Origin of the sequence: Kitasatospora sp. NPDC087271, assembly GCF_044744605.1 — a bacterium.
In the GTDB taxonomy this organism is placed as follows: Bacteria; Actinomycetota; Actinomycetes; order Streptomycetales; family Streptomycetaceae; genus Kitasatospora.
Genome location: NZ_JBIUYQ010000026.1, coordinates 57,097 through 100,141 on the forward strand (window position 1 = coordinate 57,097; position 43,045 = coordinate 100,141).

The window sequence follows — 43,045 nt, forward strand, 5'->3', positions numbered from 1 at the left end:
GCATCGAACGATGATCCACGAGCAGCTGGTGGACCCGGCCCGAGGCCCCCAGGCGTGACGACACCGCCAGGCAGGTGACAGGGTCGCGGTAGCGTGCGGTGATCGTGTTGACCCTTTCCGTCTTTGGTGAGACGCTGGAAACCCGCGCACACGACCGCGTTTTCCCGGCAGGCGTCTGCCCTCGTGAGCCCAGCTCACGATGGTTGTGCCGTAAGTGCCCAGCCAGCACTACCGGTGACGCGCCGCGCGTGCGTCCCCCTTCCCCCTAGACCTGTACCGTTCCGGTTCGGTCACTCAGCGTGGAGGACCATTCATCATGGCAAAGGCGCTTCTCGGGTACGTCGGCGGCCCCGACCCGCGAATGCTCTCCGAGATGCGACGGCTTCAGCAGCGCGTCCAGGACCTTGAATCCGAGCTCCTTCGGATGCAGGCCGAGAACGACGCGCTCGCCGCTGTCGCTGACGGGCACTCGCTGCTCAACAGCATCGATCTGGATCAGCGGGAGCCGGCTCTCACCTGAGTCCCGCCCGGTCCTCGCAGATCGACGCCGCTGTGCACTGAGCCGCTCCGAAAGGGACGCAGCTTGCAAGGGACGCCCGGTTGTGGCGTCCCTTCGTCGTGTCCGGGCCCGGGGCTCGCGGCCCGCCGGGGATACAGTCGCCGTTGACGACAGGCCCTGGGCCCTGGCGAGCGACGAGGAGACCGGCCGCGTGCACCTGAAGAGTCTGACGCTGCGCGGGTTCAAGTCCTTCGCCTCCAGCACCACCCTGCGCTTCGAGCCCGGCATCACCTGCGTGGTCGGCCCGAACGGCTCCGGCAAGTCGAACGTCGTCGACGCGCTGTCCTGGGTGATGGGGGAGCAGGGCGCCAAGTCGCTGCGCGGCGGCAAGATGGAGGACGTCATCTTCGCCGGGACCAGCGGGCGCGCCCCGCTCGGCCGGGCCGAGGTCAGCCTCACCATCGACAACGCCGACGGCGCCCTGCCGATCGACTACTCCGAGGTGACCATCACCCGGACCATGTTCCGCAACGGCGGCAGCGAGTACGCGCTCAACGGCGAGACCTGCCGCCTGCTGGACATCCAGGAGCTCCTCTCCGACTCCGGCATCGGCCGCGAGATGCACGTCATCGTCGGCCAGGGCCAGCTGGACTCCGTCCTGCACGCCGACCCGATGGGCCGCCGCGCCTTCATCGAGGAGGCGGCCGGCGTCCTCAAGCACCGCAAGCGCAAGGAGAAGGCGCTGCGGAAACTGGACGCGATGCAGGTCAACCTCAACCGCGTCCAGGACCTGGTGGCCGAACTGCGCCGCCAGCTGGGACCGCTCGGCCGGCAGGCCAGGATCGCCCGCCGCGCCGCCGGCATCCAGGCCGACCTGCGCGACGCCCGGCTGCGGCTGCTCGCCGACGACCTGCTGGCCCTCCGGCAGGCCGTCGAGGCCGAGATCGCCGACGAGCTGGCACTGCGGCTGCGCCGCACCACCGTCGAGCAGGAGCTGGCCGGTGTCGTCCAGCGCGAGGCCGTGCTGGAGGCGCAGGTCCAGCAGCTCGGCCCGAGCCTGGAGGCCGCCCGGCAGACCTGGTACCGGCTCTCCGCGCTCGCCGAGCGCACCCGCGGCACCATCGGGCTGGCCGAGGCCCGCGCCCGGCACGCCGCCTCGGGCGGGCAGGCTGAGGAGCGGCGCGGCCGCGATCCCGAGGAACTGGAGCGGGAGGCCGCGCGGGTCCGCGAGGACGAGGCCGCGCTGGCCGAGGCGCTGGAGGAGGCGCAGTACGCGCTGGCCGAGGCGGTCGAACGCAGGAGTGGACTGGAGCGCGGGCTGGCCACCGAGGAGCGCCGGCTGCGGGACGCCGCCCGGGCCGTCGCGGACCGCCGGGAGGGCCTGGCCCGGTTGCAGGGGCAGGCCGCCGCCGCCCGCTCCAAGGCGGCCTCCGCCGAAGCCGAGATCGGCCGGCTGACCGAGGCCGGCGGCGAGGCGCTGCTGCGGGCCGAGGCCGCGCAGGCCGAGTACGAGGAGCTCCAGCGGCAGGTCGGCGGCCCCGCCGGGGAGGACGAGCGGGCCGAGGCCGCCCACCAGGAGGCCCGGGAGCGGCTCGCCGCCGTCGAACGCGACCTCGCCGCCGCCCGGGAGTCGGCCGGCGCCGCCGAGCGCGAACGGGCCGGGCTCACCGCGCGGCACGAGGCGCTCTCCCTCGGACTGCGCCGCAAGGACGGCACCGGCGCCCTGCTCGACGCGGGGGAGCGGCTGAGCGGACTGCGGGGCCCCGCGGCCGCGCTGCTGCGGATCGCCCCCGGGTACGAGGTGCCGGTGGCGGCGGCGCTCGGCGCGGCCGCCGACGCGGTCGCCGTCGACTCGCCCGGCACCGCCGCCGAGGCGCTGCGGCTGCTGCGTGCCGAGGACGCCGGCCGGGCCGCGCTGCTGATCGAGGGTGCCGGCCGGGCCGCGCTGCCGATCGGGGGTGCCGGTGAACCGCTCGCCGGCGTCGGAGAGTTGCCGGAAGGAGCCCGCTGGGCCGCCGAACTCGTCGACGGGCCGGCCGGGTTGGTCGGTGCCGTGCGGGGCCTGCTGGCCCGGGTGGCGGTCGTCGACACCCTCGACGAGGCGCTGCGGCTGGTCGCCGACCACCCCGGGCTGACCGCCGTCACCGCCGCCGGGGACCGGCTCGGCGCCGACTTCGCGCAGGGCGGCTCCGACGGTGTGCCGAGCCTGCTGGAGATCCGGGCGGCGGTCGAGGAGACCGCCCGGGCGATCGCCGAACTCGCCCTCCGTTGCACCGAGTCGGCCGGACGCCTGGCCGAACTCGCCGAGCAGCGAAGTGAGTCGGCCGCCGCCGTGGAGCAACTAGCCGAGCAGCGGCGGCGGCAGGAGAAGGAGCGCGCCCAGGTGGCGGGCACGCTCGGCCGCCTCGGCGGGCAGGCCAGGGCCGCCGCCGGCGAGGCCGAGCGGCTGTCCGCCGCCGCCGCGCGGGCCGACCAGGGTCTGGAGGAACTCCTCGCCACCGCAGAGGAGTTGGCCGAACGCCTGGCCGCGGCTGAGGACTCGCAGGACGCCGGAGAGGACGAGCCGGACACCGCCGAGCAGCAACGGCTGGCCGAGGCCGCCACCGGCTCCCGGCAGGCCGAGCTGGAGGCCAGGCTCGCGGTGCGCACCCACGAGGAGCGGGTCCGCGCGCTCGCCGGCCGGGCGGACCAGCTGGACCGGGCCGCCCGCGCCGAGCGCGAGGCGCGCGCTCGGGCCGCCGAGCGCCGTCGACGCGCCGAGCACGACGCCGGGGTGGCGAACGCCGTCGCGGCGGGCGCCCGACAGCTGCTGGCCTGCCTGGAGGTGTCGCTGTCCCGCGCGGACGCCGGGCGGGCGGCGGTCGAGCAGGCGCGCGCCGAGCGCGAGACCGAACTGCGGGCGCACCGCGAGCACGGCCGCGGTCTCAAGGAGGAACTGGACAAACTGGTCGACGCCGGCCACCGGGACGAGGTGCTGCGGGCCGAGAAGCGGCTGCGGATCGAGCAGCTGGAGGCCCGGGCGCTGGAGGAGTTCGGCATCGACGGCGGCGAACTGCTCGCCACCTACGGGCCGGACCAGCCCGTCCCGCCGTCGACCCCGGAAGAAGGACGGGAGCCGGGCGAGCCGCGCCCGTACGACCGGGCCGAGCAGGAGAAGCGGCTCAGGGCGGCCGAGAAGGCGTACCAGCAACTGGGCAAGGTCAACCCGCTGGCGCTGGAGGAGTTCGCGGCGCTGGAGGAGCGCCACCAGTTCCTCGGGGAGCAACTGGACGACCTCAAGCGCAGCCGGCGTGACCTGCTGGACATCGTCCGGGAGGTGGACGAACGGGTCGAGCAGCTGTTCGCCTCGGCGTACCACGACACCGCCGCCCAGTTCGAGGGCGTCTTCGCCCGGCTGTTCCCCGGCGGCGAGGGGCGGCTGGTGCTGACCGACCCCGACCACATGCTCACCACCGGCGTCGAGGTGGAGGCTCGCCCGCCGGGCAAGAAGGTCAAGCGGCTGTCGCTGCTGTCCGGCGGCGAGCGCTCGCTGACCGCGGTGGCACTGCTGGTGGCGATCTTCAAGGCCAGGCCCAGTCCGTTCTACGTGATGGACGAGGTGGAGGCGGCGCTCGACGAGACCAACCTGCGCCGGCTGGTCGGGATCATGGAGGAGCTGCGGGAGAGCTCCCAGCTGATCGTGATCACCCACCAGAAGCTGACCATGGAGTCCGCGGACGCCCTCTACGGCGTGACCATGAAGGGCGACGGCATCTCGCAGGTGATCAGCCAGCGGCTGCGCGAGGGGCACCGGGAGCGGAGGGCGAGCCCGATGCCTCCTCGGCGGCGCGAGGAGGCTGTTGTCTCCGGGCCGACAGACTGATCCACCGGCCTGGCCCGGGCAGATGCTCCCGGACGCTCCGATCACGGATACTGGAGCGGTTGTGACTCCTCCCCCTCGCTCGCGAGGGGGCTTCTCGTTCAGCCGTTTGACGACCTCATGACGGCCAAGCCCTGACCGGTGCCGCACGGCACAGCGGTCAGCGTAAGGGAGGCGGCGACGCTCCGTGCGTCGGTGACCGAAGGATCACTCTGTCGTGGGATCCCGAGAAGGAGATTTATGTGGAATACGTGATCCTTGCCGTAGTCATCGCCGTGGTCGCCATCGGCGCGATCGCCGGCCTCGTCGTTTCCGGCAGACGACGCCAGCAACTGCCCCCGAAGTCGCAGTCGCCGGTCATCACGGCGCCGCCGACCACCCCGCAGGAGCCCCAGGTCGGCGAGGAGGCCGCGCCGCCGACCGAGGAGCCCCGCCGCACCGTCGAGGAGGTGCAGCTCCCCGAGACCGAGGCTCCGACCGAAGCCTCGACCGGAGCCCCGGCCACGGCCCCGACCGAGGTCGAGGTCGAGGCCGCCGAGGCCGAGACGGCACCCGCCGTCGAGGTCCCCGAGCCCACCGCGGGCCGACTGGTCCGGCTGCGCTCCCGGCTCTCCCGCTCGCAGAACTCGCTCGGCAAGGGACTGCTCTCGCTGCTCTCCCGCGAGCACCTGGACGAGGACACCTGGGAGGAGATCGAGGAGACCCTGCTGACGGCCGACGTCGGCGTGGCCCCCACCCAGGAGCTGGTCGAGCGGCTGCGCACCCGGGTGAAGGTGCTCGGCACCCGGACGCCCGACGAACTGCGCGCGCTGCTGCGCGAGGAGCTCGTCGAGCTGATCGGCAAGGACTCCGACCGCACCGTCCGCTCCACCAAGCACGCGGAGGGGCCGGCCGTGGTCCTGGTGGTCGGCGTCAACGGCGTCGGCAAGACCACCACCACCGGCAAGCTCGCCCGCGTCCTGGTCGCCGACGGCCGCAAGGTGGTGCTCGGCGCCGCCGACACCTTCCGGGCCGCCGCCGCCGACCAGCTGCAGACCTGGGGCGAGCGGGTCGGTGCGCGCACCGTGCGCGGCCCGGAGGGCGGTGACCCGGCCTCGATCGCGTTCGACGCGGTCAAGGAGGGCATCGCCGAGGGCGCCGACACCGTGCTGGTGGACACCGCCGGCCGGCTGCACACCAAGACCGGCCTGATGGACGAGCTGGGCAAGGTCAAGCGGGTCGTCGAGAAGCACGGCCCGGTGGACGAGGTGCTGCTGGTGCTGGACGCCACCACCGGCCAGAACGGCCTGATCCAGGCCCGGGTGTTTGCCGAGGTGGTCGACATCACCGGCATCGTGCTGACCAAGCTGGACGGCACCGCCAAGGGCGGCATCGTGGTCGCGGTCCAGCGCGATCTGGGCGTGCCGGTCAAGCTGGTCGGCCTGGGCGAGGGTGCGGACGACCTGGCGCCGTTCGAGCCGGGCGCGTTCGTGGACGCGCTGATCGGGGACTGAGGCCCCGTACGCACGAAGGGTCCGCTCCGCGAGGGGCGGGCCCTTTCGCGTTGCCGCCCGGGGGCCGGCGGGGTGCCCGGGACCGGAGGACCGTGCCGAGGCAAAGGAGCGCGCCGAGCTGGAGGGGCGCACGCCGAGACGTGCGGGGCGCGCGGAGGCCTACGAGGCGAGCCAGGCAGGTTCGGCGGTGCGCTCGCGGCCGCGGTGGCAGGCGTAGGCGAGGGTGCCGAGCAGCAGCCGGGCCTCGGGCGGGCAGCCGGCGTTGTCGCGGGTGGGGCGGCGCAGCCAGCGGACCGGGCCGAGCGCGCCGAGCACGGTGGGCGGGGCGGCGACGTAGCTGCCCTCGCCGTGGCAGGTGAGGTCGAGCGCGGCGTCGTCCCAGCCCATCCGGTAGAGCAGGTCGGGCAGCCGGCGGGCGGCGCCGGCGGCGACCAGGAACTGCAGCCGGCCGGTGGGCGGGGCGAGCACCGGGCCGACCTGGGTGCCCATCCGCTCCAGCCGGACCAGCGCCTGTAGTCCGGCCTGCTCGGGGACGTCCAGGACGTCGAAGGCGCGGCCGGTGGGGAACAGCACCGAGCCCCCGGCGCCCGCTTCCCGGGACCGGTCCTCGCCGCCCGGTACGGGATGCAGGCCGGGCGCGGCGCAGCGGTCGGAGCCGCAGGGACAGCGGGTCGGGGCGGTGGCGGAGCCGGCCGGGGCGCCGGTGGCGACCGTCCAGCCCCAGCGGCCGGTGTACTCCGCGGCGGCTTGGGACGCGGTGACCTTGGTGCGGCGGCGCGCGCCCAGCGGCGTCAACCGCAGGTGTCCCAGTCGAAGTTCGCCGAACAGGTTGTCCATGCCTCCCCCAACAGGTTCCCGTCGCCGATGGTTACGGGATGGTGACTGTGTGTTGATTGTCCGTTGCGTGGTGCGTTGTGCGGTGGCGGCGTGCAGCGCCCGGTGTGCGCCTGTCGTGGTGGTGCGCCTCGGGCGCCGCCTTGTGGCTGGCGGCACCGATGCCGGATCGTGGGGTGGGCGAGGCGGCCGCCGATCAGGGTGGGCGTCGAACTCGCCTGTGACTGCGGTGGGTTGCCGGGGCTGCCGGGTTTCGCCGGAGGCCTTGGCGGCCCGCATGTGCCGGGCCGTCGGACTTCCTAGTGAAGCGCGTGGGCCGTGGCTTCGGTTCACTCGTGGGGGTGGCGAAAGGTGGCGTTTCGCCAGGGCCGCTCCCGTGGGCGCCGCGCGGGGCATTACGTTCAGCACACGGACGTCATCGTGGAATCGACTCCGGTCCGCCAGGGCGCGGGAGTTGGGAATCTGACGGTCCGTCCGTAACGATGGCACACCAGTGCGAGAGCGTGGTACGGCGACACCTCAGGCACGGTACGTCTGGCAAGGGCCCGAAACCGTCGGGCGTCACGATCGGGGCCCCGAGGGGGCCGGGCGGGATGGGGACGTTCCCATGGCAGAGAAGCAACCCAACGAGAAGCTGACCACCTGGTTCGCCCGCAGCGGCTGGTCCAAGGGCGAGTTGGCCCGTCAGGTCAACCGCCGGGCCCGGCAGATCGGTGCCCACCACGTGTCCACCGACACCTCGCGGGTGCGCCGATGGCTCGACGGCGAACAGCCCCGCGAGCCGATTCCCAAGATCATGTCGGAGCTCTTCTCCGAGCGCTTCGGCTCGGTGGTCTCGATCGAGGACCTCGGCCTGCGCGCCGCGATCCCGGTCTCCACCGTGGGCGGCGGCGTCGACCTGCCGTGGAGCGCGCCGCAGACCGTCCAGCTGATCAGCGACTACTCCCGCAGCGACCTGATGCTCAACCGCCGGGGCTTCCTCGGCACCTCGCTCGCGCTGACCGCCGGCGCCGCGCTGATCGAGCCGATGCAGCGCTGGCTCACCCCCGGCCCGACCGGCGCCCCCACCCCGATCCTCGCCGCGGCCAACGGCGGCGACCCGTTCACCGGCCGGCTGTCCGAGCCCGAGCTCGAACTGCTGGAGCAGACCACGGTCATGTTCCGGCAGTGGGACGCGCAGAACGGCGGCGGGCTGCGCCGCAAGGCCGTCGTCGGCCAGCTCCACGAGGTCACCGACCTGCTCCAGGAGACGTACAACGAGAACACCACCCGGCGGCTGTTCCGGCTCACCGCCGAACTCGCCCACCTGGCCGGGTGGATGTCGTACGACGTCGGGATGCACCCGAGCGCGCAGAAGTACTACGTGCTGGCCCTGCACGCCGCCAAGGAGGCCGGGGACCGCCCGTTCGGCGCACTCATCCTCACCGACATGAGCCGCCAGATGATCCACCTCAACCGGGGCGAGGACGCCCTGGAACTGATCCACCTGGCGCAGTACGGCAGCCGGGACACCGCCAGCGCGCGCCAGCAGTCCCTGCTGTACGCGATGGAGGCGCGCGCCTACGCCACCATCGGCGAGGTGAACCGCTGCGCCCGGGCCGTCCGGCTGGCCGAGGACACCTTCACCGACATCCGCGAGGGGGAGGAGGAGCCGGACTGGCTGAAGTTCTTCTCGCCGGCCGAGCTGAACGCCGAGAACGCGCACTCCTTCCGTGACCTCGCGTACCACTCCGACAACGCCCAGCTGTACGCCTCGATGTCCGCGCCGGTGATGGAGCGCGCGGTCGACCTGTTCCGCCAGGACGGCGACCACGTGCGCTCGTACGCCTTCAACCTGATCGGCATGGCCAGCGTCCACCTGTTGCAGCGGGAGGCCGAGCAGGCCGCGGTGATGGCCGAGCAGGCGGTGGACATCGCCACCAAGGTGCGCTCGGAGCGGCTGAACTCCCGGGTCCGCAAGACCACCGAGGCCGCGGCCGCCCGGTTCAAGGGCGTGGACGCGGTGAGCCGGCTCAAGGAGCGCGTCGTCCAGGACATCCCCGAGTACGTCTCGGTGGTCTGAGCACCCCGAGCCCGTGGGCCGCGGATCCGGCCCGAGGACCCCGCCGACCGTGACGGCCGCCGCCGTCACGGTCGGTGGCCGTCGTGCCACCGGCCGTCCCGTTCGGCGGCACGGTAACCCGTTCGGCCCTGCGGCACGGCCGCCGTTCACGAAGGCGTAACCCACGCGTCGTACGCGTCACGGCCGCGAAACAACGGGCCGCACCGGCCGAAACCAGCCTTCGGCACTCTCCTCTTCATCGCCGACACCCCGGGTGGCACGGGACGGGTAATCCGGGTTTGGATCGGCTTCCACGCAGAGGAGACGCCGATGCCGGACGGCTTCAGCGCGGGCGACACCGCCTTCGTGCTCATCAGTGCGGCCCTGGTCATGGTGATGACCCCGGGCCTGGCCTTCTTCTACGGGGGCATGGTCAGGGCCAAGAGCACCCTGAACATGCTGGCGATGAGCTTCCTCTCGCTCGGCATCGTCAGCGTGCTCTGGGTCCTCTACGGGTACTCGCTCAGCTTCGGACCCGACTCCTTCGCCGGCCTCATCGGCAACCTGGACTTCCTCGGGATGCGCGGCATCGGCCTGAACGACCTCACCGGGACCATCCCGGTCACCGCGTTCGCCACCTTCCAGCTGATGTTCGCGATCATCACCCCGGCGCTGATCAGCGGCGCGATCGCGGACCGGGCCAAGTTCGGCGCCTGGGGCCTGTTCATCGCGCTCTGGGTGACCGTCGTCTACTTCCCGGTCGCGCACTGGGTGTTCTTCTTCGACGGCGGCCACGGCGGCTGGCTGGGCGACCGCAACGGCGTGATCGACTTCGCCGGCGGCACGGCCGTGCACATCAACGCGGGCGTGGCCGGCCTCGCGCTCTGCCTGGTGCTGGGCAAGCGGGTCGGCTTCAAGAAGGACCCGATGCGCCCGCACAGCCTGCCGCTGGTGATGCTCGGCTCCGGGCTGCTGTGGTTCGGCTGGTTCGGCTTCAACGCGGGCTCGGCGCTGGCCGCCAACGGCGTCGCCGCGATGGCGATGGTCAACACCCAGGTCGCCACCGGTGCGGCGCTGGTCGGCTGGCTGGTCTACGAGAAGCTCAGGCACGGCGCGTTCACCACGCTGGGCGCCGCCTCCGGCGCGGTGGCCGGCCTGGTCGCGATCACCCCGGCCTGCGGCTCGGTCAGCCCGCTGGGCGCGGTGGCGATCGGCCTGGTCGCCGGCGCGGTCTGCGCCGCCGCGGTCGGCCTCAAGTACCGCCTCGGCTTCGACGACTCGCTCGACGTGGTCGGCGTGCACGCGGTGGGCGGCGCGATCGGCTCGTTGCTGATCGGCCTGTTCGCCACCGGCGGGGTCGGCCAGACCGCCAAGGGCCTGTTCTACGGCGGCGGGCCGGCGCAGCTCGGCAAGCAGGCGATGGGCGTGGCCGTGGTCGCCGCGTACTCCTTCGTCCTCTCCTGGCTGCTGGCGAAGGCGATCGACAGGACGGTCGGCTTCCGGGTCGCCGAGGAGGTCGAGGTGGGCGGCATCGACCAGGCCGAACACGCCGAGTCCGCCTACGATTTCAGCGCGGTGGGCGCGGGCCTGGCGCGGGCCCTGCCGGGCCTGGTCGGCGCCGCGGCGGCCGCGAGGTCCGCGGAGAGGCCCGCCGCCGGGAAGGCCGCCGCCGAGCCCTCCGCCGAGCCAGCCGCCACGGCCGCTGGGAAGGCCGCAGACAGGACCACCGCCGAGCCCACCGAGAAGACCGAGGTCGACGCCCGATGAAGCTCATCACCGCCGTGATCAAGCCGTACCGCCTGGACGAGGTGAAGGCCGCCCTACAGGCCTTCGGGGTGCACGGCCTGACCGTCACCGAGGCCAGCGGCTACGGCCGCCAGCGCGGCCACACCGAGGTCTACCGGGGCGCCGAGTACACCGTGGACCTGGTCCCCAAGGTCAGAATCGAGGTGCTGGTCGAGGACGAGGACGCCGACGAGCTGATCGAGGTCCTGGTGAAGGCCGCCCGGACCGGCAAGATCGGCGACGGCAAGGTCTGGAGCGTCCCGGTCGACACCGCCGTCCGGGTCCGGACCGGAGAGCGCGGGCCGGACGCCCTCTGAGGGCCCTTCGCCGAGGGCCCTGAACCGTAGGACGCGCCGCAGGCGGGCCCGCCGTCCCCGAGGGGTCGCGGGTCCGCCGACGGCGCATCGGCGCCAGGCCGCCCGGGCCGTCCGCAGATCTCCCATCGGCCGCCCGCAGGCCGTCCGGCGCCGCCCGCTCAACCGCACGACGGACGGGACCACGCCATGACCACCGAGACCAGCCCTTCCGACTACGGCGCCGCCCGGGCCGCGCTGCTCGCCGGCCCCGGCCCGGCCGGGCGGCCCCGCCGCGCGGCTCTCGCCCGGCTCACCGACGACTGGCTGGCCGGTCTGCTCGCGGCCGCCGGCGGCCCGCCCGGCGTCGCGCTGGTCGCGGTCGGCGGCTACGGGCGCGGCGAGCTGTCCCCGCGCAGCGACCTCGACGTCCTGCTGCTGCACGACGGCCGGCTCGACCCCGACCTGCCCGAGCGGATCTGGTACCCGGTCTGGGACGCGGGCGCCGCGCTCGACCACTCGGTGCGCACCGTCGCCGAGGCCCGGTCCGTCGCCGCCGCCGACCTCAAGGCCCAGCTCGGCCTGCTGGACGCCCGCCACCTCGCCGGGGACCAGGAGCTCACCGCCGCCCTGCGCTCCGCCGTGCTCACCGACTGGCGCGCGAGCGCCCCCGCGCGCCTGCCGGAACTGCGCGACCTCGGGCGGGAGCGGGCCGAGCGGCACGGCGAGCTGTCGTTCCTGCTGGAGCCCGACCTCAAGGAGGCCCGCGGCGGCCTGCGCGACGCCGTCGCGCTCAACGCCGTCGCCGCCACCTGGCTCGCCGACGCCCCCCGGGACGGCCTGGACGCCGCCGCGCTGCGGCTCGCCGACGTCCGCGACGCGCTGCACCTGGCCACCGGCCGGGCCACCGAGCGGCTCGGCCTCCAGGACCAGGACCAGGTCGCCGAACGGCTCGGCGTGCTGGACGCCGACACCCTGCTGCGCCAGGTCTACGAGGCCGCCCGCACCGTCGCCTACGCGAGTGACGTCACCTGGCGGGCGGTGGAGCGGGTGCTCGCCGCCCGGTCCGGCCGGGGCCGCCGGACCGCCCGGCTGGCCTTCCCGTTCACCGGCGCCGGGCGCGGCGCGGGCGCGGTGGCCCGGGGCGCGGTCGCGCGCCGGCCGCTCGCCGAGGGCGTGGTCGAGCAGGACGGCGAGGCGGTGCTCGCCCAGGGCGCCCGCCCAGCCGCCGACCCGGTGCTGCCGCTGCGCGCCGCGGCCGCCGCCGCGCAGAACGGGCTCACCGTCTCGTACGCGACGGTGCGTCGGCTGGCCGCCGAGTGCCGCCCGCTGCCGGTGCCCTGGCCGGACGAGGCGCGCGAGCAACTGGTCACCCTGCTGGGCGCGGGCGAGGCGGCCGTCCCGGTGTGGGAGGCGCTGGAGGCGGAGGGACTCGTCACCCGGCTGCTGCCGGACTGGGAGCGGGTGCGCTGCCGCCCGCAGCGCAACGCCGTGCACCGCTGGACGGTGGACCGGCACCTGGTGGAGACGGCGGTGCGGGCCGCGGCGATGGCCCGCCGGGTGGCCCGGCCGGACCTCCTGCTGGTCGCCGCGCTGCTGCACGACATCGGCAAGGGCTGGCCCGGCGACCACAGCGAGGCCGGCGAGGTCATCGTCCGGGACGTCGCCGCCCGGATGGGCTTCGGCCCCGAGGACACCGAGACCCTGGCGGTGCTGGTCCGCCACCACCTGACGCTGGTCGACACCGCGACCCGACGGGACCCGGACGACCCGGCCACCGTCGAGGCGATCACCAAGGTGGTCGGCACCGCGGCCCAGCTGGAGCTGCTGCACGTGCTCACCGAGGCGGACGCGCTGGCCACCGGCCCGGCCGCGTGGAGCGGCTGGCGGGCCTCGCTGGTGGACGGCCTGGCGGCCCGGGTCGCCGCCCGGCTGGCCGGCGCCTACGCCGCGCCCGTGGAGGCCGCGCCGACCGCCGGGCAGGAACGGCTCGCGGTGGAGGCCGCCCGGACCGGCGGGCCCGCCCTGTCGCTGCTGGCGCGCTCCGAGGGGGCGGAGCCGGGCGCCGAGCCGATGGGCGTCGAGCTGACCCTGGCCGTCCCGGACCGGCCCGGACTGCTCGGCACCGTCGCCGGGGTGCTCGCGCTGCACCGGCTGGCCGTCCGCTCGGCCGGTCTGCGCGAGCTGGACCCGATCGGCGCCGGCCCGGTGCTGCTGCTGTCCTGGCGGGTGGCCGCCGAGTTCGGCGAGCTGCCGGAGGCCGCCCGGCTACGGGCCGACCTGCGCCGGGCGCTGGACGGCTCGCTGGACGTCGCGCGCCGGCTGGCCGAGCGGGACGCCGCCGCCCCGCGCCGCCGGGGCATCCCCACCCCGCCGCCGGTGGTCGCGGTGGCGCCGGCGGTGGCCTCGGCGACCGCGACCGTCCTGGAGGTCCGCGCGCACGACGCGCCGGGGCTGCTGCACCGGATCGGCCGGGCGCTGGACGGGGCGGGCGTGCGGGTGCGGACGGCGCACGTCTCGACGCTGGGCGCGGAGGCCGTCGACTCCTTCTACCTGACCGACGGGGAGGGGCGCCCGCTCTCCGCCGGGCGGGCCGGGGAGGTGGCGGCGGCGGTCCGGGCGGCGCTGGGCTGAGCCGCGCCGGGGGCCTTCGGGGCTCGCCGGGGTGCGGTTCCGCCGAGTTCCGCCGGGGCCCGCCTGGGGCTGCCGGGGGTCGGCCCGCCGGGGCCCGCCGGCGGGCGCCGAGGTCCGTTCCGAGGTCGTGGCAACCCGGGTGGAGACCGTACCCGGGGCGGCCGGATACCCTGGGGGGCGACGACCGTACCGATACCGATGCCGCAGAGGACCCGCGACGACGTGTTCGACACTCTTTCCGATCGCCTCGCAGCGACGTTCAAGAACCTCCGGGGCAAGGGCCGCCTGAGCGAGGCGGACATCGACGCCACCGCCCGCGAGATCCGCATCGCGCTGCTGGAGGCGGACGTCGCGCTGCCGGTCGTGCGGGCCTTCATCAAGCAGGTCAAGGAGCGGGCGGCCGGCGCCGAGGTCTCGGGCGCGCTCAACCCCGCGCAGCAGATCATCAAGATCGTCAACGAGGAGCTCATCGCGATCCTCGGTGGCGAGACCCGCCGGGTCCGGTTCGCCAAGAACGGCCCGACGGTGATCATGCTTGCCGGTCTGCAGGGTGCCGGTAAGACCACCCTCGCGGGCAAGCTCGGCCACTGGCTGAAGAGCCAGAAGCACACCCCGCTGCTGGTCGCCTGCGACCTCCAGCGGCCCAACGCCGTCAACCAGCTCCAGGTGGTCGCCGACCGCGCCGGCGTGGCCTTCTACGGCCCGCAGCCGGGCAACGGCGTCGGCGACCCGGTGCAGGTGGCCAAGGACTCGATCGAGTACGCCAAGCAGAAGCAGTACGACGTCGTCGTCGTCGACACCGCCGGACGCCTGGGCATCGACGCCGAGCTGATGCAGCAGGCCGCGGACATCCGCGCCGCGGTCAACCCGGACGAGGTCCTGTTCGTCGTCGACGCGATGATCGGCCAGGACGCGGTCACCACCGCGCAGGCCTTCCTCGACGGCGTCGACTTCACCGGTGTCGTGCTCTCCAAGCTCGACGGCGACGCCCGCGGCGGTGCCGCCCTGTCGGTCGCCCACGTCACCGGCCGGCAGATCATGTTCGCCTCCAACGGCGAGAAGGTCGACGACTTCGACGCCTTCCACCCCGACCGGATGGCCTCGCGCATCCTCGGCATGGGTGACGTCCTCTCGCTGATCGAGAAGGCCGAGCAGACCTTCTCGCAGGAGGAGGCCGAGAAGATCGCCGCCAAGCTGCGCGGCGGTCCGAAGGCGTTCACCCTGGACGACTTCCTGTCGCAGCTGGAACAGGTCCAGAAGATGGGCTCGATCTCCAAGCTGCTGGGGATGCTGCCCGGGATGGGCCAGATCCGCGACCAGATCAACAACATCGACGACAAGGACGTCAACCGGGTCGGCGCGATCATCAAGTCGATGACCCCGGCCGAGCGCGCCGAGCCGGAGCTGATCAACGGCTCCCGCCGGGCCCGCATCGCCAAGGGCTCGGGTGTCCAGGTCGGCGAGGTGAAGAACCTGGTCGAGCGGTTCTTCGACGCCCGCAAGATGATGTCCGCGATGGCCTCCGGCAAGGGCGTGCCCGGCATGCCGGGGATCCCGGGCATGGGCGGCGGCGCCAAGAAGTCCGGCAAGAAGGCCCCGCAGGCCAAGGGCAAGCGCAAGAGCGGCAACCCGCTCAAGCGGGCGCAGGAGGAGGCCGCGGCCGCCCAGCGCCGCGCGCTCGGCCCGGGCGGCGACCAGGACCCGGCCGGCGGCGGCGCGTTCGGCCTCGGTGCGGGCAAGGGCCCGGCCGACTTCGAGCTGCCCAAGGAGTTCAAGGACCTGCTGTAGACCGGTCCGTCGTTCGAGCGGCCCGCCGTCCGGGACCTTCCGGGCGGCGGGCCGCTCGCATGCCCGATGATGGTGGTGTGCGAGTGACGATCAGGGCCCCGCGGGCCGAGGACAAGGACGTGTACGCCGAGGCGGTCCGACGGTCCGCCGACCACATCGGGCGGTGGAACCCGGTCGAGCCGGACGGCCTGGCCGAACTGCTGGACCGCCAGGGGCCGGGCCTGCGCACCTTCCTGATCGTCGACCGGGACACCGGCGGGCTGGTCGGCAAGGTGAACGTCGCCAACATCGTGATGGGCCGGTTCTGCAACGGCGCGCTGGGCTACGACGCGTACCTGCCGTTCGCCGGCACCGGGCGGATGACGGAGGGGCTGCGGCTGGTCCTGGACCGCTGCTTCGCCCCGCAGTCGGCCGGCGGGCTGGGCCTGCACCGGCTGGAGATCAACGTGCAGCCGGACAACGAGCGGTCGGTCGCGATGGCCAAGCGGCTGGGCTTCCGGCACGAGGGCTTCACCCCCCGGATGCTGTTCCTCCAGGGCGACTGGCGGGACCACGAGCGGTTCGCGCTGACCGCCGAGGAGTGGCCGGGCGCGGAGGCGTAGTCACGGGCGGGGCCCCGTCGCGGCTGGTCAGGGGCGTGCTCGGCGCGGCGTTTCGGGTGGCTCGCCCGAGCCCGCGTCCGTATCGTCCGATGAGTGACCGAACCCGTGCCGCCGCGCCAGACCCCCGACCAGCCCTGGCGGTCCGAGGGCGCCCCGCCCCCGCCGCCGCCCCGCCGCCGGATGCCCGGCGGCTGGATGGGACTCGCCCTCACCGCGCTCGTGGTGTTCCTGATCTCCGACCTGCTGCTGTCCTTCTTCGGCAACGCCGGCGCCACCACGATCTCCTACACCGAGTTCAACAACCAGCTGAACAAGGGCAACATCACCAAGATCTACTCCAAGGGCGACGCGATCGAGGGCACCCTCAAGAGCGCCCAGCCCAAACCGGACGGCGGCAAGGGCGACTACACCGACTTCGCCACCCAGCGGCCGTCCTTCGCCAACGACAACCTGTGGACCACGCTGCAGCAGCAGGGCGTCGAGGTCACCGCCACCTCCCCGGTGGTCCAGCAGCGCAGCTTCCTCGCCAACCTGCTGATCTCGCTGGCCCCCATGGTGCTGCTGATCCTGATCTGGGTGCTGCTCGCCCGCCGGATGGCCGGCGGGCTGGGCGCCGGCGCGCTCGGCCGCAAGGCCCCGCCCAAGCCGGTCACCGCCGACCAGGGCAAGCGCACCACCTTCGCCGACGTGGCCGGCATCGACGAGGTCGAGGCCGAACTCACCGAAGTGGTCGACTTCCTGAAGAACCCGCAGCAGTACCGCAGGCTCGGCGCCAAGATGCCGCGCGGCGTGCTGCTGAGCGGCCCGCCCGGGACGGGCAAGACCCTGCTCGCCAGGGCCGTCGCCGGCGAGGCGGACGTGCCGTTCTTCTCCGCCTCCGCCTCCGAGTTCATCGAGATGATCGTCGGCGTCGGCGCCAGCCGGGTCCGCGAACTGTTCGCCGAGGCCCGCAAGGTCGCCCCGGCGATCATCTTCATCGACGAGATCGACACCATCGGCCGCCAGCGCGGCGCGGGCGGCGGCATGGGCGGGCACGACGAGCGCGAGCAGACGCTCAACCAGATCCTCACCGAGATGGACGGCTTCACCGGCTCCGAGGGCGTCATCGTGATCGCCGCGACCAACCGCGCGGACGTGCTCGACCCGGCGCTGCTGCGCCCCGGCCGGTTCGACCGGCGGATCACCGTCAGCCCGCCCGACCGGGACGGCCGCGCCGCCATCCTGCGCATCCACACCCGGACCGTCCCGCTGGCCGGCGACGCCGACCTCACCCGGCTGGCCAAGGTCACCCCCGGGATGACCGGCGCCGAACTCGCCAACCTGGTCAACGAGGCCGCCCTGCTGGCCGTCAAGCGCAAGCAGGACGCGGTGAACGAGCGGGACCTCTCGGACGCCCTGGAGAAGGTCCAGCTCGGCGCCGTCCGGCCGCTGGTGATGCCGCAGGAGGAGCGCGAGCGCACGGCCTACCACGAGAGCGGGCACGCGCTGCTGGGTATGCTGCAGCCCGGCGCCGACCCCGTCCGCAAGATCACCATCGTGCCGCGCGGCCGGGCGCTCGGCGTGACCCTGTCCACTCCGGAGAACGACCGCTACTCGTACACCGAGCCCTACCTGCGCGGCCGGATCATCGGCGCGCTCGGCGGGATGGCGGCCGAGCAGGTGGTCTACGGGGTGATCACCACCGGGGCGGAGAGCGACCTGGAGCAGGTCACCAACATCGCCCGCGGGATGGCCGGCCGGTGGGGGATGAGCGAGCGGGTCGGGCGGCTGACCGCGGTGCCCGCCGACCCGCAGGGCGCCTACGGGCTCTCCGCCGCGCCGACCACCCTCGACGCGGTGGACGAGGAGGCCCGGCGGATCGTCGCCGAGTGCTACGAGGACGCGGTGCGGCTGCTGACCGAGCAGCGGGCCCGGCTGGACGCGCTGGCGGCGGCGCTGCTGGAGGGGGAGACGCTGGACGAGGAGCAGGCGTACCGGGCGGCCGGGGTGCCGCGGAAGGGCTCCGGCTCCGACGAGAAGTCGCTCGACCAGGCGTGAACCGGCGGGCCGGGGGCGCTCGCCGCGCTGGCGGGCGCCCCCGGTTTTGTCGCTGCCGGATCTGTTGTCGCCCGGGCCGTTCCGATCGCTGCCGGGGGTCTCGTTCCCAGTGCCGCCGGGAGCTCGTTCCGGGCGTCGCCGTGGGCCCCGTTCCCAACGCCGTCGGGGTCGGCCGCCGCCAGCCGCTACCGGGGCCGTTCGGCGATCAGGTAGCGGAAGACGTTCTCCATCCGGACCGAGCCGTCCGCGCGCAGGTACGGCTGCAGCGCCTCTTCCAGCTCCTTGGCGACCAGCGACGCGCCGGAGAACTCCTCGGCCGCCTCGAACAGACCGGTGGAGAGCAGGCCGCGCACCGCGCTGTCCAGGTCCGCGTAGGCGAACGGGCAGCTCACCCGCCCGCTGCCGGCCGGGCGCAGGCCGGCCGGGGCGAGCAGGCCCTCCAGCGTGCCGGGCGTGCTCAGCTCGAACGGGTCGCGCGCGGTGGTCCGGCCGGCCCGCCGACGCGCCACGTCCAGCACCGGGGCGCTCTGGCAGCGCTCCGGAGGGCCCCAGGCGGCCAGCACCACGTGCCCGCCCGGGAGGGTCAGCCGGGCGGCCTCGACGACCACCGCACCCGGCTCGGCGCAACCGGGCAACTGCTCGAACACCGTCACCAGCGAATGGGCCGAGCGGGGGACGGCAGCGGTCGGCCGGGCCCCCGCGCACACCCGCAGCCGACGGCCACGGGCCAGCTCGCGCAGCTCGTCCCGCGGCTCCTGGCCGGTGACCTGGGCACCGCGCCCGGCGGCGAGCAGCAGCGCCAGTCCGGACCGGCAGCCCAGGCCCAGCACACTGGTCGCCGGGCCGACCTCCAGCCGGTCGTGGACCGCCTCGTAGAGCGGCACCAGCATGCGCTCCTGGATCTCCGCCCAGTCGCGCGCCCGCGCGGGCCGCGCCGCCCCGGGCTGCGGGTGGTGCGGTCGTGCGCCTGTCGGTCGTACGGTCGTGCCGGTCGTCCGAGCTGAAGCCATCGCGGCCTCCCATCCGGTCCTTCGGTGTGCTGCTACGGCTCCCCCAAAGTCCCGCCCCACTCCAGCGAACAGCGGGTCGGGCCCGGCGTCCAGAGGGGTGCAGGGTGGTGCGCGCGTGTCGCGGTCGTGCGCCCCCTGCGGTCGGCGGGTGCCGCCTCCTGCCGCCGGCGGGTGCGCGGTCGTCCGTCCGGCGGGTGCGGCGGTCGTCCGTCCGGCGGCCGCGGGCGTGTTATCGATTCGAAGTCAGGGGGCCGCGCCCCGTACCATTCGGGCCATGGCTAAGGCACCCGTTCTCACCCCTCAGGCGGAAGACTTCCCGCGCTGGTACCAGGACCTCATCAACAAGGCCGAGCTGGCCGACAACGGTCCGGTGCGCGGCACCATGGTCATCCGACCGTACGGCTACGGCCTGTGGGAGCGGATGCAGCAGGAGATGGACGCGCGGATCAAGAAGGCCGGCGCGCAGAACGCCTACTTCCCGATGTTCATCCCGCAGTCCTACCTGACCAGGGAGGCCGAGCACGTCGAGGGCTTCGCCCCCGAGCTCGCGGTGGTCACCCACGGCGGCGGCAAGCAGCTCGACGAGCCGGTCGTCGTCCGGCCCACCTCCGAGACGATCATCAACGAGTACTTCTCGAAGTGGGTGCAGAGCCACCGCGACCTGCCCCTGCTGATCAACCAGTGGGCCAACGTGGTCCGTTGGGAGCTGCGCCCGCGCGTCTTCCTGCGCACCACCGAGTTCCTCTGGCAGGAGGGCCACACCGCCCACGCCACCTACGAGGACGCCCGCGCGTACGCGTCGATGATCCACACCCAGGTCTACGGCGACTTCATGACGAACGTGCTCGGCATCGACGTCGTGCTCGGCCGCAAGACGGCCAAGGAGCGGTTCGCCGGCGCCATCAACACCCTCACCCTGGAGGGCATGATGGGCGACGGCAAGGCGCTGCAGATGGGCACCAGCCACGAGCTGGGCCAGAACTTCGCCAAGGCGTTCAACACGACCTACCAGCTCCAGGGCGCCGAGCGCGAGTACGTCTGGCAGACCTCGTGGGGCGTCTCGACCCGCATGGTCGGCGGCCTGATCATGTCCCACGGCGACGACAACGGCCTGCGGGTGCCCCCGCGACTGGCCGCCGTCCAGGCCGTCGTGCTCGCCATCAAGGGCGACGACGCGGTCATCGCCAAGGTGCGCGAGATCGGCGCTACGCTGGAGGCCGCCGGTGTCCGGGTGGTCGTCGACGACCGCACCGACACCCCGTTCGGCCGCCGCGCGGTGGACTGGGAGCTCAAGGGCGTGCCGCTGCGCATCGAGGTCGGCCCGCGCGACCTCGAGAACGGCACCGCGATGCTGGCCCGCCGGATCCCCGGCGGCAAGGAGCCCGTCTCCATCGACTCCCTGGCCGCGCTGGTCCCGGGCATCCTGGAGGAGGACCAGGCGCTGCTGCTGCGCCAGTCCCGCGAGCGCCGCGAGGCCCGTACCGTCGACGTCAAGACCATCGAGGAGGCCGCCGAGGCCGCCGCGACCGGCTGGGGCCGGATCTCCTGGGCCGACCTCGGCCCGGAGGGCGAGGCCAAGCTGGCCGAGCAGGGCGTTTCGGTGCGCTGCATTGTCGCGGCCGACGGCTCGGTGCCGCTGGCGGACGACCAGGACGGCAATATCGCGATCGTCGCCCGCGCGTACTGATGCCTGTTACCAGCAGGTAATGACCGTTGTCGGCGACATTTGCCCGGAATGCGGATGAGTAAGAATCCGGTAACTGTCCGAGGGGCGCCCCGACCGCGGACATCCCTACTGGCCGGTCAACTGCCGGTATTAACGCAATAGCGGTACGGTGTACGGCCCGTGGCCCTGTCAACTCGACGGGTCCACGGGCCGTACGTCCAGGGGGCGACAGCCCGCCCCCGGACGGAATTCACGAGGCCCGCCGAGCTGCGGCGAGCCGAAACCGGCAGGGGGTTGGTCTTGCGTCAGATCCGGAACGCGCAATTCGCGCGCGACCATGCATTCCTGGGAGTTTCCTGGGAATTCCCGAAGAACGAGAACATGCGGAACATCGGCTCGCACTCCATCGTTGGTCTAGCGTGAGCACGACACAGCCCCTCGTCCTCGCGGCCGAACTGGCCGCCGCCTGGAGTGACATCCAGGCCCACCACCAGGACCTCCCCGATCTGGCCTCGCCCGAGGCCCTGATCGGCGAATCCTCCTCGGCCTGTGGCACCCGGCTCGGTTTCGAGCGGCTCCTCCACGAGGCTGCCCACGGTCTGGCCGCGGCCCGGGACATCCGGGACACCTCGCGAGCTGGCCGCTACCACAACCGGCGCTTCCTGCTGCTCGCCTCCGAGCTCGGACTGGCGCACCCGGTCGAACCGCACGCGAGCAGCGGCTTCTCCCAGGTGACCATGCTCAAGGAGACCCAGGAGCGCTACGCGGAGACCATCGAGCGACTGGACCGCGCCCTCGGCGCGCACCAGGAGGCGGTGGCCGGCGACGGTACGACGCGGGCCTTCCGCGGCCCGGCCGCCCGGCACGGCTCCTCCGGGGGCGGCGTCCGGGTCAAGGCGGTGTGCGGCTGCGGGCGGAACGTCCGGGTCGTGCCGTCGGTGCTCGCCCAGGCGTCCATCGTCTGCGGCGCGTGCCAGCAGCCGTTCAAGATCTCGTGACCGATCGGTCCACCGGACCGGGAGATCGTTAGACCGGAACACCAGAAGACGGGGAAGGCCGGCGGACGGCTGTGCGGGCAGCGGATCCGGCCGGAGCGAGCGGTACATCGGTGAGTTCGTGGGCGGACCGGGAGCGAGGGCTCCCGGTCGCGCCTTGTGGACGGGCCTGCGGAGGCGGTCGGGGGGCGGCCTCCGGAGGGTCGTGCGCGGCCCGCGGACGGCCGGGTGTACGGCTGGGGTGCGCGGCTGGGGCGCGGCCGGGGCGCGGCTGGGATGCAGCCGGGATGCCTCCTGCGGATGGCCGAGCGAAGGCGGTTCGCGCCGGTATGGCAGAATGGACAGCTGAGTACTCGGCAGCCGAGCAGGACCCCTCTCTCCTACGGCTGGCGTGTCCCTTGAACGGCCCACGGCGCAACCCCACGCGACGGCGCGGCCGCTCACCCACGTCAACACCAGGAGAATCCACTCCCGTGGCAGTCAAGATCAAGCTCAAGCGTCTCGGCAAGATTCGCTCCCCGCACTACCGCATCGTCGTCGCCGACTCGCGCACCAAGCGTGACGGCCGCGCGATCGAGGAGATCGGCATCTACCAGCCGACCTACAACCCCTCGAAGATCGAGGTCGACACCGACCGCGCCCAGTACTGGCTGTCCGTCGGCGCCCAGCCGACCGAGCCGGTGCTCGCCATCCTCAAGCTGACCGGCGACTGGCAGAAGTTCAAGGGCCTCCCGGCCCCGGCGCCGCTGCTGGTCGCCGAGCCCAAGGTCGAGGACTTCTCGCACCTGTTCGCGAAGGCCGTCGCCGGCTTCGAGGACGCCACCACCGGTGTTGCCATCACCCCGAAGGCCAAGAAGTCGGACAAGGTCGAGGCTGAGGCCGACGCCGCCGCCGAGGCCTGAGCGTGATCGAGGACGCCCTCGACCACTTGGTGAAGGGCATCGTCGAGCACCCCGACGAGGTGCAGGTGCGCTCGCGCAACCTGCGTCGGGGCAACACCATCGAGGTGCGAGTGCACCCCGATGACCTCGGCAAGGTGATCGGCCGGGGTGGCCGCACGGCGCGCGCACTGCGCACCGTGGTCGGTGCCCTCGGCGGTCGCAACGTCCGGGTCGACCTGGTCGACGTGGACAACATTCGCTGACGCAGCTGCTCGTTCAGCCGTCAGGGCTTGTGAGGCCGACCGGGACGCATGTCGTCCCGGTCGGCCTTTTCGCGTTTCTCGCGCTTCCCGCATTCCGTCCCGCTTTAGGAACTCCAGGAGAACGATCACCGTGCAGCTCGTCGTCGGCAAGATCGGCCGCGCCCACGGCATCAGGGGGGACGTCAGCGTCGAGGTCCGCACCGACGAGCCGGAGCTCCGGCTCGGCCCCGGTGCCGTCCTGTTCACCGACCCCGCGTCGGTGGGCCCGCTGACCATCGAGTCCGGCAAGGTGCACAGCGGCCGGCTGCTGCTGCGCTTCGTCGGCGTCAAGGACCGCAACGCGGCGGAGGCGCTGCGGGGCACGCTGCTCATCTCCGAGGTCGACCCGGAGGAGAGCCCCGAGGACCCGGAGGAGTACTACGACCACCAGCTGATCGGCCTGGACGTGGTGCTGCTCGACGGCACCCTCGTCGGCGAGCTGACCGAGGTCGTCCACCTGCCGTACCAGGACCTGCTCACGGTGGAGAAGGCCGACGGGACGGAGGTGCTGGTGCCCTTCGTCCGCCAGATCGTGCCGACCATCGACCTGGAGAACCAGCGTGCCGTGATCACCCCGCCGGTCGGCCTGATCGAACCCGAGCAGGCCGAGGTCGCCCGTGGTGCCTCCGCCGAGGGCGAGGACGCTGAGGACGCCGAGGGCGCCGAGGGTGCGGCCGGTGCCAAGGGCGCGGAGGGGTCGGAGTGACGGTGGAGGAGGGCGTCGCGCAGGTCCAGGACGGGATGCGGATCGACGTCGTCTCGATCTTCCCCGAGTACCTGGACCCGCTGAACATCTCGCTGGTCGGCAAGGCCCGTTCCCGCGGCCAGCTGGACGTGCACGTCCACGACCTGCGCGAGTGGACCCACGACGTGCACCGGACCGTGGACGACAGCCCGTACGGCGGCGGCCCCGGCATGGTGATGAAGCCCGAGCCGTGGGGCGAGGCGCTGGACGCGGTGGTCGCCGGCGGGCCCGAGGGTCAGCTGCCGACGCTCGTCGTGCCCACCCCCAGCGGGCGGCCGTTCACGCAGGAACTCGCCCAGGAACTGGCGAGCCGCCCCTGGCTGGCGTTCACCCCCGCCCGGTACGAGGGCATCGACCGGCGGGTCATCGAGGAGGCGGCCACCCGGATGCCGGTGGTCGAGGCCTCGATCGGCGACTACGTGCTGGCCGGTGGCGAGGTCGCCGTGCTGGTGATGGTCGAGGCGATCGCCCGGTTGCTGCCCGGGGTTCTCGGCAACGCCGAGTCCCACCGGGACGACTCCTTCGCGCCCGGTGCGATGGCCGACCTGCTGGAGGGCCCGGTCTACACCAAGCCCGCCGAATGGCGCGGCCGGACCGTGCCGGACGTGCTGCTCAGCGGAAACCACGGCCGGATCGCCCGCTGGCGGCGGGAACAGGCCTTCGCCCGGACCCTGGCGAACCGCACCGACCTGGTCGAGCGCTGGCGCTACGGCGCCTTCGACAAGAAGGACCGGGAGGCGCTCAGCATCCTCGGTCTGGCCTGGGACGAGGAGCTCGGCCGATTTCGGTCCGTGGCCGTCGGTGTGGAAGAATAGGCCGCTGCTGTCTGTTGCTGGGCCCCCTTCGTAGGGGCCACGTGGACCGGCGCCCTCGCCACGGGGGGATCGTCGTCAGCCGATGCGGCCCGCAGCAAACCCCATTGTGACGAACTTCCGTGGGCGGCCCGTGGCGCCTGCGATGGAGAGCAACATGAGCAACAAGCTCGCTGCTGTCGACGCGGCCTCGCTGCGTAGCGACATTCCGGCCTTCCGCGCCGGTGACACCCTGAAGGTCCACGTCCGGGTCATCGAGGGCAACCGCTCCCGTGTCCAGGTCTTCCAGGGCGTTGTCATCCGCCGCCACGGCGCCGGCGTCGGTGAGACCTTCACCGTTCGCAAGGTCAGCTTCAACGTCGGCGTGGAGCGCACCTTCCCGGTGCACACCCCGGTCGTCGAGAAGATCGAGGTCGTGACCCGCGGTGCGGTTCGCCGCGCCAAGCTGTACTACCTGCGTGACCTCCGCGGCAAGGCCGCGAAGATCAAGGAGAAGCGCGACCGCTGATCCACCGTCCCCCGGCCTCGCCGGGGGATCGGATCGCTCTGAGGGGCCGGGCCGCCGCACGGTAAGCTCAGCCCCCGATGAGCACGCACGAACCACCCGCGGACCGCGACGGCAGTCCCGCACCCACCGGTGCGGACTCGCTGTCGCGGTCCGCGGTCGTTTCGGGGGTCGTCCCGGGGCCCGGTGGGGAGGGATCCGGCCCCAGTGGGGACCCGCGGGCGGACGCCGGGGGTGCGCCGGAGGGCGAGGCCGCGTCCGAGGGCGAGGACGCACCAGAGGGTGAGAACGCGCCGGAGGGCGAGCGTGCACCGGAAGGTGGGAGCGCGCCGGAAGGTGAGCGCGCGCCGGGGAATGAGGAGCCGGGCCACTCGCGCTCTCAGGACCTGTTGCTGCTCGTGGGGATCTGCCTGCTGGCCCTGCTGCTGGTGAACGCCTTCGTCGCGCGCCCGTTCTCGGTGCCGTCCGGTTCGATGGAGGAGACCCTGCGACCGGGCGACCGGTTGATCGCGAACCAGCTCGCTTATGCCTTCGGCGGCCACCCCCAGCGGGGCGACGTCGTGGTCTTCGACGGGACGGGCTCCTTCCTGCCGGGGTCGGGTGGGCCGACCGGCTTCTGGGACGGGCTCAGCTCGCTCGGCCGGGACCTCGGGCTGGCCCCGGCCGGGAACACGGTCTACGTCAAACGGGTGATCGGCGTCGGCGGGGACCGGGTGACCAGCACCGGCCCGGGCGGGCCGATCACCGTCAACGGGGTGCCGATCGACGAGTCCTCCTACCTGGCCCCGGGGGACCAGCCGTCGAGCGTGGCCTTCGACGTGGTGGTGCCGACCGGCAAGCTCTGGGTGATGGGGGACCACCGCAGCGCCTCCCGTGACTCCCGCGACCACCTCGGCGAGCCCGGCGGCGGCTTCGTGCCCGAGAGCAGGGTGATCGGCCGGGCGGACTGGGTGGTCTACCCGTTCTCGCGCTTGACCGGCCTGGACCGGCCCGCAGCCTTCGCCGCGACTGCGGGGACGGGCGGTCATGGGGAGCAGAGGTAGCAGGGGCAGGGGCCGGGTGGCGGACCGCCCGGCTCCGGAGCCGGGCGCCGGCGGACCGATCGGCGCCGGATCCACAGGTGCCGGACCTGCGGAGGCCGGACGTGTGGATGCCGGACGTGTGAAAGCCGGACCTGCGGATGCCGGACGTGTGGATGCCGACCCCGCGAGTGGCGGATCTGACGGTGCCGGACCAGGAGACACCTCCCCCGGGGGTGCGGGCCCAGCCGTGGTGCTTCCGGTCCGGGGCCGGGCCGATCGCCGCCGCAGCGCCCGACGCGCGGCCCGGCGGCGCAAGCGGTCGCTGCTGCGGGAGTTCCCGCTGATCATCGTGGTGGCGTTGCTGGTCGCGCTGGTGATGAAGACCTTCCTGCTCCAGGTGTTCGTGATTCCCTCCGGCTCGATGGAGCAGACCATCCAGGTGGGGGACCGGGTGCTGGTGGACAAGCTGACCCCCTGGTTCGGCAGCGAGCCGCAGCGCGGCGACGTGGTGGTGTTCAAGGATCCGGGCGGTTGGCTGGAGGGCGACCACAAGCCGTCCGACGACGGTCCGGTGCTGGGGGCGGCCAAGCAGGTCCTCACCTACGTCGGGCTGCTGCCGTCGGACAGCGAGCAGGACTTGATCAAACGGGTCATCGGCGTCGGCGGGGACACCGTGGAGTGCTGCGACACGCAGGGCCGGTTGAGCGTCAACGGCACGCCGGTGGACGAGCCGTACCTCGCGCCCGCCAACCCGCCGTCCCGGCAGCCCTTCAAGGTGCGGGTGCCGCAGGGCCGGCTCTGGGTCATGGGCGACCACCGGGACGTGTCCGCCGACTCCCGCTTCCACATGGGGAACCCGGGGCAGGGGACCATCCCGCTGAGCGGTGTGGTCGGCCGGGCCTTCATGAACGCCTGGCCGCTGGACCGCCTCCATCAACTTGGCGTGCCGAGTTCACTCTCCTCGTTGGCGCGGGCTCCGCAGGCGCGCGGAACTGCGCCGGAATCCGTGGGCGTTGGGCCGGTTCCGATGGAACCTCCGCTCGTTATGGGTGTGTTGGGCATCCTTCCGGCCGTCGTTCGTCGGCCAGGGCGGCCGCCCGAGTGAGCCGGGCCGGGCGTCTCGCGGCCGGGCCGCGCGCGTGGGACCGCGAGCCGGATGCCTTGGAGTGATAGAGAAGTGCAGGTGCGGCCGGGAGGTCCCGGTCGTGCGTCGAGGCTGTGCTGGTGTCAGGGGAGCCCGCGATGGGCAGTCCCGAAGCGTCCATGGTCGTGGTGAGCGTGGTGCCCGCTGTGCGGCACTGTGAGCGCGGGCGCGCGGGCGTCCGCACAGCAGGGAGGAGACGTTGTGGGGGATGTGGTGATCGGCGCCCGCTCAGGTGCCGGCGAGCCCGAGGGCTCTGGCGGTCGAGCGGCCCGGTCCGCCGAGTCCGGTGCGTCCTCGGCCTCGGTCGAGGACGCGGCGGCCCAGACCGCCGACGAGCATGGCGACGGGACGGAGGGCCCCACCGGGGGCTCTTCGGAGTCCCACCGGCCCGACGCCGAGTCGGCGGACCAGTCGGAGTCGCAGGCCCCCGGCAAGCAGCGCAAGCAGCGTTCCTTCTGGAAGGAACTGCCGATCCTGGTCGGCATCGCGCTGGTCCTGGCGTTGGTGATCAAGACCTTCTTCGTCCAGGCCTTCTCCATTCCGTCGGAGTCGATGCAGAACACGTTGCAGGTCGGTGACCGTGTCCTGGTGGACAAGCTGACCCCCTGGTTCGGAGCGGAGCCCGAGCGCGGTGAGGTCGTGGTGTTCCACGACCCGGGCGGCTGGCTGAACGACGAGCCGACCCCGCAGAGCAGCAACTCCTTCGTCCGGGGCGTCCAGGACGTGCTCAGCTTCGTCGGTCTGATGCCGTCGGCCAACGAGAAGGACCTGATCAAGCGGGTCATCGCGGTCGGCGGGGACACCGTCGAGTGCCAGGGCACCGGGCCGGTGAAGGTCAACGGCGTCGCGCTCAACGAGCCGTACGTCTACCAGGGCAACACCCCCTGCGGTGACCACCCGTTCGACCCGGTGAAGGTGCCCAACGGCCGGATCTGGGTGATGGGCGACCACCGCGCCGACTCGCTGGACTCCCGCTTCCACATGGACCAGCCGGGTGGCGGCACCGTTCCGGTGGGCAACGTGATCGGGCGGGCCTTCGTCGTGGCCTGGCCGGTCGGCCACTGGTCGACGCTCTCGGTGCCGAACACCTTCGACCAGAAGGGTCTGGCGGCGGCCGCGCCTCTGGCGCCTCCCGTGGCCGGCGCGGTGGGCGCGGTCGCGCTGCTTCCGCTGGTGCGTCGGGTGCGGGAGCGGAGGGACGGCCGGAAGGACTCCTGAGCTCCACCGGGTTCTCCCCAGCCCTTGCGCGGGCCGTGGTACCGACGAGTAATCTGCTCGGACGTGCCACGGCCCGTCGGCTTTTCCGCCGGCGCCCCCGGCGTGCCAGTGGTGTTCTCCGGTTGGCCAGAGGTGGACGGATTCGATGAGCGGTGTCGTTGAGCAGACGGCCGACCACCCGGCTTCGCCCGCCCGTTCGGGCCGCCGGCCCGCGGCGGTGCTGCAGGGCGTCGCGATCGCGCTCGGGCTGGTGCTGATGATCGGCGGCTTCGCCTTGATCGCGATCGACTACCGGCCGTACAGCATCCCGACCGCCTCGATGTCCCCCACGCTTCGGATCGGGGACACCGTGCTCGCCCGGAAGATCGACGGCGGGGCCGTCGGCCGGGGGGACGTCGTGGTCTTCCGGGACCAGGACTGGGGTGGCGAGCTCATGGTCAAGCGCGTGGTCGCGGTCGGCGGGGACACCGTCGCGGCCGCCGGCAACGACCACCGGCTGACGGTCGACGGACAGGCGGTGGAGGAGCCGTACCTCGCGGCGCAGGGCCCGCAGGGCTCCTCGTTCAACGTCACGGTGCCGCCGGGGCGGCTGTTCCTGCTCGGCGACAACCGGTTGGGCTCGCTCGACTCCCGCACCCACCTGGAGGTCGACGGCGGGACCGTCCCGGCCGGCGCGGTGGAGGCCAGGGTCGAGGCCACCATGATGCCGTTCGGCCGGGTGGGCGACCTCGGCCGGACCGCGGCCTTCGACGGGCTTCCCGGACCGAAGGCCGGTGCGCCCGGGCCGCTGCAACCGGCCGCCTTCGCGACCGTTGCGGGCGCGGCGCTGATCCTCGTGACTTCGGCGGTGGGCGGGGTGGCGGGCCTGGCCCGCCGGCTCAGCCGGGGGCGCAGCTCCTGATCGCGGTCGTCGCGGCCCGGGCCGCTCTGCCGAACATCGCCCCGGATGGCGGCGCCGGGTGGCAGGATCGGTAGCGCCACCGACGCGAACGGAAGGAGCGTGGAGCGCTGCCATGACGGCACAACGGCGCAGGGCGGCGCGGATCCTGCTGCTGGACGGGCAGGACCGCATCCTTCTCTTCCTGGGCTCCGACCCGGCGACGCCGGGGGAGGCGTGGTGGTTCACGCCCGGCGGCGGCTTGGAGCCCGGGGAGGACGTGCGGGAGGCCGCCGCGCGGGAACTCGCGGAGGAGACCGGCCTACGGGGTGTGGACCTGGGGCCCTTGGTGGCGTACGGCACGGTGTCGTTCTCCTTTCAGGGACGGCGTTACGAGCAGGATCAGTGGTTCCATCTGGCCCGGACCACGGAGACGGGGCTCGACCACTCGGGGATGGGCGAGGAGGAACACGCCCAACTGCTCGCGGCGCGCTGGTGGACGGTCGAGGAGCTGAGGGGGACCGCCGAGACGGTCTACCCGGTCGGATTGGCGGACTTCCTGGAGCGACTGCTGGCCGAGGGCCCGCCGGTCGCCCCGGTACGGCTCTGAGCGTGGGTGCGGTGGTCCACAATGGGTGGACGTGACAAGTTGAGGGGACGCCTGGATGAGTGCCGAAGATCTCGAGAAGTACGAGACCGAGATGGAGCTCAAGCTCTACCGGGAGTACCGGGACGTCGTCGGCCTGTTCAAGTACGTGATCGAGACCGAGCGACGGTTCTACCTCACCAATGACTACGAGCTGCAGGTGCACTCGGTGCAGGGCGAGGTCTTCTTCGAGGTGTCGATGGCGGATGCGTGGGTCTGGGACATGTACCGGCCGGCCCGGTTCGTCCGTAAGGTCCGGGTGCTGACCTTCAAGGACGTGAACATCGAGGAACTCGCGAAGAGCGATCTGGAGCTGCCCTCGGACGAGTCCGGCTTCGGGAACTGACGTTGGACTGCTCGGACCGGCGTTGTCCAGCGGAATTTCGCGCGATCGGGGCGTCTCACTCCTGCGGGTGACAAAAGTTATCCACAGGCTCGAGTTATCCACAGGGAACCGGAAATCCCCGGCCCCGCCGTGCGCGACGGTGCAACCTCCACGGCGGAGGTGGTCACCGTGCAGAACACGATCACGCAGGACCAGGCCGTACCGGGTGCGGCCGTACTGGACCAGGCCGGAGCGGCCGCAGCCGCGCGGGACGGCACGAAAGGCGACACGAGGGACGGAACCGGGCCGGGCCCGGGCCGCAGTGTCGGCGGCCGCAGTACCAACAACGGGCTCGGCCGCTACGGCGAGCGGGTCGCCGCCCGCCGTCTCACGGAGGCCGGGCTCCGCATCCTGGACCGCAACTGGCGCTGTGTCGAGGGTGAGTTGGACATCGTCGCCCTCGACGGCGATACCGTGGCGGTCTGCGAGGTGAAGACCCGCTCCGAGCGGGGCTTCCAACAACCCAGCGAGGCCATCGGCCAGGCCAAGGCCGCCCGGTTGCAACGCCTGGCGGAGCGCTGGATGGCCGAACGCTGGCCGGGCCACTTCGCACGGCTGGCCGGTCCCGGGTACGACCCCGGGCCCACGGACCCGCACTGGCCGCCCGCTCCGCCCGGGGGCGTGCGGATCGACCTGGTGGCCGTGGTCAACCGGGCCCGGGGTGCGGCCCTGGTCGACCACCTGCGGGGGGTGGTCTGAGATGGCCTTCGCCCGTACCTGTTCCGTCGCGCTGGTCGGCGTCGACGGAGTGATCGTCGAGGTCCAGGCCGACCTGGAGCCCGGGGTGGCCGCGTTCACCCTGGTCGGCCTGCCCGACAAGGCGCTGTCCGAGGCCCGCGACCGGGTGCGCGCGGCCGTGGTCAACAGCGGTGAGGCCTGGCCGCAGCGCAAGCTGACCGTCGGGCTCAGTCCGGCCTCGGTGCCCAAGAGCGGCAGTGGCTTCGACCTCGCGGTGGCCTGCGCCGTCCTGGCCGCGGCCGAGCGGCTCGACCCTTCCTCCATCGCCGAGCTGCTGATCATCGGCGAACTGGGGCTGGACGGCCGGGTGCGGCCGGTCCGCGGGGTGCTGCCGTCGGTGCTGGCCGCGGCCGACGCGGGATACCAGCGGGTCGTGGTCGCGGAGCAGACCGCGCCCGAGGCCTCGCTCGTTCCGGGCGTGACCGTGATCGGCGTCCGCAGCCTGCGGCAGCTGATCGCCGTCCTGACCGGCGCGCCCGCGCCGGAGGAACCGCCCGACCCGATCGGCGGCCGGCCGGATCCGCTGATGGCCGGCCTGATGCTGCCCAGCGCCGGCGTCCGGGGACTGTCCGACGACAAGTCGGCGCGCCTCGACCTGGCCGACGTGGCCGGACAGTACGAGGCCCGGCGCGCCCTGGAGATCGCCGCCGCCGGCGGTCACCACCTGTACCTCAAGGGCCCACCGGGCGCGGGCAAGACGATGCTGGCGGAGCGGCTGCCCTCGCTGCTCCCGCCACTGACCCAGAAGGAGGCCCTGGAGGTCACCGCCGTGCACTCGGTGGCCGGGCTGCTCCCGGCAGGGCGCCCGCTCATCGACACGGCGCCGTACTGCGCCCCGCACCACTCCACGACGATGCCGGCGATCGTCGGCGGCGGCAGCGGCCTGCCGAGACCGGGGGCGGTCTCGCTGGCCCACCGGGGCGTGCTGTTCCTGGACGAGGCGCCGGAGTTTCCGGTCCGGGTGCTCGACTCACTGCGCCAGCCGCTGGAGTCGGGCGAGGTGGTGATCGCCCGCTCGGCCGGCTCACTCCGGCTCCCGGCCAGGTTCCTCCTCTGCCTGGCCGCCAATCCCTGTCCGTGCGGCCGGCATTCACGGCGGGGTGAGGGCTGCGAGTGCACTCCTGCGATGGTCAGCCGCTATCAGGGGCGACTCTCCGGGCCGCTGCTGGACCGGGTCGACCTCCAGGTCCAGGTCGCCCCGGTGACGAGGATCGAACTCATGGAACGGGACGCCACGGCGGAGAACACCGAGACCGTCGCGGCCCGGGTGCTGGCCGCGCGGGAACGGGCGGCGGCCCGGCTGGCGGCCACCCCGTGGCGGACCAACGCGGAAGTCCCGGGCCACGAACTGCGGACCCGCTGGCAGCTCGCCCCCGGCGCACTGAACGACGTCGCCCGCCAGTTGGAGCGAGGGGTGCTGACCGCCCGCGGCCTGGACCGGGTGCTCCGGGTCGCCTGGACGGTCGCCGACCTCGCCGGTCGCGATCGGCCGGACCAGCGGGACGTTCGCACCGCACTGGTCCTGCGTACCGGCGTCGAGCAGGGGCTGCCGCTGGGCGAGCGGGTCTACGGCCGACTCGGTGGCATCCCGGCCCAGCGCAGCGGGCCGGTCGACGAGCCGCCCGAAGGGCAGAGCCGGTCGGGCCGGTTCGAGAAGCCCGATCGTCCCGACTGCCCCGACCCGGAGAGTCCTGGCCCGGAGAGTGCTGGTCGGTCGGACCGCCCCGATGCCCCTGGCCGATCCATCCGGTCCGGCTCCGCCAAACGGTCCGGGAAACGCGACCGGCATCCGGCGTACGAGGGCGGTGAGGCATGAACCCGATGATGACGCACCTTCAGCCTCCCGGCCGGGCAGAGCCCGAGTCCGGTCCCGATCCGGAGCGCCTCGCCCGCGCCGTACTCAGCCGGCTGAGCGAGCCCGGGGACGCCGTGGTCGGCCGGTGGCTCGGTCAGCTCTCCGCAGCCGACGTCGTCCGGGCGATCCGCGACGGGACGGTGCCCGCGCACCCCGGACTGGACGGCCCCCGGCTGGTCGGCTACCAGGCGAGACTCCCCGGTCTGGACCCGGCCGAGGACCTGGAACGGGTACGAGCCGTCGGTGGACGCTTCATCATTCCGGGGGACACGGAATGGCCCAGCCAACTGGACGATCTGGGCGACGGGCGCCCGATCGGGCTCTGGACGACCGGCACGGGGTCGCTGCGGCTGCTCGCGCTCCGCTCGGTGGCGATGGTCGGCTCCCGGGCCTGCACGGCCTACGGCGCCCACGTCGCTGGGGAGTTGTCGGCCCAACTGGCCGAGCGAGGTTGGGTCGTGGTGTCCGGAGCCGCCTACGGGATCGACGCGGCCGCCCACCGAGGGGCGCTCTCCGTCGGCGGGATGACCATCGCGGTGCTCGCCTGCGGGGTCGACGTGGCCTACCCGAAGGGGAACGCCGAACTGATCCGGCGGATCGGTGTCCAGGGGCTGCTGGTCAGCGAACTCCCGCCTGGGGAGCACCCGAACCGCTTCCGCTTCGTGCTCCGCAACCGGGTCATCGCGGCGCTCACCCGGGGCACGGTGGTGGTCGAGGCGGCGATGCGCAGCGGCGCGCTGAGCACGGCCAGACGGGCGCGGGACCTCAACCGCCACACCATGGGCGTCGCCGGCCCGGTGACCTCGGAACTCTCGGCCGGGGTGCACGCCCTGATCCGCAGCGGCGGCGCCACGCTGGTCACCGACTCCGCCGAGATCGCCGAACTGATCGGGGCGATCGGGGACGACCTGGCTCCGCAGCGCAGCGGCCCGGTCCTGCCCAGGGATCTGCTGGAGCCGGCGGTGGCCCGGGTGCTGGAGGCCGTCCCGGCGACGGCGGAGGGCGCGCCGATCGAGCGGTTGGCCCGACAGTCCGGACTCCCTCCGGACGAAGTACTGCAGCGGCTCTACGAGTTGGGCTCGCTCGGTTACGTCGAGCGGCACGGCGCGCACTGGCGCCTGGTGCGGAGGAGGTGACGGTCGGAACGGAGCGCACATCCGTGCCGTGGGGAGGGAGTGTCGGAATCGCCCGGCTGACCTGCTGCTCCGGTTCGTCCGTTCGCGTGCCCGGATCCGGTGGCGCGAACGCCACCGGATCGGGGGACGACCGAGTGGCGGTAGCGCATTGCAGCGAGTCGGTCACGCTACGCTCCACATGCCTTCCCTATCAGCACATGACTCGGCAGAACGGCGCAGACCAACGCATGCCCACACACATTCCCGGACACAGAGTGACCGGTGGCGCCCGGTCCTCGGGAGGGCCGCGGACCGAGCGGCGCCCCGTGACTGAGTTCCCGCCCAAGGCGACGGGGACGATGGGGGGCCTGTCGCGCCAGGGCGGCCGGCCGACGGCGGTGCCGGGCCAGCCCGCCGACGCGGTCGCCGCCGCCACCACCGGCGACGGCGCAGCCCGCCCGATCGCTGCCGGCGCCCTGCCACCGGACGGCACCCCCCCGCCAGGCCCGGAGCAGGGGCCGAGCGGTCAGGGCCCCGGAGCCCAGGGGCGCACCGCGCTCGAAGAGCTCTGGCGCTCCTACAAGGAGACCGGCGACCAGCGGCTGCGCGAGCAGCTGATCCTGCACTACTCACCGCTCGTCAAGTACGTGGCGGGGCGGGTCGGGGTCGGCCTGCCCTCCAACGTCGAGCAGGCCGACTTCGTCTCCTCGGGGGTCTTCGGGCTGATCGACGCGATCGAGAAGTTCGACGTCGACCGCGCGATCAAGTTCGAGACCTACGCGATCAGCCGGATCCGCGGCGCGATCATCGACGAACTGCGTGCCCTGGACTGGATCCCGCGCTCGGTGCGGCAGAAGGCGAAGGCCGTCGAGCGGACGTACGCGACGCTGGAGGCCCGGCTGCGCCGTACGCCGCACGAGCCCGAGGTCGCGGCCGAGATGGGCATCGCGATCGAGGATCTGCACGCGATCTTCAGCCAGCTGTCCCTGGCCAACGTGGTGGCCTTGGACGAACTGCTGCACCCGGTGGGGGAGGGCGGCGACCGGCTGAGCCTGATGGACACCCTGGTGGACCACGGTGCCGACAACCCGGTCGAGGTGGCCGAGGACCGCGAGCTGCGCAGGCTGCTGGCCCATGCGGTCAACACCCTCCCCGAGCGGGAGAAGACCGTGGTGACGCTCTACTACTACGAGGGCCTCACCCTCGCCGAGATCGGCCAGGTGCTGGGGGTGACGGAGAGCCGGGTGAGCCAGATCCACACCAAGTCCGTCCTCCAACTGCGCGCCAAGCTGTCGGACATCCGGTAGCGAGGGCGGGGGCCCGTTCCGGCCCGGCAGACCTCCGGCCCGGCAGACCTCCGGGTCGCGACCCCGACCACGTCACCGGTGCGCACCCGCCCGGCCGCGTGCCCGGTCCGCACCTGCCTGGCCGGAACCCTGGGCCGTTACTCCGGGCCGGACCCCGGGTTGTGCGCCCACTCGCACGCCTCGCCGCGCGCCTGCGCGCCCTCGCTCCCCGCCCAGATGCGCGGCGCCGTACCGGCCGAAGGTAGGGCTCCGTACAGTGGGAGCGTGCCGAAGATCCGAGCGGCCACGGTGGCCGAGCATCGCCAGCTGCAGCGCGCAGCCCTCCTTGACGCTGCCCGCACCCTGCTCACGGAGGGCGGCATGGAGGCGCTGACCTTCCCCGCGCTCGCTGCGCGCACCTCCCTGGCGCGCTCCTCGGTCTACGAGTACTTCCGCTCCCGGGCCGCCGTGGTCGAGGCGCTCTGCGAGGTGGACTTCCCGCTCTGGGCGGCCGAGATCGAGGCCGGGATGGAGAGCTGCGACAGCGCGGCCGACCGGATCGAGGCGTATGTCCGCGGCCAGCTGGCGTTGGCCGCGGACCCGCGCCACCGGGCGGTGGTGGCGATCTCCGCGCTCGAACTCGACGAGGCCGCGCGCGAGCGCATCCGGGCGGCGCACGGCAAGCTGGTCGGCCTGGTCGTCCGGGCCCTGGAGGATCTCGGTCACGCGCAGCCCCGGCTCGCTGCGGCGCTGCTCCAAGGGGTCGTGGAGGCGGCCGTGCGCCGGGCCGAGCAAGTGGCGGCGGGGGGCCGCGCCGGGTGTGCGGCCGAGCGCCCCGAGCTGATCGCGGACGCCGCGGTGGCCATGGCCCTGCACGGCCTCGACCGGGCCTGAGCCGCCATTCGGCCCGGTTCGTCTGGTTCATCCGGTTCAGCTGATTCATCAGGTGCGCCCGGCGCCGCCCAGCGGCAGCAGCCGCGCCGCTCCCGCGCCGAACAGGGCCAGCGGGTCGAGGTAGCGTCCGCCGCGCAGCAGCCCCCAGTGCAGGCAGTCCCGCGCTGGGCAGTGCCGCCCGTCGGGGGCGAGCCGCCCGATCACCTGTCCGGCGGGTACCTCGGTGCCGACCGGGGCGGTGCCGGCGACGGGCAGGTAGGTGGTCCGCAAGGGGGGTGACCCCGAGCCGGGGTGGGTGACGGTCACCACCGGGCGTCCCGCCACCAGCCCGGAGAAGGTGACCACCCCGGCGGCAGCCGCCCGTACCTCCGCCCCGGGTGCGGCGGCGAGGTCCACTCCCCGGTGTCCGGTGGCCCACGGCGTGGCCGGTGGTTCGAACCGCCCGAGCACCCCGCCGGGCCCGCCCACCGGCCAGGCCCGCGCACCGCCCGAACCGGTCCGGCCGGTCTCGCCGCCCCCGCCAGCGCCTCCGGCACCCCCGCCCGGACCTGGGCCGACACCCCCACTGAGAGCGGCGCCCTGTGTTGCGCCGCCCGAGACCAGCAGCACCAGTGCCACCAGCACGGCGACCAGCCCCCGCAGCACGCCAAACGAGCGTGGCCCCAACCAACCCGGCCCCAACCGGTCCGGCCCCAACCAACCCGGCCTCAGTCGGTCCGGCCCCAAGCGGGCCGGACCGACGGCGGACAGAACCGGGCACCCAGCGCGAGCAGTCATGCCCCGAGGCTTGCTGCGCCGCCGCCCCGGTGCCACCCACTTCCGGACTCCTGTGGACAAATCGCCCTCGTGGCCGGATCCCGTCCCTCCAGCGGGTGTACGGATGCCGCCATCCGGTGTACAAGCACCGCAGCAGCAGCGCTCCCAGGGCCCGGCCGGCCCGCCTCCGGTCCGTCTCCGGCCCGCCTCCGCCCCGCTCCCGCCAGCGCGGATCCTCCCGCCCAGGGCCCCCGCCGGTCGCGGAGTCGCCCGCCCCGCAGCGCTTCCCGTACACTTCACACGCGACCCGGTCCGCCGGGTCGACTTCGCACGCCCCGCCACCGGTGGACGGACGCGGCCCGGCCGCTGCCCCCGCCAGGTGCGAGTGCCGCTCGGTCCGCCGAGCCCGCCTGGTCCCCGGACCGTGCGGGTTCAAGCGGCTCGGCACGTTCGGGGCGTCAGGCGTGGCTGTCACCTGGCTGCCACGGACAAACCGAGCCTGACCCGGCCGGACGCACCGCGCGAGCGGGGGGCGCCACCGCGCGAACCCGCCGTCCGTTGCGCGACCGCCGGGCCGTAACACCTGAGGAGCACGGCTATGGCCGTCGTCACGATGCGGGAGCTGCTGGAGAGCGGCGTCCACTTCGGTCACCAGACCCGCCGTTGGAACCCGAAGATGAAGCGCTTCATCATCACGGAGCGCAACGGCATCTACATCATCGACCTCCTGCAGTCGCTGAACTACATCGACCGCGCCTTCGAGTTCATCAAGGAGACCGTTGCCCACGGCGGCAGCGTCCTCTTCGTCGGCACGAAGAAGCAGGCCCAGGAGGCCATCGCCGAGCAGGCCACCCGCGTGGGCATGCCCTACGTGAACCAGCGCTGGCTCGGCGGCATGCTGACCAACTTCTCGACCGTCTACAAGCGCCTGCAGCGCCTGAAGGAGCTCGGCGAGCTGGACTTCTCGGACGTGGCCGGTTCCGGCCTCACCAAGAAGGAGCTCCTGGTCCTCCAGCGCGAGCACGACAAGCTGGAGAAGACCCTCGGCGGTATCCGTGACATGCAGCGCGTTCCCAGCGCCGTGTGGATCGTGGACACCAAGAAGGAGCACATCGCGGTCGGCGAGGCCCGGAAGCTCAACATCCCGGTCGTCGCCATCCTCGACACCAACTGTGACCCCGACGAGGTCGACTACAAGATCCCGGGCAACGACGACGCGATCCGCTCCGTCACCCTGCTGACCCGCGTGATCGCCGACGCCGTGGCCGAGGGTCTGAAGGCCCGCGCCGGTGTCGCCAAGGGCGACGTCAAGGCCGAGCCGGGCGCCGACCAGCCGCTGGCCGACTGGGAGAAGGACCTCATCGAGGGCGAGAAGAAGGCCGAGGAGGCCCCCGCCGCCGCCGAGGCTCCGGCCGCTGAGGCCCCCGCCGCCGAGGCTCCGGCCGTCGAGGCCCCCGCCACCGAGGCTGCGGCCACCGAGGCGCCGGCCGAGCAGGCCTGACGTACCAAGGGTGAGGGGCACCCGCCGGTACGACACCGGTAGGTGCCCCTCTCTCCCGCGCCGGGACCGAACCATCGGTCCCGGCGTCTCCCCACGCAGACACGCGAGACGCGAGAAGAGATTCACACCATGGCGAACTTCACCGCCGCGGACGTCAAGAAGCTCCGTGAGCTCACCGGCGCCGGCATGATGGACTGCAAGAAGGCCCTGGACGAGGCCGAGGGCAACGTCGAGAAGGCCGTCGAGCTCCTGCGCATCAAGGGCCAGAAGGGCGTTGCCAAGCGCGAGGGCCGTGACGCCTCCAACGGCGCCGTCGCCGCGCTGATCGCCGAGGACAAGAAGTCCGGCGTTCTGGTCGAGCTGAACTGCGAGACCGACTTCGTCGCCAAGGGTGACAACTTCGTCAAGGTCGCCGACGCGATCGCCGCTCACGTGGCCAAGACCGCCCCGGCCGACCTGGACGCCGCCCTGGCGTCCGAGATCGAGGCCGGCAAGACCGTCCAGCAGTTCGTCGACGAGGCCAACGCGACCCTGGGCGAGAAGATCGTCTTCCGTCGCTTCGCCCAGTTCGACGGTGACGGCTTCGTCGCGGTCTACCTGCACAAGACCAGCCCCGACCTGCCGCCGGCCGTCGGCGTCCTGGTCGAGCTGGACAAGGAGAACGCCGAGGTCGCGAAGGACGTCGCGCAGCACATCGCCGCGTTCGCGCCGAAGTTCCTGTCCCGCGCGGAGATCCCGGCCGAGGACCTCGAGAACGAGCGTCGCGTCGCCGAGGCCACCGCACGCGAGGAGGGCAAGCCCGAGGCCGCCCTGCCGAAGATCGTCGAGGGTCGCGTCACCGGCTTCGTCAAGGAGAACTCCGTCCTGGAGCAGGCCTTCGCGAAGGACAACAAGAAGACCGTCGCCAAGGTCCTCGAGGAGAACGGCGTCGCCCTCAAGCGCTTCGCCCGCTTCCGCGTCGGCGCCTGAGCCACGTTCCACCTGGTCCCCGGCACCCTTACGCTGGGAACCGCCCCCGCCCGTTGACCGGGGCGGGCGGAACGCCGAACGGGCTCACCCAGTGCCAACCGTCCACGGGCGGGCCGCGTCGGCACCATGAACGACGAGGAGGCCATTGCCGTGCAGGACACCGAACCGGTTCCCGCGGCAGTGGCCTCCTCTCGCGTACGCGCAGGCCGGGCATCCGCACACCCGCGCCTGTGAGCCAGTAGGTGCAAAAAGGAGAAGTCCATGCAGGAGACGCAGGAGACCGCGCAGGACCCCAAGGTCGGCTCGCGCCGCCGGGTGCTGCTCAAGCTGTCCGGTGAAGCCTTTGCCGGTGGTGGCGGACTCGGCGTCGACCCGGACGTCGTGCACGCGATCGCCCGGGAGATCGCCACCGTCGTCCGTGCCGGTACCGAGGTCGCGGTGGTCATCGGCGGCGGCAACTTCTTCCGGGGCGCCGAGTTGCAGGTCCGCGGCATGGACCGGGCGCGCTCCGACTACATGGGCATGCTCGGCACCGTGATGAACTGCCTGGCGCTGCAGGACTTCCTGGTCAAGGAAGGCATCGAGACCCGGGTCCAGACCGCGATCACCATGGGCCAGGTCGCCGAGCCGTACCTGCCGCTGCGGGCCGTCCGGCACCTGGAGAAGGGCCGTGTGGTGATCTTCGGTGCCGGTATGGGCATGCCGTACTTCTCGACCGACACCACCGCCGTCCAGCGGGCCCTGGAGATCCACGCCGACGTCCTGCTGATGGGCAAGAACGGCGTGGACGGCGTCTACGACTCGGACCCCCGGACCAACCCGGACGCGGTGAAGTTCGACGCGCTGGAGTACTCCGAGGTCATCGCGCGCGACCTCAAGGTCGCCGACCTCACCGCGATCACGCTGTGCAAGGACAACAACCTCCCGATGCTGGTCTTCGAGCTGCTGGCGGAGGGCAATATCGCGCGCGCGGTGAAGAGTGAGAAGATCGGCACACTCATCAGCCAGGATTCTGTCCGGGCCTGAGCAGCAATCAGCCGTACGGGACGGCGCCGTCGCCGTGACCGGCCTCGACGCCGACACCGGTCGGGACAATCGCAGATGAACCGGACAGGGAGATCACAGTGATCGAAGAGACCCTCCTCGAAGCCGAGGAGAAGATGGAGAAGGCCGTCGCCGTCGCCAAGGACGACTTCGCCGCCATCCGCACCGGCCGTGCCCACCCGGCGATGTTCGCCAAGATCGTCGCCGAGTACTACGGCACCGTGACGCCGATCAACCAGCTGGCCTCGTTCTCGGTGCCGGAGCCCCGGATGGCGGTCGTCTCGCCGTTCGACAAGACCGCGCTGAAGGCGATCGAGCAGGCGATCCGCGACTCCGACCTGGGCGTCAACCCGTCCAACGACGGTTCCCTCATCCGGGTGGTGCTGCCCGAGCTGACCGAGGAGCGCCGCCGGGAGTTCATCAAGGTGGCCCGGGGCAAGGGCGAGGACGCGAAGGTCTCGATCCGCGCGGTGCGCCGCAAGGCCAAGGACGCCATCGACAAGCTGGTCAAGGACGGCGAGGTCGGCGAGGACGACGGCCGCCGCGCCGAGAAGGAGCTCGACGACACCACGGCCAAGTACGTGGCCGCCGTCGACGAGCTGCTGAAGCACAAGGAAGCCGAGCTGCTCGAAGTCTGATGAACGACGCCCCTGACGCCCCTGGCTACTGGGGCCCGTCCGACCAGCAGTTCCAGCCCTACCGCCCGGCGCCGCAGCCCCGGCCGCAGGCTCCTCTGCAGCAGGCGCACCCGGCGCCGGGGTACGGCGAGTACCCGGCGCCGCCGCAGGCCCAGGGCTATCCCGGTCGCCCGGGCGGCGGGGCCGCCCACCCGGGTGCGCCGGGCGGCGCGCCGGGTGACCCCGGCCACCGTTCGGATCACTCGCAGCAGCCTCCGGTGTACTGGGGCGGCGACGCGGAGGAGACTCAGGTCATGCCTCCTGTACCGGCGGGCCCCGGCCCGTTCCCCGGCGTGCCGGACCAGGGCCCGCCGGCGGGCTCCGGCCGGCCGGGTGACCCCGCCGCCGGTCAGTCCCGGGAGGCCGGTCGGCTGAGCGGCCCGCTGTTCCGGGACGACCGGTCCGAGGCGGCGGTGCCGGGTGTGACGGAGACGGTCGTGCTGCGCGCGATAACCGATGACGCCACCCCCGGCCGCGGCGCCCCGCCGCGCCCCGGGGCCCCGGTGCCTCCCGCGCCGCCGTCGAGTCACCCGGCGGCCGGGCAGCCCCACTTCGTGCCGTCGTCCCATCCAGGGCAGGAGACACCCGTGGCCGCCCAGTCCGCCCCGCAGCCGCAGCCGCGCAAGCAGCGCGGTGGCCGTAACCTCCAGGCCGCGATAGGCGTGGGGGTCGGTCTCGGTGCGGTGATCATCGCCTCGCTGTTCGTGGTGAAGGCGCTGTTCCTGTTCGTCGTGATGGCCGCGGTGTCGGTCGGCGTCTGGGAGCTGACCAGTCGGCTCGCCGAGCGCAAGCAGATCAAGGCGCCGCTGGTGCCGCTGGTCGCGGGCGGCATCGCCATGATCGCCACCGGCTACTGGGCCGGGGTGCAGTGGGCCGCGGCCTCGCTCGCGCTGACCGGGCTGGCGGTGATGCTCTGGCGGATGGCCGAGCCGCCGGAGGACTACCTGCGGGACATAACGGCCGGGGTGTTCACCGCCTTCTACGTGCCGTTCCTGGCCACCTTCGTGGCGTTGATGCTGGCGGCCGACGACGGTCCCCAGCGGATCGTGCTGTTCCTGATCGTCACGATCTGCAGCGACACGGGCGCCTACGCCGTGGGCTACAAGTTCGGCAAGACCAAGCTCGCCCCGACGATCAGCCCCGGCAAGACCCGTGAGGGCCTGGCCGGCGGCATCGGCCTGTCGATGCTGGCGGGCGCCGTGCTGATGGAGCTGATCATCGACGGCGGCAGCTGGTGGCAGGGCCTGATCCTGGGCGGCTGCGCGGCGGTCACCGCGACCCTGGGCGACCTGGGCGAGTCGATGATCAAGCGCGACCTCGGCATCAAGGACATGGGCACGCTGCTGCCCGGCCACGGCGGCATCATGGACCGGCTGGACTCGCTCCTGCCGACCGCCCCGGTGGTCTGGCTGCTGCTGGCGGCCTTCGTCGGCAGCTAGAAGGCTGATGAAGATCTTGGGTTCTGGCCCCACCGTATGGGCGGTGGGGCCAGACTCGTGTCTGTGGCGATGGGGGAATGGGTCGGGGAGACGGTCGGGCCGGATGTGTGGGAGACGTGCTGGGAGCTGATTCCGGCGGGGAGTGTGTTCGCGTTCCTGGCCGAGCGCCGGGGCCGGCTGTTCCCGGCACGGATGTTCGCGGACATGTATCCGTCGGCGAACGGGCGTCCGAGCATGCCGCCGCAGATCCTCGCGGCGGCGATCACGTTGCAGGCGCTGCACGGGTTGTCGGACTTCGAGACGGTCCAGGAGCTGCGGTGCGACCTGCGGTGGAAGGCCGCGTGCGGGCTGGGCCTGAACGACACCGCGTTCGACCCGTCGCTGCTGGCCTACTTCCGCCGCCGGCTGGCCCACTCGGCTCGTCCGAACCGGGTCTTCGAGGCCGTGCGGGAGGTCGTGAACGCGACCGGCGTGCTCAAGGGCCGCCAGAAGCGGGCATTGGACTCGACCGTGCTGGACGACGCGGTCGCCACCCAGGACACCGTCACCCAGCTGATCGCCGCCGTCCGTTCGGTGGTCCGCGAGGTCCCCGGCGCCGACCGAGTGGCCGCCGCACACTGCACCGCGCACGACTACACCGATCCGGGCAAGCCCCGGATCGCCTGGAACGACGAGCAGGCCCGGGCCGACCTGGTGAA

Annotated in this window: 37 protein-coding genes; 34 read left to right on the plus strand and 3 right to left on the minus strand. The window is 73.0% G+C overall.

Going from position 1 to position 43,045, the window contains the following annotated elements:
• The first annotated feature begins 316 nt into the window (after window positions 1–316).
• The 3 genes from ACIO9K_RS31710 (at window position 317) to ftsY (ending at window position 5,851) form a co-directional block, all read left to right on the plus strand.
• Window positions 317–520 (plus strand): hypothetical protein, encoded by a 204-nt coding sequence (locus tag ACIO9K_RS31710; RefSeq protein ID WP_063347689.1) that lies wholly within the window; start codon window positions 317–319, stop codon window positions 518–520.
• 190 nt (window positions 521–710) lie between these two features.
• On the plus strand, window positions 711–4,361 hold the full coding sequence (smc, locus tag ACIO9K_RS31715; protein WP_400335018.1) for a chromosome segregation protein SMC: 3,651 nt from the start codon (window positions 711–713) through the stop codon (window positions 4,359–4,361).
• A gap of 239 nt (window positions 4,362–4,600) precedes the next feature.
• Complete coding sequence (gene ftsY, locus ACIO9K_RS31720) at window positions 4,601–5,851, plus strand: signal recognition particle-docking protein FtsY (protein ID WP_363585731.1); 1,251 nt, start codon at window positions 4,601–4,603, stop codon at window positions 5,849–5,851.
• A gap of 159 nt (window positions 5,852–6,010) precedes the next feature.
• Here the strand turns inward: ftsY and ACIO9K_RS31725 are convergent, their stop codons facing one another.
• Entirely contained in the window at window positions 6,011–6,688 is a 678-nt protein-coding gene (locus ACIO9K_RS31725; RefSeq protein ID WP_363585732.1) for a bifunctional DNA primase/polymerase, read from the minus strand.
• 604 nt (window positions 6,689–7,292) lie between these two features.
• Between ACIO9K_RS31725 and ACIO9K_RS31730 the strand changes: the two genes are divergently transcribed.
• From ACIO9K_RS31730 to ftsH, 7 genes are all read left to right on the plus strand, one after another.
• On the plus strand, window positions 7,293–8,747 hold the full coding sequence (locus ACIO9K_RS31730; RefSeq protein WP_350882914.1) for a hypothetical protein: 1,455 nt from the start codon (window positions 7,293–7,295) through the stop codon (window positions 8,745–8,747).
• A gap of 309 nt (window positions 8,748–9,056) precedes the next feature.
• Entirely contained in the window at window positions 9,057–10,493 is a 1,437-nt protein-coding gene (locus ACIO9K_RS31735; RefSeq protein WP_400335021.1) for an ammonium transporter, read from the plus strand.
• The gene (locus ACIO9K_RS31740; RefSeq protein WP_063347683.1) at window positions 10,490–10,828 is read left to right on the plus strand and encodes a P-II family nitrogen regulator; all 339 of its coding nucleotides are present in this window, start codon (window positions 10,490–10,492) and stop codon (window positions 10,826–10,828) included. The genes ACIO9K_RS31735 and ACIO9K_RS31740 overlap by 4 nt, the downstream gene beginning before the upstream one ends.
• A gap of 186 nt (window positions 10,829–11,014) precedes the next feature.
• Window positions 11,015–13,438, plus strand: coding sequence for a [protein-PII] uridylyltransferase (locus ACIO9K_RS31745; RefSeq protein ID WP_400335023.1), 2,424 nt, complete (start codon window positions 11,015–11,017; stop codon window positions 13,436–13,438).
• Window positions 13,439–13,660: 222 nt separating this feature from the next.
• Entirely contained in the window at window positions 13,661–15,226 is a 1,566-nt protein-coding gene (gene ffh, locus ACIO9K_RS31750) for a signal recognition particle protein (RefSeq protein ID WP_350882982.1), read from the plus strand.
• 59 nt (window positions 15,227–15,285) lie between these two features.
• On the plus strand, window positions 15,286–15,828 hold the full coding sequence (locus ACIO9K_RS31755; RefSeq protein WP_363375916.1) for a GNAT family protein: 543 nt from the start codon (window positions 15,286–15,288) through the stop codon (window positions 15,826–15,828).
• A 93-nt stretch (window positions 15,829–15,921) separates the two neighbouring features.
• Window positions 15,922–17,865, plus strand: coding sequence for an ATP-dependent zinc metalloprotease FtsH (gene ftsH / locus ACIO9K_RS31760; protein WP_363624896.1), 1,944 nt, complete (start codon window positions 15,922–15,924; stop codon window positions 17,863–17,865).
• A 185-nt stretch (window positions 17,866–18,050) separates the two neighbouring features.
• Here ftsH and ACIO9K_RS31765 read toward each other — a convergent pair whose 3' ends face one another.
• On the minus strand, window positions 18,051–18,875 hold the full coding sequence (locus ACIO9K_RS31765) for a class I SAM-dependent methyltransferase (RefSeq protein WP_400335025.1): 825 nt from the start codon (window positions 18,873–18,875) through the stop codon (window positions 18,051–18,053).
• 274 nt (window positions 18,876–19,149) lie between these two features.
• Here ACIO9K_RS31765 and proS point away from each other — a divergent pair, with 274 nt between their 5' ends.
• The 18 genes from proS to ACIO9K_RS31855 all read left to right on the plus strand — a co-directional run bounded on the left by proS (window position 19,150) and on the right by ACIO9K_RS31855 (window position 35,961).
• On the plus strand, window positions 19,150–20,562 hold the full coding sequence (proS, locus tag ACIO9K_RS31770; RefSeq protein ID WP_380376648.1) for a proline--tRNA ligase: 1,413 nt from the start codon (window positions 19,150–19,152) through the stop codon (window positions 20,560–20,562).
• A gap of 398 nt (window positions 20,563–20,960) precedes the next feature.
• Window positions 20,961–21,539, plus strand: coding sequence for a hypothetical protein (locus ACIO9K_RS31775; protein ID WP_063347677.1), 579 nt, complete (start codon window positions 20,961–20,963; stop codon window positions 21,537–21,539).
• Window positions 21,540–22,009: 470 nt separating this feature from the next.
• Window positions 22,010–22,438, plus strand: coding sequence for a 30S ribosomal protein S16 (rpsP, locus tag ACIO9K_RS31780; RefSeq protein WP_063347676.1), 429 nt, complete (start codon window positions 22,010–22,012; stop codon window positions 22,436–22,438).
• 2 nt (window positions 22,439–22,440) lie between these two features.
• Window positions 22,441–22,680 carry an RNA-binding protein gene (locus ACIO9K_RS31785; RefSeq protein WP_030056773.1) on the plus strand — a complete coding sequence of 80 codons (240 nt, stop codon included), beginning with the start codon at window positions 22,441–22,443 and terminating at the stop codon, window positions 22,678–22,680.
• A gap of 130 nt (window positions 22,681–22,810) precedes the next feature.
• Window positions 22,811–23,425, plus strand: coding sequence for a ribosome maturation factor RimM (gene rimM / locus ACIO9K_RS31790; RefSeq protein WP_400335028.1), 615 nt, complete (start codon window positions 22,811–22,813; stop codon window positions 23,423–23,425).
• Window positions 23,426–23,460: 35 nt separating this feature from the next.
• Window positions 23,461–24,279, plus strand: a complete 819-nt coding sequence (gene trmD / locus ACIO9K_RS31795; RefSeq protein ID WP_363624922.1) for a tRNA (guanosine(37)-N1)-methyltransferase TrmD — start codon at window positions 23,461–23,463, stop codon at window positions 24,277–24,279.
• Between the two features lie 154 nt (window positions 24,280–24,433).
• The gene (gene rplS / locus ACIO9K_RS31800; RefSeq protein ID WP_063347674.1) at window positions 24,434–24,784 is read left to right on the plus strand and encodes a 50S ribosomal protein L19; all 351 of its coding nucleotides are present in this window, start codon (window positions 24,434–24,436) and stop codon (window positions 24,782–24,784) included.
• Between the two features lie 386 nt (window positions 24,785–25,170).
• Complete coding sequence (lepB, locus tag ACIO9K_RS31805) at window positions 25,171–25,824, plus strand: signal peptidase I (RefSeq protein WP_363624889.1); 654 nt, start codon at window positions 25,171–25,173, stop codon at window positions 25,822–25,824.
• A 226-nt stretch (window positions 25,825–26,050) separates the two neighbouring features.
• Window positions 26,051–26,908 (plus strand): signal peptidase I, encoded by an 858-nt coding sequence (gene lepB / locus ACIO9K_RS31810; protein ID WP_363624887.1) that lies wholly within the window; start codon window positions 26,051–26,053, stop codon window positions 26,906–26,908.
• A 240-nt stretch (window positions 26,909–27,148) separates the two neighbouring features.
• The gene (lepB, locus tag ACIO9K_RS31815; protein ID WP_208869071.1) at window positions 27,149–28,165 is read left to right on the plus strand and encodes a signal peptidase I; all 1,017 of its coding nucleotides are present in this window, start codon (window positions 27,149–27,151) and stop codon (window positions 28,163–28,165) included.
• Between the two features lie 145 nt (window positions 28,166–28,310).
• The gene (lepB, locus tag ACIO9K_RS31820) at window positions 28,311–29,066 is read left to right on the plus strand and encodes a signal peptidase I (RefSeq protein WP_400335031.1); all 756 of its coding nucleotides are present in this window, start codon (window positions 28,311–28,313) and stop codon (window positions 29,064–29,066) included.
• 112 nt (window positions 29,067–29,178) lie between these two features.
• Window positions 29,179–29,652 carry an NUDIX domain-containing protein gene (locus ACIO9K_RS31825; RefSeq protein WP_363375893.1) on the plus strand — a complete coding sequence of 158 codons (474 nt, stop codon included), beginning with the start codon at window positions 29,179–29,181 and terminating at the stop codon, window positions 29,650–29,652.
• Between the two features lie 55 nt (window positions 29,653–29,707).
• Complete coding sequence (locus ACIO9K_RS31830; RefSeq protein WP_030056781.1) at window positions 29,708–30,034, plus strand: DUF2469 domain-containing protein; 327 nt, start codon at window positions 29,708–29,710, stop codon at window positions 30,032–30,034.
• Window positions 30,035–30,202: 168 nt separating this feature from the next.
• Complete coding sequence (locus tag ACIO9K_RS31835) at window positions 30,203–30,772, plus strand: YraN family protein (RefSeq protein WP_400335034.1); 570 nt, start codon at window positions 30,203–30,205, stop codon at window positions 30,770–30,772.
• 1 nt (window position 30,773) lies between these two features.
• Window positions 30,774–32,627 (plus strand): YifB family Mg chelatase-like AAA ATPase, encoded by a 1,854-nt coding sequence (locus ACIO9K_RS31840; protein WP_400335036.1) that lies wholly within the window; start codon window positions 30,774–30,776, stop codon window positions 32,625–32,627.
• Window positions 32,628–32,635: 8 nt separating this feature from the next.
• Window positions 32,636–33,802 (plus strand): DNA-processing protein DprA, encoded by a 1,167-nt coding sequence (gene dprA / locus ACIO9K_RS31845; RefSeq protein WP_400335038.1) that lies wholly within the window; start codon window positions 32,636–32,638, stop codon window positions 33,800–33,802.
• 305 nt (window positions 33,803–34,107) lie between these two features.
• Window positions 34,108–35,088 carry an RNA polymerase sigma factor WhiG gene (whiG, locus tag ACIO9K_RS31850; protein WP_400335040.1) on the plus strand — a complete coding sequence of 327 codons (981 nt, stop codon included), beginning with the start codon at window positions 34,108–34,110 and terminating at the stop codon, window positions 35,086–35,088.
• Window positions 35,089–35,376: 288 nt separating this feature from the next.
• Window positions 35,377–35,961, plus strand: coding sequence for a TetR/AcrR family transcriptional regulator (locus ACIO9K_RS31855; RefSeq protein ID WP_400335051.1), 585 nt, complete (start codon window positions 35,377–35,379; stop codon window positions 35,959–35,961).
• A gap of 48 nt (window positions 35,962–36,009) precedes the next feature.
• On the opposite strand, the gene ACIO9K_RS31860 is transcribed toward ACIO9K_RS31855, so the two are convergent.
• On the minus strand, window positions 36,010–36,606 hold the full coding sequence (locus ACIO9K_RS31860; protein ID WP_400335042.1) for a M23 family metallopeptidase: 597 nt from the start codon (window positions 36,604–36,606) through the stop codon (window positions 36,010–36,012).
• Window positions 36,607–37,315: 709 nt separating this feature from the next.
• Here ACIO9K_RS31860 and rpsB point away from each other — a divergent pair.
• From rpsB to ACIO9K_RS31890, 6 genes are all read left to right on the plus strand, one after another.
• A complete protein-coding gene (gene rpsB / locus ACIO9K_RS31865) occupies window positions 37,316–38,218 on the plus strand; it encodes a 30S ribosomal protein S2 (protein WP_400335044.1) in 903 nt (300 codons plus the stop codon).
• 129 nt (window positions 38,219–38,347) lie between these two features.
• Window positions 38,348–39,187, plus strand: coding sequence for a translation elongation factor Ts (gene tsf / locus ACIO9K_RS31870; protein WP_363624869.1), 840 nt, complete (start codon window positions 38,348–38,350; stop codon window positions 39,185–39,187).
• A gap of 261 nt (window positions 39,188–39,448) precedes the next feature.
• Window positions 39,449–40,213, plus strand: coding sequence for a UMP kinase (gene pyrH / locus ACIO9K_RS31875; RefSeq protein WP_363624867.1), 765 nt, complete (start codon window positions 39,449–39,451; stop codon window positions 40,211–40,213).
• A gap of 98 nt (window positions 40,214–40,311) precedes the next feature.
• Window positions 40,312–40,869, plus strand: a complete 558-nt coding sequence (frr, locus tag ACIO9K_RS31880) for a ribosome recycling factor (RefSeq protein WP_063347665.1) — start codon at window positions 40,312–40,314, stop codon at window positions 40,867–40,869.
• Window positions 40,869–42,347, plus strand: a complete 1,479-nt coding sequence (locus ACIO9K_RS31885; protein ID WP_400335047.1) for a phosphatidate cytidylyltransferase — start codon at window positions 40,869–40,871, stop codon at window positions 42,345–42,347. Before frr ends, ACIO9K_RS31885 begins: the two co-directional genes overlap by 1 nt.
• 69 nt (window positions 42,348–42,416) lie before the next feature.
• Window positions 42,417–43,045: transposase (locus tag ACIO9K_RS31890; protein WP_400335053.1), on the plus strand; the 629-nt coding region annotated here is incomplete at its 3' end.

What these genes read in the sequence shown, in the direction of transcription:
- ACIO9K_RS31730 (WP_350882914.1), top strand. Translation starts at nt 7,293, where the DNA reads ATGGCAGAGAAGCAACCCAACGAGAAGCTGACCACCTGGTTCGCCCGC.
- trmD (WP_363624922.1), top strand. Translation starts at nt 23,461, where the DNA reads ATGCGGATCGACGTCGTCTCGATCTTCCCCGAGTACCTGGACCCGCTG.
- lepB (WP_400335031.1), top strand. Translation starts at nt 28,311, where the DNA reads ATGAGCGGTGTCGTTGAGCAGACGGCCGACCACCCGGCTTCGCCCGCC.
- rpsB (WP_400335044.1), top strand. Translation starts at nt 37,316, where the DNA reads ATGGCCGTCGTCACGATGCGGGAGCTGCTGGAGAGCGGCGTCCACTTC.
- ACIO9K_RS31710 (WP_063347689.1), top strand. Translation starts at nt 317, where the DNA reads ATGGCAAAGGCGCTTCTCGGGTACGTCGGCGGCCCCGACCCGCGAATG.
- pyrH (WP_363624867.1), top strand. Translation starts at nt 39,449, where the DNA reads ATGCAGGAGACGCAGGAGACCGCGCAGGACCCCAAGGTCGGCTCGCGC.
- ACIO9K_RS31755 (WP_363375916.1), top strand. Translation starts at nt 15,286, where the DNA reads ATGCCCGATGATGGTGGTGTGCGAGTGACGATCAGGGCCCCGCGGGCC.
- ACIO9K_RS31765 (WP_400335025.1), bottom strand. Translation starts at nt 18,875, where the DNA reads ATGGCTTCAGCTCGGACGACCGGCACGACCGTACGACCGACAGGCGCA.
- proS (WP_380376648.1), top strand. Translation starts at nt 19,150, where the DNA reads ATGGCTAAGGCACCCGTTCTCACCCCTCAGGCGGAAGACTTCCCGCGC.
- ACIO9K_RS31725 (WP_363585732.1), bottom strand. Translation starts at nt 6,688, where the DNA reads ATGGACAACCTGTTCGGCGAACTTCGACTGGGACACCTGCGGTTGACG.
- ACIO9K_RS31840 (WP_400335036.1), top strand. Translation starts at nt 30,774, where the DNA reads ATGGCCTTCGCCCGTACCTGTTCCGTCGCGCTGGTCGGCGTCGACGGA.
- dprA (WP_400335038.1), top strand. Translation starts at nt 32,636, where the DNA reads ATGACGCACCTTCAGCCTCCCGGCCGGGCAGAGCCCGAGTCCGGTCCC.
- ACIO9K_RS31745 (WP_400335023.1), top strand. Translation starts at nt 11,015, where the DNA reads ATGACCACCGAGACCAGCCCTTCCGACTACGGCGCCGCCCGGGCCGCG.
- ACIO9K_RS31740 (WP_063347683.1), top strand. Translation starts at nt 10,490, where the DNA reads ATGAAGCTCATCACCGCCGTGATCAAGCCGTACCGCCTGGACGAGGTG.
- ACIO9K_RS31885 (WP_400335047.1), top strand. Translation starts at nt 40,869, where the DNA reads ATGAACGACGCCCCTGACGCCCCTGGCTACTGGGGCCCGTCCGACCAG.
- rplS (WP_063347674.1), top strand. Translation starts at nt 24,434, where the DNA reads ATGAGCAACAAGCTCGCTGCTGTCGACGCGGCCTCGCTGCGTAGCGAC.
- tsf (WP_363624869.1), top strand. Translation starts at nt 38,348, where the DNA reads ATGGCGAACTTCACCGCCGCGGACGTCAAGAAGCTCCGTGAGCTCACC.
- ACIO9K_RS31735 (WP_400335021.1), top strand. Translation starts at nt 9,057, where the DNA reads ATGCCGGACGGCTTCAGCGCGGGCGACACCGCCTTCGTGCTCATCAGT.
- ACIO9K_RS31830 (WP_030056781.1), top strand. Translation starts at nt 29,708, where the DNA reads ATGAGTGCCGAAGATCTCGAGAAGTACGAGACCGAGATGGAGCTCAAG.
- ACIO9K_RS31825 (WP_363375893.1), top strand. Translation starts at nt 29,179, where the DNA reads ATGACGGCACAACGGCGCAGGGCGGCGCGGATCCTGCTGCTGGACGGG.